The organism is Parabacteroides sp. AF48-14 (assembly GCF_003477465.1).
GTDB classification, from domain to species: Bacteria; Bacteroidota; Bacteroidia; order Bacteroidales; family Tannerellaceae; genus Parabacteroides; species Parabacteroides acidifaciens.
Genome location: NZ_QUDI01000001.1, coordinates 1 through 57671, shown reverse-complemented (window position 1 = coordinate 57671; position 57671 = coordinate 1). Strand labels below are relative to the sequence as shown.

General features: G+C 46.9%; 37 protein-coding genes, 1 tRNA gene, 1 rRNA gene, 4 pseudogenes and 1 riboswitch (1 of these 44 running past the window's edge). Of the genes and pseudogenes, 16 read left to right on the top strand and 27 right to left on the bottom strand.

Annotated elements, in window-relative coordinates:
* The 3 genes from DW083_RS00220 to DW083_RS00210 form a co-directional block, all read left to right on the top strand.
* Positions 1-815 carry the 3' portion of a C1 family peptidase gene (locus tag DW083_RS00220; protein WP_122331038.1) on the top strand. 580 nt of this gene lie to the left of the window's left edge, so 815 of the gene's 1395 nt are visible here — the last part of the coding sequence; its start codon lies beyond the left edge, outside the window; its stop codon occupies positions 813-815.
* A gap of 73 nt (positions 816-888) precedes the next feature.
* A complete protein-coding gene (locus DW083_RS00215) occupies positions 889-2250 on the top strand; it encodes a hypothetical protein (RefSeq protein ID WP_147382073.1) in 1362 nt (453 codons plus the stop codon).
* Positions 2251-2262: 12 nt separating this feature from the next.
* Positions 2263-2805, top strand: a complete 543-nt coding sequence (locus tag DW083_RS00210; protein WP_122331036.1) for a hypothetical protein — start codon at positions 2263-2265, stop codon at positions 2803-2805.
* Positions 2806-3089: 284 nt separating this feature from the next.
* Here the strand turns inward: DW083_RS00210 and DW083_RS00205 are convergent, their stop codons facing one another.
* The 4 genes and pseudogenes from DW083_RS00205 to gltX form a co-directional block, all read right to left on the bottom strand.
* Positions 3090-3407 carry a nucleotidyltransferase domain-containing protein gene (locus DW083_RS00205; protein ID WP_122331035.1) on the bottom strand — a complete coding sequence of 106 codons (318 nt, stop codon included), beginning with the start codon at positions 3405-3407 and terminating at the stop codon, positions 3090-3092.
* Positions 3404-5761, bottom strand: a complete 2358-nt coding sequence (locus DW083_RS00200; RefSeq protein WP_122331034.1) for a GH92 family glycosyl hydrolase — start codon at positions 5759-5761, stop codon at positions 3404-3406. Before DW083_RS00200 ends, DW083_RS00205 begins: the two co-directional genes overlap by 4 nt.
* A gap of 81 nt (positions 5762-5842) precedes the next feature.
* Positions 5843-7080: pseudogene (locus tag DW083_RS00195) on the bottom strand (3-deoxy-D-manno-octulosonic acid transferase).
* A gap of 3 nt (positions 7081-7083) precedes the next feature.
* On the bottom strand, positions 7084-8601 hold the full coding sequence (gltX, locus tag DW083_RS00190; RefSeq protein WP_122331033.1) for a glutamate--tRNA ligase: 1518 nt from the start codon (positions 8599-8601) through the stop codon (positions 7084-7086).
* 238 nt (positions 8602-8839) lie between these two features.
* On the opposite strand from gltX, the gene DW083_RS00185 reads away from it, so the two are divergent.
* The gene (locus DW083_RS00185) at positions 8840-10870 is read left to right on the top strand and encodes an HD family phosphohydrolase (RefSeq protein ID WP_122331032.1); all 2031 of its coding nucleotides are present in this window, start codon (positions 8840-8842) and stop codon (positions 10868-10870) included.
* On the opposite strand, the gene DW083_RS00180 is transcribed toward DW083_RS00185, so the two are convergent.
* From DW083_RS00180 to DW083_RS00145, 8 genes and pseudogenes are all read right to left on the bottom strand, one after another.
* Positions 10859-11341 carry a low molecular weight protein-tyrosine-phosphatase gene (locus DW083_RS00180; RefSeq protein ID WP_115497830.1) on the bottom strand — a complete coding sequence of 161 codons (483 nt, stop codon included), beginning with the start codon at positions 11339-11341 and terminating at the stop codon, positions 10859-10861. The two genes, DW083_RS00185 and DW083_RS00180, sit on opposite strands and share 12 nt — an antisense overlap.
* Before the next feature lie 41 nt (positions 11342-11382).
* Entirely contained in the window at positions 11383-13860 is a 2478-nt protein-coding gene (priA, locus tag DW083_RS00175; RefSeq protein ID WP_122331149.1) for a primosomal protein N', read from the bottom strand.
* Positions 13857-14443 (bottom strand): annotated as a pseudogene (locus DW083_RS00170) (porin family protein). Before DW083_RS00170 ends, priA begins: the two are co-directional and overlap by 4 nt.
* 89 nt (positions 14444-14532) lie before the next feature.
* Positions 14533-16092 carry an ATP-binding protein gene (locus tag DW083_RS00165; protein ID WP_122331031.1) on the bottom strand — a complete coding sequence of 520 codons (1560 nt, stop codon included), beginning with the start codon at positions 16090-16092 and terminating at the stop codon, positions 14533-14535.
* A 260-nt stretch (positions 16093-16352) separates the two neighbouring features.
* Positions 16353-16550, bottom strand: a riboswitch (cobalamin riboswitch).
* Positions 16551-16683: 133 nt separating this feature from the next.
* Positions 16684-18123: a SusF/SusE family outer membrane protein gene (locus DW083_RS00160; RefSeq protein ID WP_122331030.1), complete on the bottom strand. Its 1440-nt coding sequence runs from the start codon at positions 18121-18123 to the stop codon at positions 16684-16686.
* Positions 18124-18162: 39 nt separating this feature from the next.
* Positions 18163-19779: a RagB/SusD family nutrient uptake outer membrane protein gene (locus DW083_RS00155; protein WP_122331029.1), complete on the bottom strand. Its 1617-nt coding sequence runs from the start codon at positions 19777-19779 to the stop codon at positions 18163-18165.
* A 13-nt stretch (positions 19780-19792) separates the two neighbouring features.
* Entirely contained in the window at positions 19793-22774 is a 2982-nt protein-coding gene (locus DW083_RS00150; RefSeq protein WP_122331028.1) for a TonB-dependent receptor, read from the bottom strand.
* Positions 22775-22872: 98 nt separating this feature from the next.
* The gene (locus DW083_RS00145; RefSeq protein WP_122331148.1) at positions 22873-25089 is read right to left on the bottom strand and encodes a glycoside hydrolase family 97 protein; all 2217 of its coding nucleotides are present in this window, start codon (positions 25087-25089) and stop codon (positions 22873-22875) included.
* Between the two features lie 322 nt (positions 25090-25411).
* Between DW083_RS00145 and DW083_RS00140 the strand changes: the two genes are divergently transcribed.
* The gene (locus DW083_RS00140; protein WP_122331147.1) at positions 25412-27007 is read left to right on the top strand and encodes a DUF6377 domain-containing protein; all 1596 of its coding nucleotides are present in this window, start codon (positions 25412-25414) and stop codon (positions 27005-27007) included.
* Between the two features lie 605 nt (positions 27008-27612).
* Here DW083_RS00140 and DW083_RS00130 read toward each other — a convergent pair.
* From DW083_RS00130 to DW083_RS00105, 6 genes are all read right to left on the bottom strand, one after another.
* Positions 27613-28761, bottom strand: coding sequence for an alkaline phosphatase family protein (locus DW083_RS00130; RefSeq protein ID WP_233551676.1), 1149 nt, complete (start codon positions 28759-28761; stop codon positions 27613-27615).
* A gap of 160 nt (positions 28762-28921) precedes the next feature.
* The gene (gene murQ / locus DW083_RS00125) at positions 28922-29746 is read right to left on the bottom strand and encodes an N-acetylmuramic acid 6-phosphate etherase (protein WP_122331025.1); all 825 of its coding nucleotides are present in this window, start codon (positions 29744-29746) and stop codon (positions 28922-28924) included.
* 3 nt (positions 29747-29749) lie between these two features.
* Positions 29750-30823 carry a lactonase family protein gene (locus DW083_RS00120; RefSeq protein WP_233551675.1) on the bottom strand — a complete coding sequence of 358 codons (1074 nt, stop codon included), beginning with the start codon at positions 30821-30823 and terminating at the stop codon, positions 29750-29752.
* A 51-nt stretch (positions 30824-30874) separates the two neighbouring features.
* Positions 30875-31708: an ATPase gene (locus DW083_RS00115; protein ID WP_122331023.1), complete on the bottom strand. Its 834-nt coding sequence runs from the start codon at positions 31706-31708 to the stop codon at positions 30875-30877.
* A gap of 11 nt (positions 31709-31719) precedes the next feature.
* Positions 31720-33021 carry an MFS transporter gene (locus DW083_RS00110; protein ID WP_122331022.1) on the bottom strand — a complete coding sequence of 434 codons (1302 nt, stop codon included), beginning with the start codon at positions 33019-33021 and terminating at the stop codon, positions 31720-31722.
* Positions 33018-33953, bottom strand: coding sequence for a DUF4922 domain-containing protein (locus tag DW083_RS00105; RefSeq protein ID WP_122331021.1), 936 nt, complete (start codon positions 33951-33953; stop codon positions 33018-33020). Before DW083_RS00105 ends, DW083_RS00110 begins: the two co-directional genes overlap by 4 nt.
* 369 nt (positions 33954-34322) lie before the next feature.
* Here DW083_RS00105 and DW083_RS00100 point away from each other — a divergent pair, with 369 nt between their 5' ends.
* Positions 34323-35357 carry a hypothetical protein gene (locus tag DW083_RS00100; RefSeq protein ID WP_233551674.1) on the top strand — a complete coding sequence of 345 codons (1035 nt, stop codon included), beginning with the start codon at positions 34323-34325 and terminating at the stop codon, positions 35355-35357.
* 61 nt (positions 35358-35418) lie between these two features.
* On the opposite strand, the gene DW083_RS00095 is transcribed toward DW083_RS00100, so the two are convergent.
* Positions 35419-36879, bottom strand: coding sequence for a glycosyltransferase family A protein (locus DW083_RS00095; RefSeq protein WP_122331146.1), 1461 nt, complete (start codon positions 36877-36879; stop codon positions 35419-35421).
* 105 nt (positions 36880-36984) lie between these two features.
* Between DW083_RS00095 and DW083_RS00090 the strand changes: the two genes are divergently transcribed.
* On the top strand, positions 36985-38103 hold the full coding sequence (locus DW083_RS00090) for a Card1-like endonuclease domain-containing protein (RefSeq protein ID WP_122331145.1): 1119 nt from the start codon (positions 36985-36987) through the stop codon (positions 38101-38103).
* Positions 38104-38116: 13 nt separating this feature from the next.
* Here the strand turns inward: DW083_RS00090 and DW083_RS00085 are convergent, their stop codons facing one another.
* The 3 genes and pseudogenes from DW083_RS00085 to mutA all read right to left on the bottom strand — a co-directional run bounded on the left by DW083_RS00085 (position 38117) and on the right by mutA (position 43640).
* A complete protein-coding gene (locus DW083_RS00085) occupies positions 38117-39526 on the bottom strand; it encodes a S41 family peptidase (RefSeq protein ID WP_122331020.1) in 1410 nt (469 codons plus the stop codon).
* An 86-nt stretch (positions 39527-39612) separates the two neighbouring features.
* A pseudogene (scpA, locus tag DW083_RS00080) lies at positions 39613-41759 on the bottom strand (methylmalonyl-CoA mutase).
* A gap of 21 nt (positions 41760-41780) precedes the next feature.
* On the bottom strand, positions 41781-43640 hold the full coding sequence (gene mutA, locus DW083_RS00075) for a methylmalonyl-CoA mutase small subunit (protein ID WP_115500599.1): 1860 nt from the start codon (positions 43638-43640) through the stop codon (positions 41781-41783).
* 260 nt (positions 43641-43900) lie between these two features.
* Between mutA and DW083_RS00070 the strand changes: the two genes are divergently transcribed.
* Positions 43901-43973 (top strand) — tRNA-Glu (locus DW083_RS00070).
* Between the two features lie 537 nt (positions 43974-44510).
* Entirely contained in the window at positions 44511-44726 is a 216-nt protein-coding gene (locus DW083_RS00065) for a winged helix-turn-helix domain-containing protein (protein ID WP_122331144.1), read from the top strand.
* Between the two features lie 76 nt (positions 44727-44802).
* Here the strand turns inward: DW083_RS00065 and DW083_RS00060 are convergent, their stop codons facing one another.
* The 3 genes from DW083_RS00060 to DW083_RS00050 form a co-directional block, all read right to left on the bottom strand.
* Complete coding sequence (locus DW083_RS00060) at positions 44803-46014, bottom strand: ectonucleotide pyrophosphatase/phosphodiesterase (protein ID WP_115500598.1); 1212 nt, start codon at positions 46012-46014, stop codon at positions 44803-44805.
* A 6-nt stretch (positions 46015-46020) separates the two neighbouring features.
* Positions 46021-49203, bottom strand: coding sequence for a TonB-dependent receptor (locus tag DW083_RS00055; RefSeq protein WP_122331019.1), 3183 nt, complete (start codon positions 49201-49203; stop codon positions 46021-46023).
* 113 nt (positions 49204-49316) lie between these two features.
* The gene (locus DW083_RS00050) at positions 49317-51320 is read right to left on the bottom strand and encodes a tetratricopeptide repeat protein (RefSeq protein WP_122331018.1); all 2004 of its coding nucleotides are present in this window, start codon (positions 51318-51320) and stop codon (positions 49317-49319) included.
* Positions 51321-51584: 264 nt separating this feature from the next.
* On the opposite strand from DW083_RS00050, the gene DW083_RS00045 reads away from it, so the two are divergent.
* Positions 51585-51791 carry an Arc family DNA-binding protein gene (locus tag DW083_RS00045; protein WP_122331017.1) on the top strand — a complete coding sequence of 69 codons (207 nt, stop codon included), beginning with the start codon at positions 51585-51587 and terminating at the stop codon, positions 51789-51791.
* Positions 51792-51904: 113 nt separating this feature from the next.
* On the opposite strand, the gene DW083_RS00040 is transcribed toward DW083_RS00045, so the two are convergent.
* A complete protein-coding gene (locus tag DW083_RS00040; RefSeq protein ID WP_122331016.1) occupies positions 51905-52900 on the bottom strand; it encodes an SPOR domain-containing protein in 996 nt (331 codons plus the stop codon).
* A 121-nt stretch (positions 52901-53021) separates the two neighbouring features.
* Here DW083_RS00040 and cbiB point away from each other — a divergent pair, with 121 nt between their 5' ends.
* From cbiB to cobC, 6 genes and pseudogenes are all read left to right on the top strand, one after another.
* Positions 53022-53975: an adenosylcobinamide-phosphate synthase CbiB gene (gene cbiB, locus DW083_RS00035; RefSeq protein ID WP_122331015.1), complete on the top strand. Its 954-nt coding sequence runs from the start codon at positions 53022-53024 to the stop codon at positions 53973-53975.
* Positions 53976-53991: 16 nt separating this feature from the next.
* Entirely contained in the window at positions 53992-54591 is a 600-nt protein-coding gene (locus DW083_RS00030; protein ID WP_122331014.1) for a S4 domain-containing protein, read from the top strand.
* Between the two features lie 6 nt (positions 54592-54597).
* Positions 54598-55113 (top strand): bifunctional adenosylcobinamide kinase/adenosylcobinamide-phosphate guanylyltransferase, encoded by a 516-nt coding sequence (locus DW083_RS00025; protein ID WP_122331013.1) that lies wholly within the window; start codon positions 54598-54600, stop codon positions 55111-55113.
* Between the two features lie 15 nt (positions 55114-55128).
* Positions 55129-56166 carry a nicotinate-nucleotide--dimethylbenzimidazole phosphoribosyltransferase gene (gene cobT / locus DW083_RS00020; protein ID WP_122331012.1) on the top strand — a complete coding sequence of 346 codons (1038 nt, stop codon included), beginning with the start codon at positions 55129-55131 and terminating at the stop codon, positions 56164-56166.
* A 43-nt stretch (positions 56167-56209) separates the two neighbouring features.
* Positions 56210-56961: pseudogene (locus DW083_RS00015) on the top strand (adenosylcobinamide-GDP ribazoletransferase).
* Positions 56962-56972: 11 nt separating this feature from the next.
* Positions 56973-57506, top strand: coding sequence for an alpha-ribazole phosphatase (cobC, locus tag DW083_RS00010; RefSeq protein ID WP_122331011.1), 534 nt, complete (start codon positions 56973-56975; stop codon positions 57504-57506).
* A 58-nt stretch (positions 57507-57564) separates the two neighbouring features.
* Here the strand turns inward: cobC and rrf are convergent.
* Positions 57565-57671: ribosomal RNA gene (gene rrf, locus DW083_RS00005) — 5S ribosomal RNA — on the bottom strand; the annotation flags it as partial.

The window sequence follows — 57671 nt, the reverse complement described above, 5'->3', positions numbered from 1 at the left end:
GTATGGCAAACCTGCTCGGACTGAAGCTGAAAGAATACGGATTGGCTTTGCGCGACGCCAAAAGCTCAAAGCCGGAAGCGTTGGCAAAACGTAAGACCGAGATGTTAGGGGAAATCTACCGTATGCTGGTCCTCAACCTGGGCGAACCACCTACGAAATTCACCTGGACCCGCAAGGACGCAAACGGCAAACCGGTGGAGACAAAGGAATATACGCCGCAATCATTCTATCAGGAATTTGTCGGCGAAGACCTGAAAAACAATTATGTCATGCTGATGAACGATCCGAGCCGCGACTACTATAAATTATACGAAATCGATTATGACCGCCATGCTTACGATGGCAAGAACTGGACGTATGTCAACCTCCCGATAGAAGATATCAAAGAGATGGCAATCGCTTCCATCAAGGACAGCACGATGATGTATTTCTCTTGCGATGTGGGTAAGTTCTTCGACCGCGAACGGGGTGCACTCGATGTAAACTATTATGACTACGGTTCATTGATGGGCACTACCTTCGGAATGGACAAGAAACAGCGCATCCAGACTTTCGCCAGCGGCTCCTCCCATGCCATGACTCTGATGGCTGTCGACCTGGACGCAAACGGCAAGCCTAAAAAATGGATGGTGGAAAACAGCTGGGGACCGGGTGCAAACAGCGGCCACCTGATCATGACGGACGAATGGTTCAACGAATATATGTTCCGCCTGGTCGTAAACAAAAAGTTTATCACCAACAAAGTAAAAGAGGTATTGAAACAGACTCCGACACGGTTACCGGCTTGGGACCCGATGTTTGCGGAAGAGGATTAAAGACCTATTACTTACAGCATTACAAGCAAAAATAAACGTTTCTATCAAATCAGTTTCTTAAATCAAATTATTAATGAAAAATAAATGTATATCTTTCCTATTAGTGCTGCTATGCGGATGTTTGCCTGTAAAGGAAGACTTTACATCCAGAGAAAAGGATACAGATTCATTCTTCCCAATTCTCACACGGTCGAATGCTACATTATTCGATATTGTCGAAGTAGTAAAAGAGTATAATGCTGCTTGCCCTTTTGTAGATGATTTTACTCAATTCTACGGATATCCCATTTGGGAGGAAGTGCTAAACATTCATATTGATGCTTGTGAAGTTTATGTCGTCCCAATTAAACATCCACAAAAAGAAGAAATAGAATCTATTTGGTTCTTATCTAAACAACCAGACGGTATCCATTTTTTTGTATTTGCACGGGTAGAAAGACCAGAAGATTTAAAAGATCAAGATTGGATGTTTGACTATTTTACCCAAAATGTGCTGAAAATATCTCCTAAAAGTGGATTATTTTTTCTTCCAAAGCAACAAGTCACAAAAGGATTAATTGACGTTGAATATTGCAATGACATATATAGTTCAGCCGGCGGTCAAACATATTATCAAGGTCGACATTGTTGGCATGAATTTATATATATAGCATCTCGTTTTGAAGAAGGTAGCACGGGAAGTGGTGGAGGTGGAAGCGGTGGAGGAAGCCTTAGTGGCTATATTCCTCAAAATCGAGGAGAAGTCGCTTCTGCAAAAGTAGTTACCCTGGAGAATAAGTTGGTAAATTACACTAAAAACCTCACCGATAAACAAGTCTTAAAATTAGAGGATGCTCTCGCTAAAATGTTAAATATATGTGGACTTAATACATTGAATCAATACCTTGTAGAAAGAGGTAGAAAACTGAGTAGCATCGTTTTTATCAAACCACAGGATTGGGTAGAAGGGCAAGAAGCTGAATTTAACGCAAAGTATAGCGGTTTAAACTTTTACGAAGAAAATAATATAACAATGGGGACTCTTGCCCATGAATATATTCATTTTTTTCAAGCCTCTTTGAATAATTGGAATTTATCTAATGAGCAGAGAGGCAAATTGGAAGTCGAACGACACATCCTTTTAGACATAATTTATGAAGTTGATATGAAAAAAAGAGACTCGGATCTATTTGCAAACAGGGGACAAACAAGATTATTTAACGGAATAAGGACCAATAACTTAGAAAATGAATACAATAAATGGTTATCTGAAATCACCGATAAATTTTCAAAAATTCCTCAAAGCATAGATATAAATAAAGTTGCATATTGGGCTGTCGAATATGGGAAATACACAATCAATCCTGAATATGGGAAATATGATTATACCGTAAATTACGATTTTGTAATTAATTCAATGTTAGAAATTGTCAGTAATAGTAATTGTTATAAATAAAGGAGGCACATTATGGTACGTTTTATATTTTTTGTTTGTATGGTTATGTTTTGTACAATTGACGGATATTCCCAACTTCCCGAATTTCAAGAACATGAATTAGGAATAGCCCAAGGGGAAAAAAATCGTTACAGTATCAAAGCAGATTATTATTCACTCTATATAAGAAACCTAAATAACACAATCGAAGGAGATATCGATTGTCTTGATTATAAGGGAGGATATTGTGGTTATGTGCTGGAATGGCCGGATAGGAGAAACGACATTCAACAGATCGTCAACACGATTCTTCAACCCTACAAGGATATGATTAACAATTCCCGATATAAAGGAATCATCATCACATTCTATCTACCTATTACGGGAGGGAAAATAAAGGATATCTCCTTTGTTTACAACAAGGAGCTCGTTATCCCAATCACTTTCATCGAAAAGTTAGAGAAAGAACTGAAAGAAAAAATAACCTTCCATATCGAGTTTGACGCGACATCCAAAACGAAGCCATTAAGAGATTATACGAATATTGCCATTGAAGCATCTTATTCTGTAGAATAACGGAAAAAGCAGCGGCAAGAATCTATATGAGAAGTTTATCACAAACAAAGTAAAAGAAGTACTGAAACAGACTCCGACACGGTTGCCGGCTTGGGATCAGATGTTTGCGGAAGAGGATTAAAAAATAAAGCCCCCGACTTCGCCTGAAATCGGGGGCTTTATTTTTTAATTCGGTTAACACCAAAGGATACTATTTCAACGAAATTAAATCCTCCATCCGATTCAGGAAAGTTTTTGTTTTATCAAAAAAAGGAAAGACTTCCTCCTCTGTCCAATCAAATAAATCATATTACAACACCCTCCTCTTCCACATTTTTATGAAATATCGTAAAACTCCGTTTGCTCCACTCGCTGAAAGTATAAAGTACTGGATTTATCATTTCGCCCAATGTCCATCCTAACTCTACCAAAGGATAAGCGATCGTATCAAAATCCTCATTACAGATTTTATCTTTATCAACCAAAATCAGAATATCCCAATCAGAATCTGCACGAGCTTCATTCCTGGCTCTTGAGCCAAAAAGTATAGCCTTTGCATTTGGAGCTACCGTCTGCAAGGTTTTTTTAATTTCATTCAAAATGAATTCCCGTGTTTGCTTCATATCACAAAGATATGATAATAATATTCAATCTCGACCCCAATCCGAGGTTTTGCTCCCATTTGCAAAATAAGAGTTCCGCCAGCCATCAGATCGGCATGTGTCAGATAGCATTTATTATATGCTTTCCCGTTGAGTGTTGCATGCTGGATATAGATATTTTCGGGGCTGTTATCACGCGTCTCGACGACAAAGGTCTTCCCGGTTGCATATTTCGGATCCAGGCGGAACTCTACACGATCGAACACCGGACTTGTAATCTCGTAGCGCAAGTCACCCGGACAAACGGGATAAATACCGGCAGCAGCCAAGACATACCAGGCCGACATCTGTCCGACATCTTCATTTCCGACCAATCCAGTGACGGCATTGCGGTAAGCATTGCGGCAAATATCACGTGTCCATTTCTGGGTAAGCGCTGGTTCGTTCAGACGGTTAAAGAGGAAAGGAACATGATGGACAGGCTCGTTGGCATGGTTGTAGTAAGCATTCCACAGATAATCATGCGGAGTCTTTTCAAACATATCCGTCAGGTCGGCCAACACCTTTTCACGACCGCCCATGAGTTTGACCATACCGTCTATATCATGAGGAACAAACCAGCCTTGCTGGTAAGCATTGCATTCCATACATCCGTACCATTCTTCCAACCGTCCCTTTTCCGGCAACGGGATGAAAGCCCCTTTCCCGTCACGCGGCCGGAACCATCCGTAGACCGGATCAAAAAGCGAAGCGTAGGTCTGCGCCTGCCGGTCAAAGCGCTCCCGGTCGGCATCCTTCCCCAACCATCCGGCAAGCCGGGCCATACACCAATCGGTATAGGCATATTCCAGGGTGTGTGATATTCCGGTATTTCCCGGAGTATATCCGTCCGGCCCGTTTCCGAACAGGCGCGAGGTATTAACAGCGTATTCGTATGCTTTCTCCACATCATAGTCCCGGATTCCTTTTGAATAGGCATCGCATAAGACAGAGATCGCCGGATTACCCAGCATACAGCCGGAGAAAGCATTCAGCAGTTCCCAGCGCTCCAGATACTCATTGCCGCTTTGTGCGGCTATTTCGACCAGTGAGTTAATCAGGTCGTTCACCAATGTCGGATTGATAATTGTCTGAAGCGGCATCTGGCTGCGGAACACATCCCAGCCGCTGAATATGGTCCGTTTATTGAAACGCTCCGTCTGATGTACCTTTTTATCCGCTCCGGTATATTCACCGTTCACATCGCTACAGATACGCGGGTCGATCATTGTATGGTACAAAGCCGTATAAAAGGTTGTCTTATCGTCATCCGAGCCACCGTCTATTTTCACTTTCGCCAGTTCGTTATCCCAAAGCCGGCTGCAAGCTGCATACGTTTTATCGAAGTCCCAGTCTTTCATTTCAGCAGACAGGTTCTCTTCCGCATTCTTCAGGCTGGTAAAGGAGATACCGCTTTTAAGCAGGATTTCCTCGCCGGGTTTTGTTTCGAAATTGGCATAGAAGCCCAGGTGTTTGCCTTCAAACAAAGAAACGGCCGGATGGATAGCAGCCTGGCGGATCACTTCATGGTAACGCTCGCTTTCTATATCTTCCCGTTTACGGCTCCAACCATCGGGAATATCGGCCGACCAAACGCCATGTTCCCCGAAAGGCCGTGAAAATTGGGCATAGAAATAAACGGTATAATCGGCCTTGCCATCTCCGTTTCCCCAACCTCCGCCATCGGGTGTGCACTGCATCCAGCCTCTGATGGTATGGTCGTCGACGACCTCTACCGACTGCCGGACGGAAGTTCCTCCCACACGGCGTGCCAGATCGATTTGTATGCGTGCTTCCTTACTTTCCGGGAAAGTGAAACGCAACATCCCGCTATGGGGCAAAGCGGTTGCCTCCGCCTGAATCTGATAGTCGGTCAACCGGACGGAATAATATCCGGCCACCGCTTTTTCCGATTGTTTATCATAACGCGAACGATAACCTCCATCCGGATTATCCGCCGTTCCTGCAAAAGTATGAAGAGGACCGATTGTCGGCATCACCAGGAAATTCCCTAAATCACCGTACCAACCGATACCGGACATCTGCGTAAAGGCAAAGCCTTCTATTGAAGTATGTTCATAGCTGTAACCGGAACCATTATCTCCACCGGTTATAGTATTGGGGCTGACCTGCACCATTCCGAAAGGGGCGGTCGCTCCGGGAAAAGTCTTCCCAAGGCCGTGATAACTCCCGGCTGCTTCGGTATTTGTAGTCGCACCGATAAAAGGATTTACATAAGATGATAACGGGCGGTCGCCGGCTTCCTGTTTTGGAGTATTACAGGAAAAGACTGAAACAGTCAATAATAATCCGAATGAGAATTGTCTAATAGTCATAGTTTACCAGATTTAAGAACATTATTAAAAACACAAATTACAGCAAGGGAGCGCTTTCCGGCACTCCCTTGAAAGACCAGCCTATAAAGACAGCTCTTTTAATATCTTGTCAGTGACCCCGGCATTGCCGCTCACAAATTGCCCGGCACTGTTACCGACAGCATCCAAAACGTCATGATAGGCCAACAGTTCATTCATCTTGCCATCGAACTCGTCTTTTGAAGAAACCGAGAAACCGCCTCCGACCTGGATCAGGTCGCGGGCTTCCTTGAACTTCTGGTATCGCGGACCGAACAAAACGGGAATGCCATACACAGCAGCTTCCAACGTATTATGGATACCGGCACCAAAACCGCCTCCGATATAAGCAATCGTCCCATACCGGTAGATGGAGGACAACAACCCGAAACTGTCTATTATCAGACAGTCCTTTCCTTCCATCAGGCTCTTATCCTGCATCGCGTCGGACAGGCGGACGGAGGGACGCTTCAACAGCGATTCGATATACATCAGATGTTCCCGGTGTATCTCATGCGGAGCGATGATCAGTTTGATCTCCGTATGTTCATTGAAATACGGAATCAGAATATCCTCATCATGCGGCCATGAACTTCCGGCGATCAGCGTAGGTTGCTTCTCTCCGCCTCCATTGGTCACGAACCGTTCCACATTCGGCAATTCACGCGCCTGGTTACGGACATCCAACACCCGGTCGAAACGCGTATCGCCACAAACAGTCACATTCTTGATTCCATACCTTTCAAGCAATTCCTTGGAACGCTCATCCTGCACGAACAGATGATTGAAACAATACAGCATCTTCCGGTAAGGCGCTCCGAACCATTGGAAAAACAATTGGTCCGGACGGAAAATAGCCGAAATGATGTAAACCGGTATTCCCCGTTTCTTCAACTCATGCAGATAATTTCCCCAGAACTCATACTTGATGAAAACGGCAATCGCCGGATTTGCTAAATTCAGGAACTTCTTTACCCGGTAAGGTGTATCGAAAGGCAGGTAACAGATCACATCCGCCCCGTTATAATTCTTCCGCACCTCATAACCCGAAGGGGAAAAGAAAGTCAGCAGTATCTTATATTCCGGATGCTGCGACTGATTTTCTCAATCAGCGGGCGCCCCTGCTCGAACTCTCCCAACGAAGAAGCATGAAACCAAATATACTTCGCCTTCCTGTCTATCTTCTCACGAAGGATACTATTGGTTTTCCACTGTCCGAGACGCATCATGCGCGCCTTCTTATGGAAAGGGGAAATCAATGCGACAATAAAGGCATAGAAATGTATGAGTATGCTATACATGAATTATTTAAGTATTTCGATAGCCCGCTGGATACGGCGGATAGACTCTTCTTTACCCAAGGCTTCCGTGATATCGAAGATATGCGGGCCTTTACCTTCGCCGACAAGGGCCAGGCGGGTTGCATTCATGATGTTCCCTAAATGATAGCCTTTGCTTTCGATCCAGGCTTTTACCTCTTCTTCCGTACCTTCGATATCGAACGGTTCACGGGTACGAAGCACTTCTATCAGTTCCGCCAACTGGACGGCGCTATCTTCTTTCCAACGTTTCTTACGTGTCTTTTCATCGTATTCGGTCGGAGCGATAAAGAAGAAAGAGCAAAGCTCCCACAAGTCCTTGATAAAAGTAGCGCGGTCTTTCATCATCGCAACCACCTTTTCCACATAAGCCGGTTCAGCTTTCACACCGTGGCTTTCGAGGATCGGCATAAAGAGTGTGGCTGCTTCCTTATTATCCATCATCTGGATATAATGGTGATTGAACCATTTTCCTTTTTCGTAATCAAACTTGGCGCCACTCTTGCTGCAACGGCCCAGATCGAAATATTTGATCAGCTCGTCCATGCTCATCACTTCCTGGTCGTTACCCGGGTTCCAACCCAGCAGGGCAAGGAAATTCACGACTGCTTCCGGCAGGTAACCGCTTTCACGATAGCCGGAAGAGACTTCGTCGCTCTTCGGATCATGCCATTCCAACGGGAATACGGGGAATCCCAGACGGTCACCGTCGCGTTTGCTCAGTTTGCCGTTTCCTTCCGGTTTCAGCAACAAAGCCAAATGCGCAAACTGCGGCATCGTATCTGCCCAACCGAAATAACGGTACAGCAGCACATGAAGCGGAGCGCTCGGCAACCACTCCTCACCACGAATCACGTGAGTGACTTCCATCAAATGGTCGTCCACGATATTCGCCAAGTGATAAGTAGGCAGCTGGTCGGCTGATTTGTATAATACTTTATCGTCAAGGATAGAAGAGTTGATAACCACTTCGCCACGAATCAGGTCGTTCACATGGATATCTTCGTCCGGCTCAATCTTTACACGGACTACATATTGTTTACCGGCGTCTATCAGCGCTTTCACCTCTTCTTCCGAAAGAGTCAGCGAGTTACGCATCTGCATACGGGTGGATGCATCATACTGGAAATTGGGGATTTCCTTCCGCTTGGCTTCCAACTCTTCAGGCGTGTCGAAAGCGATATAAGCACAGCCATTGTTCAACAGCTGGTCGACATACTTCTTGTAAATATCCCGACGCTCACTCTGACGGTAAGGGCCGTAATTGCCTCCGAAGCCCACACCTTCGTCGAACTTGATTCCTAACCAGGTAAGAGCCTCGATAATATAGGCTTCCGCTCCGGGGACGAAACGTTGTGAATCGGTATCTTCTATACGGAGAATCAAGTCTCCACCATTCTGTTTGGCAAACAAATAATTGTATAAAGCTGTACGAACACCTCCGATATGCAGCGCTCCCGTAGGACTCGGTGCAAACCGGACTCTAACTTTCCTTTGAGTCATAATTCTTTCATTCTATAATAATGCGGCAAAAGTAGCCCTTTTTTTTCTCTTAGTAAACTTTTTTATGTACATTTCGCCTTTCAATGGATTTTACCGGACGCAGACGGGCACAGACTACGCAGAAGAACGCAGATTTATTTTCTTTTAAAACAAATTAATGATCTGCGTTCTTCAGCGTCATCTGCGATATCTGCGTCCGGTAATACAAACATAGTAGTCAATTACAAAAACAAGTTTTATGAAAGTAAAGAACTATAGCATACATCCCAGCGTCTATTTTATTGTGGCGGCATTGTTGATCGCTTACTTCTTTCCCCGGGAAGGAAAGTTCCGTTACCAATTCTACGAAGGGAAACCCTGGCGATACGGATTGCTCACAGCTCCAAGCGATTTTCCCATTTATAAAACAGATGCCGAAATACAATCCGAACGCGACAGTGCGCTGAAGAAATTCGAACCCTATTACCGTGTGGATGCCACCATCGAATCCACCGAAATAGACAAGCTGCGTACGGACTACCATAACACGCTCAAAAACCGGGCGACTCCGACTTATATGCAGTACATCGAAAACAGCCTGCAAAAACTATACCGGGACGGCATCGTTTCCGCCCAGGACATGGAAGAACTCAAAAAAGAGGGATATCCCCGTATCAATCTGCTCGATAACAACGTGGCCCATCCCCGCCATAGCAGCGAGTTATTCACAGTCAAAACGGCCTACGAGTTCATCATCAACAACTGTCCCTCTTATCTGGAAAAGTCGGTATTGCAATCCTGCGATATCAATAATTACCTGACCGAGAATATCACGTATGACAAAACAACATCGGACAAGGTTAGAGAAGACATACTAAACAGTGTCCCGTTGGCAAACGGGATGGTGCAAGCCGGCGAGCGCATCGTCGACCGGGGCGAGATCATCGACAACCATACATATAACGTATTACGTTCTCTCAAGATCGTACACGAAAGCAAATCCGGAGGGACCCAGCGGCAAAGTATAATCCTCGGAGGCCAGTTCGTATTGGTATTCGGGATTCTCTTCTGTTTCTGGCTTTACCTGTGGTCTTTTCGGGTGAAGATACTACACAACAGGAGGAATGCACTGTTCCTCATCTTATGTGTATTTGTCAGTTGTATCATGACGGAACTCTGCGTGACCTACGGACTGTTTAATGTCTACATTCTTCCGTTTGCCATTGTGCCCATTGTGGTGCGTACTTTTTTCGATTCGCGCACAGCCTTGTTCACGCATCTGATCATTGTGCTGATCTGTTCACTGATGGTTCCTTTCCCTCACGAGTTCCTGTTGTTGCAGGTCATTGCGGGCATGGTGGTCACGTTCAGCCTGAGGGATTTGTATGAGCGCTCGCAGCTGATCCGTTGTGCTTTCTTCATCTTTATGTCGTATGCGCTCTGCTATATCAGCCTGTCTATTTACCAGGAAGCGGATTTCAAGAAAATCAACTGGATGATGATGCTCTATTTCGGTATCAACTTCATCTTGTTGATGTTTACCTATATATTAGTGTATATGTTGGAAAAAACGTTTGGCTATGTGTCGAGTATCACACTGGTCGAACTGTCCAATATCAACACGCCGATCCTGAAAAAGCTGTCGGAGACATCACCCGGGACTTTCCAGCATTCCCTGCAAGTCTCCATCCTTGCATCGGAGGCTGCGGCTGCCATCGGAGCCAACGCACAGCTTGTCCGTACGGGAGCGATGTATCATGACATCGGGAAAATGGCAAACCCGGCCTTTTTCACCGAAAACCAGAGCAGTGTCAATCCGCACAGCCAGCTCAGTTTCGACCAAAGCGCCAAAATCATCATCAACCATGTGAATGACGGCGTGAAATTTGCCGAAAAGGCTATGCTGCCGAAAGCAATCACCGACTTCATCCGTACCCATCACGGACGCGGAAAAGCCAAATACTTCTATAACTCCTTCAAGAACCAGTATCCCGACCGCGAGATCGACGAAGAAACCTTCACCTATCCCGGCCCGAACCCGTTCTCGAAAGAAACAGCCGTTCTTATGATGGCCGACTCCGTCGAAGCAGCCTCCCGCAGCCTGAAAGAACACACCGAAGAAAACATCCGGGGGTTGGTCGACAAAATCATCGACGGTCAGATAGCCGACGGCTTGATGAAAAACGCCCCGCTGACTTTCAAAGATGTGGAAACCGTCAAGAACGTATTCGTAGAGAAACTAAAGATCATGTACCATACGCGGATCAGCTATCCGGACCTAAAGAAGTGAGATTTCCTCGAGCAGCCCTCCACAGGCATCCTCCAGCAAATCGAGGACCAGCTCGAAACCTTCCGCGCCGCTGTAGTAAGGATCGGGGACATAGTCATACAGCTTATTACGGGAGTATTCCGTCATTTGATGTATCTTGGCAACCGATTCCAGATCCGGAGCTTTCCGTTTCAGGTCGTCTATGTTCCGATTGTCCATGCCGATGATCAGGTCGAAATCGAAAAAGTCTTCCGTACGCACCGGGCGGGAAATGGAATCCAGCTTATATCCCCGGCGGGCAGCATGCGCACGCATACGCGGGTCTGCCTGTTCTCCTTCATGATACCCGATTATCCCGGCCGAGTCCACCTTGATCCGGTCACTCAATCCAGCATCCTGCACCAGCTTTTTCATCACTGCCTCCGCTGACGGAGAACGACAAATATTGCCTAAACAGACAAACAAAATCTTATATTCTTTTTTCTTTTCCATAATTCATCATCTATTAAGCAGAGACGCACAACCGTGCGTCTCTACGCCGGATCCACGTCGTAATGCACAATCAATTGCTTGAATGGCAGGTAACGTTGCATCTCCGCATGCACGGCTTCCAGAATCTCGCGGACCGGAGCGATCGCGGCGGCTATTTCTATTTTCAAAACGATCTTTCGGATATGAAGCGTCTGCACTCGTGTAATGGGCGGGGTAACCGGCCCCAAGACGCGTTCACCCAAACGGCGGCGCAGGTTGTCGGCATATAAAACAGACAATTCCTGCAAGATCGAGTCATTGCGGCTACGCAACACAATCACGATCAGCCGGTAATAAGGCGGATAGCGAAACATACTGCGCTCACCCAATTGCAGGCGAGCCATCTCCTTATAAGCAAAACGCTCCACCATCCGGATCAACGGATGATCCGGCCCGGACGTTTGCAAGATTACTGTTCCGCGTTTATCCCGCCGGCCGGCACGTCCGCTGACCTGCACCATCAACTGGAAAGCCCGTTCATGGGCACGGAAATCCGGGAAGTTCATCAGGCTGTCGGCATTCAGGATACCGACCACGCTTACATTTCCGAAATCCAGTCCTTTCGACAACATCTGGGTTCCAATCAGTATCTGCGTCTTTCCCTTCTCGAAATCGGCGATTATCCGTTCATAAGCCGTACGGGTACGCGCCGTGTCGAAGTCCAGGCGTTCCACTTTGGCTGCGGGGAAAAGCGTGGCTATCTCCTCTTCCACCATTTCCGTTCCGAAACCCATCGTCCGCAATTCCGGAATTTCGCACATTGGACACTGGTGGGGCAACTGGATCTTATACCCGCAATAATGGCAAACCAGTTCGTTACGGAACTTATGGTACGTCAGGCTGACATCGCAGTTTACGCAATGGGGCACCCAACCACAACTCTTACACTCGATCACCGGAGCAAAACCACGCCGGTTCTGGAACAAAATCGCCTGTTCTCCCCGTTCCAACGCCGTATTGATCTTTTCGACCAATATCGGAGAGAAAAGCGTATCTTTCATAATCTTCTTACGCCGCAGTTCCTTAATATCGACCGGCAGTATCTCCGGCATCAGGCAATCGCCATAGCGGGTGGTAAGCTCGACCAAGCCATATTTGCCGGTAGTCGCATTAAAATAGGAATCGATAGACGGAGTGGCAGAACCCAAAAGAGTCTTCGCCCCATGCATGCCGGCCAATACGATCGCAGCATTGCGGGCATGATAGCGCGGAGCCGGATCTTGCTGCTTATAGGTATTCTCGTGTTCCTCATCCACAACAATCAGTCCCAAATCCTTAAACGGCAGAAATAGCGAAGAACGGACACCTAAGACCAGCATCGGCCCATCCGTATGCAGCAGGCGGTTCCAGACTTCCACCCGCTCGTTATCGGAAAACTTGGAATGATAGACCAGCAACTTATCGCCAAACAACTTGGCTAACCGTTCGGTAATCTGCGTAGTAATGGCAATTTCGGGAAGCAGATATAAGACCTGGCGGCCCATCTTCAGCACCTCGTCTATCAGGCGGATATAAATCTCCGTCTTTCCGCTGGATGTCACGCCATGCAGCAGGCAAACATCTTTCGTGCCGAACACATCGTGTATCTCCCCGTAAGCCTTTTCTTGTGCCGGACTGAGCGGACTGGGTGTCCGCAAACGGCAGACCGGCACCTGAAGGCGGCCTACCTCCTTCTCGTAGCTTTCCAAAACGCCCCGCTTCAACAAACCGTCCAACGTAGCCGGTGAGCAATGGCTGTTTTCGAGCAACTCTTTTTTCGATAGTTCCCGCGTCAGAGCCGGATTAAGCGCATGGCTTAAATCCAGAAAACAAACCAACAGTAGCTCCTGTTTCTTCGCCCGCTTAAGCTCATCAAACACAGATTGTAGAGACGCACGGCCATGCGTCTCTACCTCCTTATAGGCTTCGGAAAGACGGATGAAAGTCTGCATCTTCGGCGCAAAACCACGTTTCAGTTCCTCACTGACTTCGACTGCACCTTTCGCCATCAGGGAGGCGACAACAGGCACAACATTACGGAGCCCGGTTTTCTTTTCCAGTTCGGACACCGTCAGTTTCAGGACTCCCGCAAAGGCATCCAGCACCACCTGTTCGTTCGGGCGCAACGGCCCATCCGCTTCAAAGGCTTCATTATAAGTGACAGCCGTCTCGCTTTCCAGTTTCAACCCGGAAGGTAAGGCGGCCTTATAAACATCTCCTAACTTACAAAGATAATAAGACGCAATCCATTTCCAGAAACGAAGTTGCGGCCGGCGAAGCACGGGAGTGGCATCTAAAAGCGCATAAATCTCCTTTGTCTCGTATTGGCTGTCCGGCTTACGCTCATGCACATCCATCACGATAGCCGTATAGTAGCGCTTCTTTCCGAAATGGACAATCACCCGGCAACCCGGTATGACCGCCTGTTCCAGATCGGCCGGAATACTATAGGTATAGCTATTCTCTAACGGAAGGGGTAATATGACATCTGCGTATTTCAAAACAAGATCGCCGCCGTAATCGACCATCCGCGGTTCTTACCGTTCAAATCAAGTTTGGATGCGCTATAATCTTCCGTCAATCCCAAGGCATAATTGAAACCGACCTGCAAATGCTTGATCAGCTCCACTCCGCCACCCAGATTCAAACCGGCATTAAAGTTCTTCGCCTTTAACTGGTTACCAACCGAACCGGGGATATCCCAAAACTTATCACCACCCACACGGAAACCCACATACGGTCCGGCAGCCAGATATCCTTTTATAATCGGGAGACCAAACTTCCATTTCAAGTTGACTGGTACATCTATATAATCGTTTTTAAGGTCTTTTTCTCCCTTCGCCCCGATTCCCTTCTGCGAATAAAGGATAGCCACATCAAAACCGACACCCATCACCGGAGCCATCACTTCCATCATCGGACCGATATAAAGCCTGTCACATTGTCTTTCCCGACTATTTTCTCATTGAAATGCACGGACGAGATATTCAAACCTCCCTTTATACCGAACTTAATCTGGGATTTCGCAGGCACAGCAACCAATGTCATCACGGCCAGCAACATAAACCCTACAATCTTTTTCATACTCTTTCTTTATTTAATTAATACCGATTACAAATAAACGCACTTTTCCAGTAATAAACAAATCTCGCTTGCAAACAGTTTATTCAGTATTATTCAACCAACCACTTTTCGATATTGCGTGTCTGCGCGCTGAAATTGATGCCGATACGGAACAATTTGCGCGGGTCGGAAGCAAACGGAAGAGCGTAACCTTTGTCATCGATTTGTTGCAATGCTTCTTCGGCCGTACCGTTGAGTTTGAACTCCATGACGTAGATGAAACGCTCGGTTTGCAGGATCAGGTCTATACGGCCTTCCGACGTATGGTATTCTGCCTTCACATAGAAGCCCAGCAGCTTAAAGACAATAAAGAGTACATTCTGATAATGCAGTTCCAGGTTGCGAACCAACTCGTAAGGGGTGTCGGCAAAGAAACTTTGCAGGCGGCGTAAAAAGGCTTCGTAATTGCCGTCGTAGACTTCCCGAGCAAACTTTTTGATCTCGAAAGTTGTGTCGACCGGACTTACCGGGGTGTAATAAGGCAGGAGATATTTAATAAATCCTTCTTCCACCTCCTTATTTGGGAAACCTAAACGGTAGAGACCGAATGTCTTGTCGTATCCTTTGATCGTCAGGTAACCGCTTTGATAGATAACCGGTATGGGGTTCTTCGAGATAGCATCGATACTGTTCAAGACATCGGCATCCGTCTCGGTATGCGCCATCCGGTAGAGGTCGTAGTTCGTGTTTTGCAATAACTTCACCAGATAGGTGGGCGTGCCGGTTTCAAACCAGTAATTATCAAATTTCCGGTATTTGAATGTATTAAGCAGGCTGAACGGATTGTAGATACCAGGAGAGTTCTCGACGAAGTGATAACCGTCAAAACTGGTTTTCAACTCCGTGCAAGTCTCTTCGTATGCCATATCAAGCGCAGAAGCCAATACATGAACGTCACCGTCAAAATCACGATGCAATTCATCTTCACTAATACCGCAAATGGAAACATAAGGTCTTCTCATCGAAAGATCATCCAGATTGTTCAGATCACTGAACACGCTCACTTTGCCGAACTTGGTCACACCGGTGAGGAAAGCAAACTGGATATACCGGTCCATGCTCTTCATCACCCCGTAGAACGCTTTCAGGGTATTGCGGTATTCGTTTTGCAACTCGTCATTATCGATGGCCTGTAGCATCGGTTTGTCGTATTCGTCTATCAGGATGACCACCCGCATACCGGTCTTCTCCGAAGCACGCTCGATCACGTACGAGAAGCGCTCTTCCGGGCTACGGTCCTTTTTCTCGTCGCCATACAACAACTCCCACCTTTCTAAATGCTGATTGAGTATGGCGGTCAAATCCTCGGGAGAAACATATTTCTTGGCGTTCAAATCCAGATGTAACACCGGATAGGTCAGCCAGTCTTTTTCAAGTTTTTCGATAGCCAGCCCTTCAAATAGTTCTTTCTTTCCCTTGAAGTAGGCTTCGAACGTGGAAATAAGCAGGCTTTTGCCGAAACGACGCGGACGGCTCAGAAAGTAGTAGCTACCTGTCTTCACCAATTGATACACCAAGTCGGTTTTATCAACATACAGGTAGCCTTCTTTTCTGATCTTCTCAAAATTCTGTATCCCGATGGGGTACTTCCTGATAAATGTCGTTTCCATATATCCTCTGTTTTAAAAGTATGAATACAAATCTACGGAAAAACCTTCGATTTTCATGCAAGTCAAATCAAAATCATTTAAATGGCGATAAAAGGAAAGCATGAACCAATAGCGGAGCTCATCCCGCATATTGATCCATGCTTCTTTTCCTAATTATTATGGCAAAATAATTAAAAACAATACAATGGAGGCTACGGGAACGGGTAAAGAATATGCAAGCAGAAATGCTCTGATGTTCTCTTCCGGCCTTTCCTCGAAGCCGTCGAAAAAAAATGCGTTGCAGGTCTTCTGACTTGCTTCCGGTATGAGCGCCTTCCCAACTTTCGTCAGTGGCAAAAAGAATTGCCCAATCCGTTTATGAAGCTTACAGCAGCGGGACTGTTCGGGATTTACACCCGATTCCCTTTTAATCCTTTTCCGCAGAGTGCGAAGCAGGAACAATGCATGCGACAAATATAGGGATATTTTCCATAAATATCTCATCTTCGCCTAAAAAAAGCTGAACGCGTCTTTTTCTAACGAAAAAAGAGTCTGACATACGGTTGTTGGCCGCACATCAGACTCTCTTTAACAATCAGGGGTGAAAACCTTTTACTGGATCACGCCTGTTCCATCGGTGAAGTCGAGTACCGCTTTCTGTCCGGCTTTGACAGGCACAGCAGGCTGGTCGCCTCCATTGCCGCGATATTCGATCTTTCCTTCGTAAATATTAAATTCGGCACGCCACCAATCAGACAAACCCGGATGTTTGATACACATGCGCAGGTTGCCATCAGCCGCAAATGCAGGAGATGTGATCTTCTTGGCGGCATTATCAACCGTAAACTTGCTTGCCTCATCGTAATCCCACGTACCGCCGTTGACATCGCCGAACAGATAAATATTCACGTCTGTCACAGAAACGGTATTGTCTTCCAGGTTGACATAGATCAGATAATAGCCCGGAGTCGTCACGTTGATGTTGTTTCCGCCTTTGGTATATTCTCCTATAGCATCGGCGTTCTCTTCGGCAATACCGAAGTCACCGCCCCAACCTAACTTAACCGTAAACTTGAAGCCGCCGGGATTTAGATAGGCGATCTTCCAGAATGAACTTGGCGTTCCGTTGACCGGAATGCATTCTTCCGCATCTGTTTCGGGCGTCCATCCCTGGAAAGCATCCCCGACAATAAACAGATTTTCGGGATAAGCCGGCGGAACGATCGGCTCACCGGTCAGGACATAACGGGCGCTGAACTGCCCGGCACGGATATCATATTTCATATACACGCTGAATTGTCCTCCGATATTCGTAACCAGGTTGGCACCTCCCGTTTCCATGCTACTGAAACCTTCGGTCAGGACATTATCCGTTCCTTCCTTCGTTCCTGTGACATCGGTGAATATCTTCACTTTGCTGGCCGCATCGTATGGGATTTCATACCCCCAGTTACCGCTATAACGGAATTTAAACTCACCGGCGTTCAGCGTCGTCGACATCTCCCACTCTACCGTCGTGCTGGTCGCATCGAACTTCGGAGCGTTGAAAGGAGTCTCCTTATCCCATGCGCCTTCTGTGGCGGCACCGATAATACCCCAGCTCACCGGCAGGATCGACACCTGGTTCAGACTGGTATTAACGATTATATTATACAACCCGTCGGATGCGACTGTAAAAGCCGGACCTCCGGCAGACAGGTTACAGATGGAGATTACATCGGGAACTTCCTCGACGACTTCCCCTTTACCATAATGCACCGGCTCTTCTCCGACCGCTTTACATACGGAGATATTAAACTCACCACCGGCTTTCAACCAGGTATAAATACCGATTATCTCCGGCTTCGTTTCAGACAGACCGTCACCAAGATCCAGCTTGACAGGCTTCAAGGCTGACGTAGAAGCTTCACCGCTGAATATGGTGGCACTACCGACCACATACGTACCGGGTTGCGCCTCTTCGATAATGGTCCAGTTATCGTTATCCTTACAACTTGTCACCGCCAGCAACAGGAGGATAAACATGGATATATAGTTGCATATCTTTTTCATATCATTGTCCTTTTATATGAATCTGTTTATAGTTGTTTATCAATATCCTTTATTCTGTGAAAGGTTTTTATTCAGCAAGACTACATCATGCGGAATAGGGAATACGGTACAATAGGGTTGTGTCGCCGGACGGCCGTCCACCGCATCGCAGAACTTGCCGAACCTGACAAGATCCTGGCGGCGTACACCTTCCCAGGAAAGCTCGCGGGCACGTTCGTCCAACAGGTCGTTGAGAGTCGCTTTGGAGAGTGCATCGGCACCTACACGTCCGCGCACTTCATTGATTTCATTGTCACCGCTTTCCCCTTTACGCATTTTAGCCTCAGCCTTCATCAACAGGACATCGGCATACCGGTATAATACGAAATCGACACTTTGCAATTTGCCTGCCGACTGGGAGGCGGGATCGATCTCATACTTTTTCCAGCGTGCACCGGCCGTTTTTTCATCGGCTATACCCGAAACATCGACGGCTACGGCGTCCGGCTTATATTCCAGTTCGTTATCACCATCCATGACCGGAGCTCCGTCCGGTCCGGTTACTTTACCTGTATAGAAACACAATTCCAGGCGGGGATCATTCTTGCTTTTTCTGAAAGAAGCTAATAATTCCTTAGAAGCAGAAGCTCCGTTCCAACCGTCGATCGAATAAGCTTTACCGTGTGCATAATGGACAGTACGGATGATATAATAGAATTGGGCACTATACTTAGCCGGATCCATCGGGATTGTGAAAATATTTTCTACAGACTTCTCGTTCCCCACACTGAAGTTGGATGAGTAAGTGGAAGAAAGCTGATATCCCAAATTGGAAATAGAATCACAATAAGCGATTGCAGCATCCCAGCAAAGAACCTTCTGGCCGTTCATTTCAAAATCCGTACTTCCGTTAGGAGCACCGCCGTTGTCCGTCCAGTCATCATCCGAATAGACCTGCGCATTCAAGGCTAACTTAGCCAATAGGAAGAAAGCCACCGGACGTGTCATACGACCATAATACTCACCTTCTTTCGTACTGTTTGCCGTATTCAGATAAGGCAAAGCCTCCTGTAATTCCTTCCGGACAAAATTGTACACTTCGCTTCTTTCGGATTGTTTGACATCCGAAATCTGTACATCCGACTTTTCGACCAGAGGTACACGGCCGAAGCAATCCAGCAATTGGTAGTAGTATAATGCACGGATCGCCTGTACTTCCGCTTTGTAAACGGGAAGATAGATATTCTCGGGATCCGCTTCCATCAGGCTGTTCAATTTGTCGATAGACTGGTTGCTCAGACCGATCACTTTATAAAGATAATCCCAGACGCTTTTGAAAGGAGCTTCAGACTTATCCCAAGTATGCAGATACAACCGTTGCCATAATTTCCCGTCTTCCCAGTCACCACCACGAGTCGGAAGCAAGGCTTCGTCGTTCGTAAATGTCTGGATGTCGTACAAACCACGGTCTGTCCCGGCCAGTCCTTCCCCACCGCCGGTCGCACCGATCTGGGTATAAAGATTGGCAACTGTATTGAGGTAAATCAATTCCGGGCTTTTGTAAGCCTCTTCTTCCGGCATCTGGTCTTTCGGGTTTTCTTCCAAGAAAGAGCTACAGGAAGGAAGAGCGAATGTGGCGGCTGCAAGCAGGCAGCTATATATTATATTCTTTTTCATGTTTTTATGCTAATTAGAAGGTTATATTTAATCCGAGAGAATAGGTCCGCGTCAACGGATAGAAGCGTTTGTCATCGACACCCATATCACTACCAACAACGGTATTGTTGATCATCGGCGATAAACCTGAATAGTTCGTGAATGTATGCACGTTATTGACAGAGGCCGTCAACCGTATGTTCTTAATGACTTTGTCGATTTTCTTTACATTGAAGTTATAGCCCAATGTGATGTAATCGATATTCACATAATCACCTTTTTCCAGCCAATAGTCAGTGACCGTGTTGTCCTTGATGTTCATGGAAGGAGCATCCGGCAAAACGTTGTATGTCGGGAAGGTATTCATGTTCATATAAGTCAGAGAGGTTCCGTTATAGATCTTATGTCCGAACGCTCCGCTCATCTGTACCTGCAAGTCAAAGCGTTTATAACGCATGCTGATATTGGCACCCATGAACACTTTAGGAGTTGCCTGTCCTGCCACGTAGCGGTCGTTACCGTCATTGATATCGACAGTACCGTTCTTGTCGAGGTCTTCAACCTGGTACGTGTAGCTACCTAAACCGTCATTCACCAGACCTCTTGAATGAGGCAGATAGAATACACCTACAGGCTGTCCTACCATCTGGTAGATAACTCCCGTATTACCACCGATAAAACCGGCGCCATTGATACTACCCAGACGCATATATTCGGAAGTAGACAATTCCTGGCCCATATAAGTTCCGCTCAATGATTTCAGTTCATTCTTCTGATAAGAGACGTTGGCACTGATCTTCAGGTCGAAATCTTTGGTCTGTACCGGTGTGCCGCTTAAAGCTATTTCCACACCGTTGTTCTGCATTTCCCCTAAGTTTGCCAAGAGCTTGTTGTAGAGGAACGGAGGGACCGGAACGGCATATTCGTACAGAAGATCTGTCGTTCTGGAATTGTAATAATCGACAGAACCGGAGATCCGGCTTTCCAACAGGCTGAAGTCAACACCTACGTCGAACATCTTCTTGGTTTCCCATTTCAGGTCCGGGTTTGCGTTACGGGCATACCCGTAAGTAACGGTCTGCTGACCGTTGACAGTCGTGATACCCGTAGGTTGCATCAGGGACAATGAGTTGTAAGGAGATATGGCATCCTGGTTACCGGTCAGACCGTAGCCGGCTCTGATTTTGATGTTCGTAATCTGTTCGATATCCTTCAGGAATGCTTCGTTGCTGATTACCCATGCCGCAGAAGCGGAAGGGAAGAAGCCCCACTTGTTGTTTTCTCCCAATTTGGAAGAACCGTCGGTACGCAGGTTGACCGTTGCGATATAACGGTCGTCAAACATATAGTTAAGACGGGCCATGAAAGAAGAAATATTGTAGGAGTTGGCATAAGAAGTAACATCGCCATACTTCACATTTGCTCCTGCTTTCAGGTTGTCATATCCGAAATAGTTCGTACCGAAGCCGCGTGCGTCAGCACCGAAACCGTTGAACTTATAGCTCTGCCCTTCCATCAACCCTAAAACATCAACATGATTCTTTCCGAAGTCTTTCTTATAGGACAACGTGATATTTCCCATCAGTACATCGCTGTTCTTCTGCGTCTTGCTGGCCTTACCGCTACCTTCACGGATACCGGCTTTGATATTATTCGGAATGTAGGTCGAGTTGATCTTCTCATTATAGGTATAAGAGCCGAATACGCTCAACATCAGATCAGGGGTAAAGTTGAACGAGAGCTTACCGTGTGCATTCAGGTAGGCATTGTCTTCCTTATCCTGTATGGTCAGACGTCCTAACGGGTTGTCTATCTCGTTTGCGTTCGGATCTTCCGGCCACGTACCGTCTGCATTTTGGGCAGCAGGGAGAGTCGGGTTGAAAGAAGCGGCGGAATAGAATGTTTTCTGGTGATCGTTCACATAGTTATTCACCTTCTTGGAACCGAACATGCCGAATTCTATTTTCAGACGATCGTCGAACATCCGCTGGTTCGCATCCAACTTAGCGGTATAATTGCGCATATCGCTACCGTCAATAATACCGTCCTGTGCAATCACGCCGATCGAAGCACGGTAATTGGATTGCTCGTTTCCGGCACCGAAAGAGACGCGATGGTTCTGCGTGAAGCCGGTACGTTGCATCTCCTTCATGAAGTTCGTGCTCGCACCGCCGTCGAGGGCATTGACATACCCACCGGCCTCTACGGCCGACCGGTATTGTGCGGCATTCAGCATATCGATGTTCTTATAGACACTTTCCACGCCGAATGTCCCGTCATAGTTCAGGCTGACGGCTCCCGCCTTCCCTTTCGTCGTGGTAACGACAATTACACCGCTGGCGCCACGTGAACCATACTGAGCGGTTTCGGAAGCATCCTTCAAAATCGTAAAGGTCTCGATGTCGGAAGGAGAAAGCGCATTCAGCAAGCCTAAGTCACCGAAAACACCGTCTATCACAACCAACGGATCGTTACCGCCGGATAATGAAGTCGTACCACGCACACGGATAGAAGGAGTGGAAGCCGGGTCGCCTCCCTGTTTGTTGATGACCACACCGGCCACTTTTCCCTTTATCGACTCGAGCGGGTTCGTTACGACTCCGACATTCATGTCTTCTTTCTTAATCTTTTCAACGGCACCGGATATTGTCCGCTTACTTCCCGTAGCGTAACCGACAACAACCACTTCGTCCAACGCTTCCACATCTTCTTTCAGGATAATATTAAAAGAAGTCTGTCCATTAACGGCTAAAGTCTGAGGGACATAGCCGATATACGAAATATTGATCGAGGAGTTTCCGGGTACGGTTAAAGAGAAATTACCGTCTACATCGGTAATGATCCCGTTTGTCGTACCAACCTGAAGAACACTGGCTCCGATAATCGGCTCGCCGGTCACATCTTTTACATTACCTCTGACTGTAATGTCTTGCGCAAAAATGCTAAAGTTACACAGTAAGCCTATTAATATTAATAGGCTTACTCTTGCACTGCAAGAGTAAATTTTTTGTTTCATGCATTAGAGAATTTAAGATTGTTATTACTTATGTTTATTTTGTTGCAAATTAGAGAAATACCTATTAAAACCTATTTGTCTTCAACCTATTGAAGCTATTATAACCTTTTCAATCCTTTTGCCTCTGATTTATCTTTTACTTCTTTGATACTGATGGCGTAACCCCCTCCGCTTGCTGCCCGCAAAGTCAGTTTGCTTTTATTGGTCAGTACGCCTTTGCTTATCGTATAGGCCTGCGGATTATTCTTCCAGTCGGCATCTTTGGCATCGGCATACACCGTTGCTACATATTGTTTTCCCGGTTGCAGGAAATCAAATGTCAATTTGGAAGTATGTCCGTTTTCATCAGCCGTACAACCGATAAACCAGTCATTCGAACCTTTGGCCCGACGGGCAATCGTGATGTAGTCTCCCGGTTCAGCTTCCAGATACAGGCTTTCGTCCCAATCGATGGCGACATCCTTAATAAACTGGAAGGCATCCATAAAACGTTCATAATTTTCAGGAATATCGGCAGCCATCTGCAGAGGGCTGTACATCGTGACATACAATGCCAACTGGCGCACCAGAGTGGAACGGACCTGGGAATTATTATTCGGATTCATCTTATTGCAATGCGTTTCAAAGATGCCCGGCGTATAATCCATCGGTCCACCGACCAGACGGGTAAAAGGCAGGATAGTCGTATGGTCCACATTGTTGCCGCCAAACGATTCATACTCTGTTCCGCGGGCAGATTCATTGCCGATCAGGTTCGGATAGGTACGGCAAAGCCCGGTAGGACGAACTGCTTCGTGTGCATTTACCATAATCTTATAACCGGCCGCTTTCTTGACGGCAAATAAATAATGGTTATTCATCCACTGCCCGTAATGGTATTCCCCGCGCGGGATAATATCGCCGACATAACCGCTCTTAACCGAGTTATATCCATTGTCGACCATGAACTGATAAGCTTTATCCATATGACGTTCATAATTACGGACGGAAGCGGATGTTTCATGGTGCATCATCAGTCTCACTCCTTTACCGGCAGCATAGCTCTGAAGTTCTTTCACGTTGAAATCGGGATAAGGAGTCACAAAGTCAAAAACATAATCCTTGCTTTTCCCGAACCAGTCTTCCCAGCCTTCATTCCATCCTTCAACCAGAACCTGGTCGAAACCATTCTGAGCGGCAAAATCGATATAACGTTTTACATTTGCCGTATTAGCGGAATGCCTGCCATTCGGCTTTGTCTTGGAATAGTCCGTCACTCCTAACTTCACACTTGAAAGTTCGTCCGTATAAGCCCAAGTACCTTTATTGGTAATCATATCCCACCATACACCGATGTATTTAACCGGTTTGATCCAGGAAACATCCTCTAATTTACAAGGTTCATTCAGGTTAAGCGTAATGCGGGATGCCAAAATATCACGGGCATCGTCACTCACAATAACCGTACGCCAGGGTGAGTTGCAAGGAGTTTGCAGATAGCCTTTATCGCCTCTTGCATCAGGGGTGAGCCAGGATTCGAACACCATGTTCTTGTCATCCAGGTTCAGATGCATACACGCATAATCGACCAGAGCGGCTTCATGCAAATTGATATACAGGCCATCGTCGGTCTTCATCATCAAAGCGGTCTGCACGCCCGTCGGTGAAAACGGTGTCTGCGAAGAATTAGGAGTGATAGCCTTCTTCATCAACCCTCTGATTTCAGACAAACGGGAAGTCGTGTAATCGTATTCTTGCGTATCATAATCCCCGGGAATCCAAAATGCCGTATGGTCACCTGCCATACCGAATTGCGAATGTTCTTCTTTGATGACGAAATAGTTCAACTCCTTCTGTTGCGGAAACTCATAGCGGAAGCCCAATCCGTCATTGAAAAGACGGAACCGGATCACAATATGTCTGTCGTTTGCGGGCTGATTCAGCGTCACCGCCAATTCATTATAATGATCCCGGATTTCTTTTTCCTCTCCCCAAACCGGCTTCCAGGTTTCATCGAAGCTGGAGGTGCTGACCTCTCCGATTTCGAAGCCATTATAAAGATTTGTCTTTTTGTCTAATGTCGTAACGTCTTTACGCTGCTTGAACTCGAAGTCAACAGCTGCATCCGCATCCTCTTTTTTCAGTTCCAGTCCCAACGTACTGGGTTTGATGACCTCTTTCTGTTTATAAGTTAATTCATAAACAGGAGCGCCTTCCTGATTCAAACGAAATGTCATTTCCAGATTACCATCCGGCGAGGTAAGTTTTTGCTGCGCATTTCCGATAAATGAAATGCAGAGTAAAAAGACGAGTGAAAGATTCTTTTTTCTTTTCATATTATAAAATGGTATTAAATTATATGCCAACGATATGGTCCGAGAGTTTTTTTCATTTCGGATATGGCAAATGTAACGGTATTGAAACCCGCTAAATGAGACAAGAACAAAAATATAAATGATTTTCAGTCTATATTTAAACTAACACACTATTCTACAAACAATTACTATTAAACATCTTTTTTAAAAATATAAGTCTTTGTGAACTGCCAGAATCATATCCACACCTTTTCTACAGCCTTTAATAAATATTTCTTACCGTTTTCTGCACCTCGGATACTTAATATTTATATATTTGTGAAAAACAAAGTCAATGATGATAATGAAAAATATTACCTGTTACCTTATATTATTACTATTCGCCTGTCCGCTTTGCCTGTTCGCCGAAAAGACAACAAACGAGATTGTCCTGGAAGAGTTGGACGGAATAATAGCCAGAAAACAAACCTTCCATATTAAAAAAGAAAAAGAAATCAACGACCTGAAACAACAGTTATACCAATCAAAAGACGATGAAGAGAAATATAACCTGTACGGTTTGCTATACCACCTCTACCTGCATTATCAGGCCGATTCTTCCTTATATTATATAAACAGCAAGATCAATTTACTCCCTTCGCTGAATCATCCCGAATTAAAAAATGAACTCATTATCAACCAGGCGGAAGTCATGGGAGTCATGGGAATGTATAACGAAGCGCTCGAAAAGTTAGAGCAGATCAACCCTAAGGAGCTGGATCAAAAGACCTTGAATTATTATTACGGTACGTTCCGGGCCTATTATGGCTGGTTGACCGATTATACGACACATGATGACGAAAGGCAGAAATACCTGCAAAAAACCAATGCCTACCGTGATTCCATCCTGGCAACACCTGTACCGGGAATAAACCAGGACATTGTCCGGGCTGAAAAATGGATAGTCGACGGTAAGCCAGACAGTTCATTGGTGATTCTATACGGCCTTTTAGAACAAGAACCGGATATACGCCAGAAAACGTTTATCTACTATACACTGTCCGAAGTGTACGACGCAATGCACGATACAGATAAGCAGATCTATTACCTGGCACAAACAGCCATATTGGATTTGCAATCGGCAACAAAAGAATATGCCTCCTTGCAAAAGTTGGCACAACTCATCTACCGACAGGGCGAGATAGACCGCGCCTACAAATATCTGAATTGCTCCATGGAGGATGCCGTTTCATGTAATGCTCGTTTACGATTTATCGAGGTCACACAGTTCTTCCCGATTATCGACAAAGCCTACAAATTAAAGGAGAAAAGAGAACGCCAGATATCGCGCACACTGCTAATAAGTATCAGCCTTCTGTCTCTTTTCCTGATTGCAACGATCTTCTATCTGTACCGGTGGATGAAAAAGTTATCGGCTATGCGCCGGGATCTGAGCCAGACCAACAAGCAATTGCAAGCCGTAAATAAGGAGCTGGAACAGACCGGTAAAATCAAGGAAGTATATATCGCCCGTTATCTGGACCGCTGCGTCGCTTACCTGGACCAATTGGACGCTTACCGTCATTCGTTAGCTAAACTGGCAATGGCCTCACGCATAGACGACCTGTTCAAAGCCATCAAATCCGAACAGTTTATCCGTGACGAACGGAAAGCGTTCTACAATGAGTTTGACAAGTCTTTCCTGGAACTGTTCCCTCATTTTATTTCTTCGTTCAACAGCCTGTTGATAGAAGAGGGACGGATTTATCCTAAATCAGGGGAATTGCTGACAACGGAACTGCGCATATTCGCACTGATCCGCTTAGGAGTAACGGACAGCAACCGGATCGCCCATTTCTTAGGATACTCTTTAGCTACCATTTACAACTACCGGAGTAAGATACGGAATAAAGCAATCGGCAACAAAGAGCAGTTCGAGCAGAACGTGATCAATCTATAAAACTCGGGACCTGTGGCAGGCATCCACGGCATCTTTAGCAGAGCAATGCACGACCTGTTTTCACCAATTGCTACTTCAGGGCTTATTGTATAAAACGCATTTTTTAAGCCCAAAAGAAGCCCGAAACAGAATAAATGTTAATCCGCTTTTCGGACGTCAAAAAGGGACTCTTTCCCCTTTTTCGGGAGTTCTCTGCCGTGAAGTCAACCTTTATTTCATTTTCCCGGCACTTTATCGCCCTGAAGACGGTCGTCATACCCTATGAAGACGGTCGCCATTCCAATGAAGACGGTCACAAAGGCGATGAAGACGGTCGTCATGGTGACAAGGCCCCCAATATTTCCTTGGGATATTTGGACGCAGTCCGTCTCCGTTCGCAAATATTCGATTCTCCGGGAGTTAAGCTTTATCACTTTGCCGGCGTTTCCGTTTTTCGGCAATCAAAAAGAAAGCCTTTCGGAACGGGCTGCGCACCTCATCTCATCTTTTGTCAGACAAGAAAGGATAACCAATGAAAAAAGTCAAACCAAAATCGATCAAAATTTCAGACGAAATAGAAAAACGACCGGAGAAGGGGGTTATTGTCATTTTAACATATTTGAAATCTACTTAAACAACCAACGATTCAAATGATTCCCGGGAGCTTGTACAACAAACTTATAGAACTTGGAAGCCGGCAGGGTTTGCAAATCGACCGTATATTTATTCACTCCCTCCGGAAGGTCTGCAAGCTTAATCCATTCGTCCTTTCCACCTTCCTTGAATTTATTGTCGGTGGCAGCATAGACTGTGACCGGAACATTTTCTGTATAAGATTTCCAGGACAGCTCCACCGTATTGTCATAAGGCACGGTTTGCAAATCATAAATATCGGTTTTGCCGATAAACGGAATGCCGTCCTGCTCCCAAAGAACAGCCTGCGGGATTTCAAACCCTATATAACGGCAAATAGAAGGAGCAATATCCGTAATAGCTAACGCCCCTGTGGAGAAATGGCTGTTTACTGGAACATTGGTCGATATCCAGGTCGTACGTTCCCGCCAGAACTGGCCTCCATGTCCATGCCCATTCTCACCACGCCCGTGATCGGTCGTAACTACGATCATCCATTCTTCATCGAAATTGGCCTCCCTATACTTGACAGCTTCCCAAACACGGGCAACTTGGTTGTCAGCCTTCCGGACATACTCATCGAAAAAAGCGCCGTTGCCGGCAATATGTCCCGCATCATCGGTGTACCACAAATAAACCCAACTCAAATCGGGGGCATCCTTGCGGATACCGGCCGCTGCGTCTTTCGAGATTTGCTCGTCGATATCGAAGATATGCAAATCCTTTTCTTTTTTCGGAAAACGAACCGTATCCAGGTCGTAACCGTCTTTCACATAATCTATTTTAAGATTGTTTGTTTCCTTCTTGCCTTCCCCGATCAATACGGTACGGTTGTCCGTCCAACTGGAATAAATAGCCGTTTTATAGTCTTCCGGTTGTTCTTTTGCGATCCTGAAGATAGTCCAATAGTTATAATTGGGTTTCAGATTGGAATTGCCACCCACATTATGTTTGTTAAACCAAGTCGATGTCAACAAATTGGTATATCCGATTGCCGAAATCGTAGCGGTTTGGGAATATCCGCCTATCTCGCCTCCGGTATAAGCCCGGCCATAGGCGCCCCTCGAAGCGATATCGAAAATAGCCGAAGGATGCAGCCTCTCGATTTGGTCGGCCGGAACCCCGTCAATGATTATATACACAGCTTTCTTTGTCTTTGCCGACAAACCTGCACAACATAGCAGCGTCAGTAACAAATAATAAAAACATCTCATGCAATCTCTCCTTCTCATAATATCAATTCAATTATTTACAACATTATTCTATCAAGTAAGTCAATTACTGTCCGATCCAATAGCGTTTTTACTTTAAGCGTTTATGACGATAAGCTTCCACGGCATCCTTAACCGAACCATACATAAGGAGCAGATGCTGGGATTGGCTGTAGGGAAGCCCCAACTCTTCGGCCACCATACGGGTTCCCCGGTCGATGAGCTTTTGATTGGTAAGCTGCATATTGACCATCCGGTTTCCTTTTATCCTGCCTAACTGGATCATGACGGAGGTGGAGATCATATTCAGGATCATCTTCTGTCCCGTTCCGGATTTCATGCGGGAACTGCCGGTGACAAACTCCGGGCCGACAATCATTTCAATCGCCACGTCGGCTTGTGCAGCCATCGGCGAATCGGGATTGCTGGAGATCGAAGCTGTCAGTATGCCATGTTCGCGTGCCCGGCGAAGGGCGCCGATGACATAAGGCGTCGTGCCGGAAGCGGCAATGCCGATCACGGTATCCAGAGCGTTAATCTGATGTTCCTGCAATTCCTGCCAACCGCGTTCCTCATCGTCTTCGGCATTCTCCACCGGATTACGGAGAGCAGTGTCACCACCGGCGATCAGTCCGATAATCACCGAAGGAGGCATTCCGAACGTCGGCGGTATCTCGGATGCATCCAAAACTCCTAACCGGCCGCTCGTCCCCGCTCCCAAATAGAAGATACGTCCCCCTTGCTTCATGCGGGGGACGATCTGCAAGACCAACTCTTCTATTTTAGGGATTGTTTCCCGGACAGCCAAAGCGACCTTCCGGTCTTCGGCGTTTATATCTTCGAGCAACTCCCGGACAGACTTCTGTTCCAGGTCGTTGTAGAGGGAATCCTGTTCTGTTATCTTGATGAATGACATATCTTATTTAAACTTCAGACAAACGGGTTTATCCACCTTTATATCTTTCCCTGTATCTTTCAACAGCCCGGTCTGCGGGTCTATTTCAAAGACCTGGACTACATTGCTGTCACGGCAGGCACACAACAGGTATTTGCCATTCGGCGTAATGATGAAGTTACGCGGATGGATGCCCGTCAGTTGATAACCGGTTTTCGTCAGTTTCCCATCCGCCGGATCGATGGAGAAGATGGCAATGCCGTCCCCCTTTAAACGGTTGGAGGCATAGAGGAAACGTCCGTCCGGAGTGATGTGTATATCTGCACTGCCTGAAACGTGCAACGTATCCGCTTCTATAAACTGAACAGGTGTAAAATTGCCGTTATCATAATCGAGAACCGTTACACGCCCGGAAAGTTCGCTGATCAGATACGCCCGCTTTCCGTTCGGATGGAAAACCGTGTGACGGGGACCTTCTCCGGCCGGCAAACTAAAGGATGCCGGTTCCCCTTCCTTCAGGTTCAATCCGCTGCCGGAAGCAATAAGCTCGTACTTATAAATCCGGTCCGTTCCCAAATCGTTTGCATACAGGTATTTCTCATCCGGGGAAGCATAGACGCAATGCAGGTGCGGAACCGCCTGCCGCTCGGAACCCGGCGTTCCTCCTTCATACGCATAGACTTTGGCCGGCTGCAACGTGCCATCGGCCGAGATCGGGAATACGCTGATACTTCCTCCGTTATAATTAGCCGTAACTGCCATGCGGCGCTGGCTGTCCACCCAGATATAACAGGGAGCGCTTCCCTCGGTCTTTTGCTCGTTCAACAGCGTAAGCGTCCCCGCGTCCTTGTCAAAAGAATAGGCACAGACTTTGGCATCGCTCTCTCCCGTCTCGCTCACCGAATAAACAAACTTCCCGTCCCGACTTATCGCCTGGTAAGAAGGGTCCTGAATACCGGAAACTTCTTTCACCAACGTAGCCGCTCCCGTATCCGTATTAAAACGATACAAGCTGATACCCGTATCCGCCGCATCGGCATACGAGCCGACAAACAAATACAATTCACTCTCCTTTTGCGCACATGCTGTAAATGCCATACTTAATAATCCAATTAAAAAATACTTGAACTTCGACATATCTATTATTTATTAAACTCGATGATAAGCTACCAGCCCGGCAAGCGGACTCTGCACAATTGCCCCCAAACGAATACCCAACTCTCCGGCAACCGCCTCCAACTGCTCCCGGTAATACCAGGCGACGGAGCCAAGCAGATGAACCGGGTAAGACCGATAGTCATACTGCATCACGTTACGGATAAAGAATTTCCGGAAACTGTCATTCACCAGACCGCTGATCGCCGGTTCTTCTATATGCCGGATCAGGAAAGGAGACAGACTTGCCAGAAAACGGTTAGGGAAAGGCTGCTTATAGACCTTTTCCATAATAACGGCAGGCGTCAGACCGAACTCCGCGAAGAACGCATCCTTCAACGCTTCCGGCAGTTGGTTCTTCAGGACATCGCCGACAAGCAGTTTCCCGAGAACAGCCCCGCTCCCTTCATCCCCGAGGATAAAACCTAACGGAGAGATGTTCCGGACAATCTCTTTCCCGTCGTACAGGCAAGAGTTGGAACCGGTTCCCAAGATGCAGGCAATCCCCGCCTCATCGCCACATAAGGCACGGGCGGCAGCTAACAGATCGCTCCCGACTTCCACCGGAACAGGCAGATAACGGTTGATCGCCCGACGGACCACCTCGTTCTTTTCCGGAAAAGCACAGCCTGCGCCATAGAAGGAGACAGAAGTGACCGCTAATCCATCCAAAGCCGGAAGCAAGTTCTTCTCCACTTCGCCGGCAATCTCTTCTTCCGACTGGAAAAAGGGGTTAATGCCCGCTGTCGCGATACGGCGGACGATCTCGCCCTTATCCACCACACACCAATCCGTTTTGGTGGAGCCGCTGTCAGATATCAGTATCATATTTCTTTCACTTATTCTTTTTTCTTTTTCCCAAACTCCGGATCAATCTTCAAACAAGCCGTGACAAGCAATGTCACCAAGCAACAGCCCATCACCCACCAGAAGAAGTTCTCATATCCCATCTGCTCTTGCAACCAGCCTGCCGCCATTCCGGGAAGCATCAGGCCCAATGCCATAAAGGCGGTACAGATCGCATAATGCGCCGTCTTATGCTCGCCGTCGGAATAATAAATCAGGTACAACATATAAGCCGTGAACCCGAAACCGTAGCCGAACTGTTCGATAAAGACACAGATATTGACGATCCACAGATTGTCCGGCAAAGCCGTACTGAGATAGATAAAGACGGCATCGGGCAACGATATAGCCAATGCCATCGGCCATATCCATTTCTTCAATCCGCCGGCAGAAGCGGCAATGCCGCCTAATATGCCGCCCAAGGTCAATCCGATTGTCCCGATTGTCCCATAGACCAATCCGATCTCGGCAGTCGAAAGCCCCAATCCTCCCACTTCGCGGGGATCGACCAGGAAAGGCGTGACTAACTTCGACAACTGTGCCTCCGGAAAACGGTATAACAGCATAAACAGGATTGCAACCAACGTCTGTTTCTTCTTGAAGAATGAGGCGAAAGTCGCGAAAAACTCTTTCAAGATCGTGCCCGGCGTAACCGTGGCGGAAGGTTTGTCCCCTTTCGGAGCAGGCAATATATAGCGGTGATAGAGGAACAAAGCCAAGAACAGTCCTGCCAGGATAAAGAAGGTGACAGACCAGGCAAGCGGAATCTTCCCCGTCCGGTTCTCCAAGAACCCGGCAAACATCACCAGCACTCCCTGCCCGGCAATAATCGCAATCCGGTAGAACGTGCTGCGGATGCCGACAAAGAACGCCTGCTCATGCGAATCGAGCGCCAGCATATAGAAACCGTCCGCCGCAATATCGTGTGTCGCCGAACTGAAAGCTAACAACCAGAACACTGCCAACGAAGCCTGGAAGAAGAAAGCGGTCGGAATCGTAAAGGCAACGCCGGCAAGTCCGGCACCGATCAGCAACTGCATCGTCACCACCCACCAACGCTTCGTCTTCAACAGATCGACGAAAGGGCTCCAGAACGGTTTGATCACCCAGGGAAGGTTCAGCCAACTCGTATAAAGGGCGATATCCGTATTGGATATTCCCAGGCGTTTATACATCAGGACCGAAACAATCATCACCGCCACGTAAGGGATTCCCTGCGCAAAATAGAGGGAAGGAACCCAGAACCAAGGTGACCTTGCGGACGTTTTATCAGACAAAGGCTTATGTGGTATCATACTTTTTCTCTTATCTTTCGGATTATCTCATTCTTTTCTGCTTCTGTAATGCTGACCTCCCGCCAGACTTTCTCCAGGTCAGCATACGTCACTTTCCGGAAGTCTTTCTCTAACGGGACGACAAACAAACCGGACATCTCGACGGTAGCCGGACTGATCAATATATTGTCGTCTCCCTCCGCATAATAGCAGGAAGGACGCAATTCGCGCCGGGGAAAGACACACGTGATCCGGGAATCGCCCTCCGTCCAGACCAGGACGTTCATCATCGGTTCATAGTCGCCCGGCTTCACATCCATCTCATTATATAATAATGTAAAGGCTTCCACGGCTTCCGCCTTGTCGTCCGACACCAGGATAAAGGCTGTCGGCAGATGATCGGACAACGCATAGAGACGCGTCCGATCGCCTTCCCGGACAATCGCCTTCGAAGCCTCGGCCCAACTTTCCACAATCGGGAAGCCGCCTCGCCTTCCTGCCTGGAAATGCATATGGTCGGGAGCGGAAGCCCCGCACTTGGGTCCGTTATAAAACAAAGCGTAGCCGGGCAGAGCGGACGCCAAGTCCAGCATATCGCCGTAATAAGGCGCAATCTGCTGTTTCTCATGCCGCCGCAGCGGAACTGTCAGGTGGTCGTTGAAGATCGGATAAGGGTTGACCAGAATCTCGAAGAGGTCATTAAACACCACGCTCTTCTGTTCCTCCGGCCGGTGGCAGAAGAAACAGGGCCGCGCCGCCAAGGAAGCCTTGTCTATCTTAGCGGCGGACGAGCGAATCCGCTCGGGGTTAAACTGAAGAATCGTAAGCCTGCTATCTCCCTCAAAGCAACGGGTCTGCACATGCGTTAGCGAAGCATAATTGTCACACGCCAACTTCCAGTCCTTCTTCTGAGAGAGAAGGAGCGATTCTATTTGTTGTTCCAGATCATTCATATATTTCGTGTTTTCACGGTTGTCAGCACCTTTACCCGCATCACAAAAGTAATGAAAAAAAACAGGTCACATACTTTTATCCGGCTAATAAGGATGAATTAGCGAACCGTTCGGTATAAATTAGCCCGGAAAAGCCTGCCCATTAGTTGTCCGCCGGGCGCCGAACGATCGTTCGCTTGCCGGCGGACGATCGTTCACTGGGCGGCGGACGATCGTTCACCGCCAAGCGAACGATTTATCTATAGGTATCCTTCCACTAATTCATACCGAACAAACGGCTAAGCGATAGAGGAGAAAGAAATAAGAGATAAAGAGGTTATCGTTCATCGAAAAATACATACCTTTAGCCAAACTATAATTCTAATTACCATGAAACACCTGTTTTTCTGCTCTTCCCTGATTATCCTGAGCCTGTCGGCTTGCAGCGGAAAGCAAAACACAACTGCCGGAACTGAAATCGAGACGCCACCGGCAGACACCGTCGCCATCGAAATAATCCCGGAACTTCCGCCTTTGGAGGCCGGGGAAGTGTTCCTCAAAGGAAAGGAGGTATTCTCCGAAGAGACGGAACTCACGGGGACACACATCGAGGAACCGGATACGTTCATCTTCAAACCGATCGAACCGACTATGGTGATCCGGGACAGCCTCTTGATTATGGGTTGCAGGGACGCGCCGTTTTATGTCTTCCGTTATCCTTCGTTCACTCACGTGAAAACAATCGGTGACCGGGGAAACGGGCCGGATGAGTTTATGCTGCCGGTCGCCATAGAATCCTCTGACCCGGACTATCTTTGCTATATGCTGGACGGATACAACGGCAACCTTTACGGTCTCGACTCGCATCTGGAAGCGCATTTTATAAAGAAAGCATTCGACCGGCATTCGATCTGGGATTATGTCGAACATGCTTATCCGGCGGGAGAGAAAGCGATTCTTTACCAAATGGGCAGCACCATCTACCGCGTCCCTCTGGAGAATGATTCGATCCAACGGGAAAAGCTGTATAATCTTCGCCTGCAACATTCCAAAGGCATACCGGCGACAGGCGCGCTTTGCACCAATCCCGGACGCGACCGGATGGTCTTCGCCTATAAATACACCAAGATCATCAAGTTCATGGATATGGAGGCAAAGACTGTCCGGACGCTCAACTTCGAGCAATCCGAGTTCGACGAAAAGACGCTGACCGTCATAAACGGACTGGATGCGAACGTCACCCATTACATGCAAGTGTTGCCGACCCGCGATTACGTCTACATCACCCACTCGGGACGAACGCCTTATGTCGTGGCGGCGGAAGCCAGAAAGGCAACAACTATATGTATCTGGAGAAATACGACTGGAACGGCAATCCTGTCAAACGATACAAGCTACATGACTTTTGCGTCTACAATGTCATAGATCCTAAAACCGGCACGCTGGTCATGACAACTTATTACCACGACGACCCGTTCGTGGTCTATCACCTGGACGAATGAGCGTTCAGCGCGATCCGGGCCTGTAGTTCCCAGGTCCGGATGCGGTCCTTGTAAGTGTTATGTCCGTTCATCTTCACGATATCGAGGGCGGCATCGGAGTTGTCTTCCCAACGGCGGCAGAGATAGAGGACGTCGTAGATGCGCCCGATCTGCCAGGTGCGGGAGATGCGCAGTCCTAAGGCGTAATCTTCTCCGTAGCTCGTATTGGGCAGATTGATTGTCCGGAGAACCGGCGTGTAGAAAGCACGGGGAGCGCCCAGGCCGTTGATGCGCAGGGCGTTGTTGCGTCCGTTCTCAGGCGTCCACTCTTTATGGTCGATCACGCCGGGCGGGATTTCGTTCATCGCGAAGTCCGTCATCCGGTATGTGCCGACAACCATTGCGCAGTTCTGTTCGTAGAAGGCATTCACGATCTTCTGCAACGTGTCGGGACCGCTATACACATCGTCGCTATCGAGCTGGACGGCAAACTTTCCGCAGGTCGGATGATGGACGCCTAAGTTCCAGCAGCCGCCGATACCGAGGTCGGAACGCGCGGGGATCAGATGGATCACACGTTCATCCGAGGTGTATTTCCCGATGACTTCGGACGTGCCGTCCGTCGAATGGTTGTCTATAATAATCAGGTTGAAACGGAAAGTTGTCTGCTGTGCCAGCACGGAACGGATGGCGTCTTCGATGGTACGGATGCGGTTGCGGACGGGAATAATGACAGAAGCTTCCTGCTCGAAAGTCCCGGCATCGAAAGCGATCGGTTCGAAACGGGGAGCGAGATAGCCGCCGCACCGTTTCAGGTAGGCCGTGCAGGCCGCTTCCATCTCGATTTGCACCGCCCGGTTCTTCGGGTCGACATAATCGAACAACTTCTCCCCGCTCTTGCGCTTGTCCTGTTCCACTTCCGAATACAAATATTCATTGATGTGGACCAGTCCGGCCAATTCAGAGACACGAAGGCGCAGGTCGTAAAGTCCGGCAAAGCGATAATCATGGTCCATCGCCGCCACCGCCTGCTTCAATACGGCGGAGTCGAACAGCAGGACAGAACCGAAGTCGAAGTCATCGCGCAGGCTGCCTTGCTGGTAATCGATCACCGGAGCGGGTTTATAGACGCCGGCTTCCACCTGGTAATGGTCTGCATAAAGCATTCCGGCATGTGTATCGCCGGCTATTGCCAACATACGTTCCAGGGCGAATTGTCCGGGTTCGAGCGTCGTATATTTCGTATATAATAATGTATAGGCTGTATCGGCGTGTGAGGCGATAATCCGGCAAGCGGCAGTGCTGCTGAGCGAACCGACAGATAAAACTTCACATCCCATGACCGTGCCGGAAGCGGGCTCGGCCGACAACAAATATATCTTTTTTATCCGGTCGCAAAGCCTCAACCCTTTGATGGTTTGTTCGGCCTGGGAAAGAGAAAGGAACGGAATAAAACAATTTATCATTTCCATCGTGTTATTAGTTTATACCGGAAGCAAAAATAAGGATAAAATATGAGCTTTTACCGGAAGATAAAAGTATCTTTGTATGCGACACCCAAAATAGAACAAATGAAACACCAGATAATCCTGCTTGGGAAAGACATCACCTCTGTCTACCACGGCATCAAAGAATTCGGGCCGGACCACATTCACCTGCTCTATACAGATGCAACGGATCATATAGAAACGCCTATGTATCCATTGTTGCCATCCTCCATCCGATGCAACCGCTATAAGGCGGAACCTTACAACGGGAATAACGTAATCGACGTATGCCGCCGGATTCACCGGGAACATCAGGGTGAGTTTACATACAACCTGTCCGAAGGGACAAAGGTCATGGCGTTTGCGGCTTTCGTTGTCGCCAAAGAGTCGGGCGCCGATGCTTTCTACCTGACGCAACACGGAGAAGTTGTCCATCTGAGCAAATTCGAGAACTATCCGCTGCAAAGCTCGCTCAACAACGACGAAATACTAAGTCTGAGCGGCAACACCCTTTCGGACTACCACGATGCCAAAGAGTTAAGCGATGAAGATGTGAAGGCCTCGAAGCGCATCAAGCAGTTCATCGAACAGTATCCGCAGGAACATGCCCGCATTCAGAAGTTCTTCAGCATTTTTTGCAAGCGGCAGCTGAACCGCCTGCCGTCCTCTAAAATCTTCGCTAACAACCTGAGGTTTAAGCATAGGAACGGCTCTATTCTGGTTACGCTGAGGGAATATGTCTTATTACGTCTGCCCCAAAGTAATGCGACTCATCTTTATTTCGAGGGCCGTTGGTGGGAAACGCTTGTGGCAAACCAGGTCCGCAACTGGAGCTTGCAACGGGAAAACTCGCCGGAGGTCTGGCAAAGCGTCATCTTCCAGACAAACGGACAGGATGCACACCCAAAGAACGAGATCGACGTGCTGCTGAACAACCAGCAGAAACTGATCTTTATCGAATGCAAGTCGGGCAACGTCACACAGAACGATATTTACAAGATAGACGCCGTCCGGGAAACCTACGGAGGCGACATCTCGCAAGCCGTACTTGCCAGCTACTATCCGATAGAAGAAAGTTTACAGGAAAAATGCAAAGACCTCCAGATATATCTCTTTGCTCCGACGTTCCTGACCGAACGAAACACCTATTTAAACAAAATGCCAGCCTGGTTGGACAAGCTGGCAGATGAACTTCAATTATAAGAGAGCGAAGGTCTTACTTTGCAGGATCGTAGAGAAGGCCTTCCTTTTTCTTTCTTTCGAAAGACAGAGGCAACTTGATACGCTCGCCGCCTTCCGTGCGGACAGACTGGCTCTTCAATCCGGTGATACGCGAGATCGCTTCGCTCAACAGCAGCTCGTTCGTATCGCCAAAAGGCAACAACTGATTACCGACAACCAACTCCTCGACCGGTACATCCGGGGCAAAACCGTTTGCATAGTCGGCATTGTGCTCCGCATTATAGATGCGCAAAGTGATCGGGGACACCAGCCATTCATAATCTTCTTTTGTTCCGAAGGTATTCGCTCCCACACGTTTGCCAATCGTTTTCTCACCGATAAGCGTGATATTGCTACGGCCCATATAAGGAATCAGGCAATTGATCACGGCTTCCGAAGCAGAGGCCGTTGTTTCTCCGGTCAAGACGTAAAGGCGTTTCAAGTCCAGATTCGCATTCCCTAATTCGGAGTTCTTCTTCATCAATAAGGTTTCATTCTTCGAGGTTTGTTTATCGTTATGCTCCATGATGCAGAATGTCTTTCCCAAAGCATTGGCCGGAGCCAAGAGAGACGTCATCAGCTGGGCACAGGAAACCAAGCCGCCCTGGTTGTAACGCAAATCCAGCACAAATTCGTTTACATTCTTAGCCTTAAAGCGGGAGAAGATCTGTTTCATCTGATCGTTATACACTTCATTCTCATCATCCGGTCCGGAAGTAAAACTCTTATATGCCAGGTAACCGACAGTCTTTCCATTAATCGTATAGACGGAATCCTTCAGGAAAGGCGTATCTTCTACGGCACGGGAAGCTGAAATCGAGATTGTTTCCCTCTTATGAAGAATTACGCTATTATTTACCCGTTCCATATCCGCCAATAGGAAAGTCGTCTCTCCACCACTAAAAAAGGCAGACGTGTTTGTCACATTCGGATTCTCACTGCCGACAGCAACAATCCAGTCACCGCGCTTCAAACCGGCTTCGGCTGCCGGAGAGTCGGGCAGCACATACAAAACCCAGGCATAATAATGATCACCACTTTTATAAGATGCGAACTCGAAACCATAGGAATCGGATTCCGTGATGGACTTCGTTTCTTCCTTCTTTTTCTCTATCCGGGAAAAAGTCAGCCAACTATCTCCATATTTCACGCCATCCTGATCAGATAACAATGATGCGAAGAACTTATCGGGAGACTGGGAGAAGTTCAGGCTTCCTTTGTCCGGCACATCCTCATACCACAAATAGTAATCCGTCATAATCTTATAAATCCAGTCATTCGTTCCTTCCTCGGAGAGATCGGGAACTTTATCATCTGTCTTGCAAGACGGGACCAGTAAAAGGAATGCTAACAATCCCATAAGGACGGCAAACGTCTTTTTCTCTAAAGCAAACTTCTGTTTCATTGTCTTATCTGTCTTAATTGAAAAAAATAACCGCGCAACTTCCCAATGGAAACTGCGCGGTTTTATTCGGAAAAACTTACGTTTCTTTATTCGCCTAACAGTATATCCAGGATCTGGACAGCAGCTTTCGCTACTGAAGTACCCGGGCCGAAGATAGCAGCGACACCTGCTTTGTACAGGAAGTCATAATCCTGTGCAGGAATAACACCACCGGCAATCACGATAATATCGGGACGGCCTAACTTCTTCAGTTCTTCGATAACCTGCGGAACCAAAGTCTTGTGTCCGGCAGCCAAAGAAGAAACACCCATTACGTGAACGTCGTTCTCTACAGCCTGACGGGCAGCTTCGGCCGGAGTCTGGAACAACGGTCCCATGTCTACGTCGAAACCACAGTCTGCATAACCTGTAGCGACAACCTTAGCACCGCGGTCGTGTCCGTCCTGACCCATCTTAGCGATCATGATACGCGGCTGGCGACCTTCTTTCTTAGCAAACTCGGCAGTCAGCTCACATGCTTTCTGGAAGTCTGCATCTTTCTTTGTTTCTGATGAATACACGCCTGATATAGTTCTGATAATTGCTTTATAACGACCTACAACCACTTCGCAGGCATCGGAGATTTCTCCCAATGATGCACGCAGACCAGCTGCCTTAACAGCCAATTCCAGCAGGTTGCCTTTCTTAGTCTTCACACATTCCGTGATATCGGCCAGCGCTTTCTGAACGGCAGCTTCGTCGCGGTTAGCACGCAACTCTTTCAGAGCAGCCACCTGTTCTTTACGTACAGCTGTATTATCGATTTCAAGGATATCGATCGGATCTTCTTTCGGCAGACGGTATTTGTTGACACCTACGATTGTCTGAACGCCTGAGTCGATACGAGCCTGCGTACGGGCAGCAGCTTCTTCGATACGCATCTTCGGCAGACCGGTTTCGATAGCTTTCGCCATACCGCCCATGCTTTCGATTTCCTGGATCAAAGCCCAACCTTTGTGTACCAGTTCGTTTGTCAGAGATTCGATGTAGTAAGAACCGCCCCACGGGTCGATTTGCTTACAAACTTTTGTTTCTTCCTGGATATAAATCTGTGTATTACGAGCGATACGGGCAGAGAAGTCTGTCGGCAATGCGATAGCTTCGTCCAATGCGTTCGTATGCAAAGACTGCGTATGTCCCAATGCGGCAGCCATAGCTTCGATACAAGTACGGCCTACGTTGTTGAACGGATCCTGTTCGGTCAATGACCAACCGGAAGTCTGACAGTGAGTACGCAATGCCAGAGATTTCGGGTTCTTTCCGCCGAAGCTCTTCACGATCTTTGCCCACAACATACGGGCGGCACGCATCTTGGCGATTTCCATGAAGTGGTTCACACCGATAGCCAGAAGAAAGACAGACGCGGAGCAAATGCATCCACATCGATACCTGCGTTTATACCGGCACGAAGATATTCCATACCGTCGCACAACGTATAAGCCATCTCGATGTCAGCTGTTGCACCTGCTTCCTGCATGTGGTAACCGGAGATAGAGATAGAGTTGAACTTCGGCATCTTCTGTGATGTATATTCGAAGATATCAGCGATAATCTTCATAGAAAATTCGGGCGGATAGATATAGGTGTTACGCACCATGAACTCTTTCAGGATATCGTTCTGGATCGTACCGGCCATTTCTTCCAACTTAGCGCCTTGTTCCAGACCTGCGTTGATGTAGAACGCCAATACCGGAAGAACGGCACCGTTCATTGTCATGGAAACAGACATCTTGTTCAAAGGAATACCATCGAACAATACTTTCATGTTTTCCAGCGAACAGATAGATACACCGGCTTTACCCACATCACCTACAACACGTTCGTTGTCGGCATCGTAGCCACGGTGTGTCGGAAGGTCGAATGCAACTGACAAACCTTTCTGGCCGGAAGCTAAGTTACGACGATAGAATGCATTGGATTCTTCAGCAGTGGAGAAACCTGCATACTGGCGGATTGTCCAGGGACGCAACGGATACATGGCACTATACGGACCACGCAGATAAGGAGGCAGACCGGAAACAAAGTCCAGATGTTCCATGCCTTCCAGGTCTTCTTTCGTATATACCGGCTTCACATCGATGTGTTCCGGTGTTTTCCAATTGGCTTCGATGCCATTGGCTTTTGCCCATTCAGCAGTATTTGTTGCTGCAAAACCGGCATTTTTGATATCTATATCTTTAAAATTTGGTCTCATGTTGTTCTCGATAATTCATAATCAGTTAATACCTAATTTTGCATTGAAAGCCTGCAATGTTTCAAGCACGTTGCTCTTTACATTTACAAACTGATCGATGCCTAATGCTTTCAGGTCTTCCATACAAGCCGGAGCACCAGCCACAACAAACTCTGCACGACCGTCCAACGCCTTGAAGGCAGCCGGAGCAAGTTCTGCATATTCATCGTCGCTCGAACACAAGACAACAATCTCGGCACCGGCAGCAAGAGCTGCTTCAATACCTTCCTCAACTGTGTCAAAACCTAAATTATCGATTGTTTTATAACCGGCACAAGCAAAGAAGTTGCAAGAGAACTGCGAACGGGCCAGACGCATAGCCAGATTTCCGATTGTCAGCATGAATGCTTTCGGAGTCTTACCGCTCTTCTCTGTTGCCAAACGCAAAGATTCAAATTCAGAAGCACCACGGTCAAAGCCCAATGTTGCAATCTCAGCTTCGCTACAAGCATGTCCACAGCTGCAAGAAGCGCCATCACGCTTGATCTTTTCAGCAGCAACTTCCGTGAAGTTCGGGAACTGGTTCGTACCCAGCAATACCTCACGACGGGTAGCAATCGCTTTATGGCGAGCAGCATTAGAAGCATTTACGGCAGCCTGGATTTCTCCGGCATTTGCCAACGCTCCGAAACCGCCTTTTTCTTCTGTTTCGAGGAAGAGCTTCCAAGCAACATCAGCAATCGAGTTTGTGAAAACTTCCACACTGTAGGAACCGGCAGCCGGATCGACTACTTTATCCAGGTGGCATTCTTCTTTCAGCAGCAACTGTTGGTTACGTGCAATACGTTCGGAGAAATCATCCGGTGTTTCGAATATTTCATCGAACGGACGAACCGTGATGGAATCGACTCCGGCAATAGCAGCAGACATTGCTTCCGTCTGTGAACGCAACAAGTTTACGTGAGCATCATAAACCGTCATGTTCCACTGGGAAGTCTGTGCATGTACATTCATTTTGCAAGCACAATTGCAAGACGGCTTGTAAGCCGCTACAATCTCAGCCCACAACCAACGGGCAGCACGGAACTTTGCAATTTCCATGAAATAATTGGAGCTGATACCAAAGTTGAACTTAATCTTCTTGGCAACTTCTGTAACATCAAAGCCTGCATCTGTTAACTTTGCCAGCAATTCGTTACCCCAAGCCAGGGCATAACCCAATTCCTGAGAGATATAAGCACCGGCATTGTTCAATTCAAATGCATTCACCGCCAAAACTTTGTATTTAGGCAACGCTTCGCCTGCTTTGAGCACAGCAGATGCAGCTTCTACCCAATTTTCGTTTTTGTGTCCCTTGATTAACGGTTTCTTAAACGGATCATAGTTAACCGAACCGGCACATTTTGTAAGATCAACGCCTTTTGAAGTAAAGTATTCAGCCAGAATACCAATCAGTTTTTCTGCTTTGCAAAGGCATGTATTGAAGTTCAGTTCAACACATTCCGGACAAATGCCGTTCAGCAAAGTAGCAATGTTTTCGGCACTCACTTCATCACCCTTGATGATAAAACCGAGAGAAGTTACACCTTTATTCAAGATGTCAAGCGCTTTCTCGTTTGCAGCTTTAAAGCAAGTCACCTCAATGTTCTGGCGTACATACCAGTCATTATCCTTCTTTGTGCCACGCACATAAGGAAATTCACCAGGAAGAGAGGTCGTTGTCTTTAAACCTTCCAAATCTTCCAAACGATAAAAAGGATTCGCATTAAATCCTTCTCCTGTTTTCCATACAAGCTTCTTCTCAAACGGAGCCCCTTTCAGGTCGGCCGTAATCTTCGCAACCCAGTCTTCTGTTGACACCGGGGCGAATTCTGAGAATAGTTTTTCTTTTAGTTCTGCCATAATATTAGTTATTTTATTACTGAGATTAGTAATGTTCAATAGTATATTGTTCAATAACAGATGGCAAAGGTAGAATAAATAAACTTGAACACAAATGAAATACAAGCGAATTTGCAGCCTCTTTTAACGCCTTTTAGTGGAGAAAGGCCTAAATCTGTACCAGAATGACAAAAAGCAAATATTTTCTTCGAAAAAAATCCCTCTAACGATACACCGGAATAAAATATTTACTAATTTCGCAGCGTCTAACAAGACAAACTGGTGCATTCGTCTAGTGGTCCAGGACGCCGCCCTCTCACGGCGGAAACTCGGGTTCGACCCCCGGACGCACTACTAAAAGCCTGTGGTAGAAACCGCAGGCTTTTATTTTCCTCATCATCTACATAAAACGGCTCACCCGATATTTCTTGGGGGGAAATAATGAATCAATAACGGATAAACCTTGGTCCTCTATTGCATGTTACGACTGTATTCCTTTTATGTCACAACTGTCTTCCTTCTATGTTACGGTTGGATTTCTTTTGTTTCACGGCTGTGACATAAATAGCGGGTAGGTACGGAGGAGGCACACATTCCGCATCATTCATTCTATCTGCCGGGTTATTCATTCCTTTACGGCACTATAAACCCATGAAGCACTGCAATACCATTTCGCAGGCGATCTTGACGAGTCAGGACCTTCACGCTTGTTTACAGTTGTAAGTAGTTTTGAACCATAAATGATGTATTTTCCCCAATGATTATCGGGTGAGCCCATAAAACATATTATCAGTTTTTAAAACTCTATAAAAACACAGGGAGGCATTAATCTTTTCCACCTTCTGCTTTGTTTATAGTTTACATAACAGATAACATAAAATGGAGTTTATCATGAATAAAGGGACTATAGGATTAAATGCCGGTGCCATCTGCAATTTATTGCTGGATGGCGGATATTGGAGTTTTGAGGAGTTGAAAAGGGCTACAGCTTTAACGGAAGCTGATCTGTGGTCCGCTATCGGATGGCTGGCAAGAGAAAACAAAATCGAAATCAAGAGTGCCAGCAGCCAATTGGCTTTTTCTCCGGGAGCGAATTGCTATTATTAAATGATTTATGATGTTTGCAGCATCTGCCAACTGTTTCCTACAGACGACAGATGCTACAACATCAGGACAAGATTCTTTATTTTTCCTTTCTGAATAAGGTTGAAACCACCGCACTATCTCCATCATTCGGAGCCGGCTGCAAGTTTAGTAAGCGGGCTATCATCAGATACAAATTCACATTTGCCATAACCGGAAGTTCTACATTTTGTTTGAACGACGGTCCTGCCGCATAAAAGATTGCCTCCATCTCGGGAGCATAATTGTCATATCCGTGTGTAGCGGCTAAGGTAGACCGCGCTCCGGGACGGAAAAGCACATACGTTCCGACATCCGGTTGTACAAACAAATCTCCGACACGCGGATTTTTACCATACACATACTTCTCCGGAATCTCATTCTTTTTCCATACTGTAATATGAGGCACACGTTTCAGGATTGCATAAGCGCTATCCGTATAAGTCGGCTTCGGATAAAGCAAAGTCGGTACGCCGTCGAACACATACTCAAAGCTGTCACGCGGAAGGTAATCACTCAGGTTCACAAAATTCTCCGGATGAATCGTTGCCATACCGTGATCGGAAAGAACTATGAAATCAATCTTATTAAATATCTTCAACTTGCGCGCTTTGGCAAAGAAATCTCCTAATATCCGGTCCAACTCTTCTACCGTCGAAAGTGTCTCGGCTGCATCGGGACCAACCTTATGGCCGATGGCATCCGGTTCTTCCATATACCACATAATCAGATGAGGACGGACTTTTTCAGGCAATTGCAACCAGGCAATCACTGAATCTGCACGATCTGAAAAAGGAACATTCTTATCAAATGGCTTCCAGACAGAAGGCTGGCGGCCTTGTATCGGATATTCACTTCCGACCCAATAAAACGAGGCAGTCCGCACACCTTGCTTTTCAGCAGTATTCCAGATCGGTTCTCCTCCGAAAAAGTCAGGATTGGGCTTGCCAAGCAGATAAATACTATCCAGATCGGGGGCATAAAAGAAATTACTCACCAATCCGTGATGGTCGGGATGCAAACCTGTTGCCATACTGTAATGATTCGGAAAAGTCACGCTCGGAAAACTGGGGCGAAAGGCAGCTTTCACCCCGACCCGTGCCAAAGAATCCAATGTCGGCGTATGAGCATGCAAAGGATAATCGGAACGAAAACCATCCATCGAAAGGACTACGACATAATGCTCTTTCTTAGAATGGGCAGTACATCCGGCTATCGATAAATAAATTATCGAGAAAAGGCCAATCAATATTACAGTAAGAAATCTATACATTTACAATTAGAATATATATTTAACTCCGATTTGGGCATGCCAGCGAGACAAAAGATCGTTCTTTGTAATCGTATTCTTCGAATTATAAGCATACGTGTTCGTATAGTTGCCATCATCACCTTTCTTATTTCCGATCACCTGCAATGGCATTACGTTATAAGCCGCAGCATAAGAAGATCCCCACTTTTTATTCAGCATATTGGCAAAGTTGGTCACGTCGAATGTCACCTGGAACTTGCTGCCCCGTGCTTTCAACACAAAGATATCCTGTGCCACATGCAGATCAATCCGGTTTTCCCACGGAGCAGAATTTGAATTTCTGTCGGCATATTGTCCACGGTGCTTCTTTGCATAGCTGTCGCCTTCAATCCAGTTATTAAAGTTCTGACGATCTTCTTCTGTCTTGAAGTCCATCTTTTTCAACTCGTCTTCAGTCGGGATATACAACAGTGAGTTACCTCCCCAGCCATCACCATTATAATCGATATAGACCGTTTTCTTTGTATCAGCATTATAATAGGACTCATTCATCGTCAGGCTATAACGCTGTCCCACGTATCCATTATAAATAAGGGAAACGGTTGTAGCCAGGAATCCGTTAGCATAACGGGGTGTCGTATAAGAAACAGAAGCCATTACACGGTGAGGTATATCAAACATGGAATAAGCCAGACCCGGGTTATTGGTATCTACTGCATAATTATATTTCCAGTTAGAATAGGCAACGGAAGATGTTCCGTCATAAACAGATTTGGAATGTCCGAATGTATAAGATGCAGCCAAGCCCAAACCGAAGTCGAAACTCTTTTCAAACAGAGCTGACAATGAATAAGTATAGCCATCATTTGTATTCTTCAAATTGGTAATACTGAAATATTTCTTATCAACCGAATAAAAAGGAGTAGCCGAAGCCTCTACACCCGGAACAGCATAGACTTTTGCATTGCTCGACAATGCCAGGTTTTCAAAATATACATTATTAAATGTCTTGGAATAAAGACCCTCTACCGTCATCCTTATATCTCCCGGCAACATCTGTTCCAATGCCAGATTCGCACGGAATACCTGCGGATATTTGAAACTCTTGGATACTGTTACGATATCGGGCGTAGCAGGGCTTCCCGATTGCGAATTCATAGCACCGATAGGATCTTTCGCATACTGTCCTAAAGAAGGAGCGGGTGAAGATCCGGAAGCAAAGATTGTCGTACCTTTCTGCTCGATACCTGTATTGTTGTAAGCATTGGAAAGCCATACGAAAGGAACACGGCCAGTGAACAAACCTACTCCACCACGAATCAGCGTATTCCGGCTGTCATCCGTGTACCAGCGGAATCCCAAACGGGGTGAAACCATCACTTTTGCACCGGGCATTTCCCCTACTCTTTCCTTAATGTTCTTACTGGCGGCATACTCATTAAACTCATTGTTGACAGTCGGATCGTTAAACAGCAACGGGATATCGAAACGCAGACCGTAAGTCAAAGAGAAACGATTGGTAACCATCCAATTGTCCTGAGCATAGAAACCGAATTGACCGGCTTTTATAATAGGTGTATATTGGTAGTCACCGCCCGTAACATCCGGGTCTGTATATTTAAATACATACTTGGACGGGCTGTCGTTCAGGAATGCATCCATCGAACCGAACTCCCAGGAACCGGTAACCGCCTGGATAAACAGGTTCTTCATCCGGAATATCTCGTTATGTGTACCAAAAGTAAAAGTATGATTGCCCTTATACCAGGAGAGGTTATCTTCAAATGTATAAATATCCTGATCCAGCGCATTGGCTCCGGAAGAATATTCCGTACCGATATTGACAGTCGTGTTATTCGTCCCGCTGTTATCGCTACCGTTAATCTTTACATTCGGCCCTTGATAGGCAACTTCGCGTTGGTCGCGCACTGTCGTAAGACTTGCACGGAATTCATTATATAAAGCATTATTCAAGTGAGAGTTCCATTCTGCCACGAATGAATTCGTTTTATTCTTCATCCGGTAACCACTGTTATTAAAGAAATAGGTCATGTTGGCCGGGCTGTAGATATCGTCGTATGAATTATTCAGCTGATAGCGGAAAGCTAACTTGTTGTGTTGGTCGATATTCCAGTCGATACGCCCCAGGAAACTGAATGCTTTCTGATCTACATCACGCGGGCCGTAGCCTTCACGAATACCTGTATATTGTTCATACTTATCAGCAATAGTCTTTGCCATATCTACTGTAAAGCCCTTCGCATCATAGCCGGCATAAAACCGTGAAGGATAGGACTCCTTACGGTTCTCGACATTGGCGAAGAAGAACAGTTTGTCTTTAATGATCGGACCGCTCAACGTACCGCCAAATGTCTTGGTCGACTGTTCAGAAAGTTTGTCCTTTACATTATCTTTAAAGGCATTGTATTTTCCATAAAGGCTCTCATTCGTAAAATAAGAATAAGCTGACGCATGGAAAGTGTTATTTCCTTGTTTGGTAATCGCGTTGATACCGCCTCCGGTAAAACCGCTCTGGCGAACATCAAAAGGAGCGACTACAACCTGGATTTCCTGAATAGCATCCATTGAAATGGGGTTGGCATTGGTTTGACCACCATTTGTTCCTGACGGAGCTAATCCAAATACATCATTACTGACTGTTCCGTCAATCTGAAAACTGTTATACCGATTATTGGAACCGGCGAAAGAAATACCCCCATTCTTGGAAGTCATTGCCATCGGCATATTCTTCACCACATCATAAATGTTACGGTCGACAGTCGGAGTTGACTGGATCCTGTTAGCAGAAAAGTTTTCCGATGCCCCGATTTTCTTCTTAGCATCTGCCGTTACAACGACTTCCCCTAATTGTTGCGAACTGGGTTGCATAGTTGCATCCAATACAAACGTATTACCCAATTCCAACCTGATATCTGTAAAAACATCTTTTTGATAACCTACATAAGAGATCTCCACTTTATATGGACCACCGGTACGCATACCTTGTATTGTATAACGGCCGTCCACATTTGTAACTGCACCGTACATAGTTCCGGACGGTTCGTGCACCGCCACCACAGTCGCTCCAATAATACTCTCATTCTGATCATCGATAACCTTTCCACTCAAAGCGGAAGTTGTCACCTGAGCCTGTACGGAAACACTCATACAGATCAATAAAAACAAAGACAGCAGATAACTTTTTTTCATACAGAAATTCTCTTTTTAATTTAACCCCCTATATATTTTAACATTACGCCACAAATATACAATCTTATTATCACCTTTTTATTACATTTCTGTATAAATTTAGAGACAAAACATTAACTGTCTTCACCATCACGAAGGCTATCGGCTATGTCCTGATGCTGCCGTGCCAGCTCTTTCTCCCCTATATGCAAGAAAGATTCCGCAAGATATTCATGGGCTGAAGCATGTTTAGGCTTAAGATCGACTGCTTTCATAAAATCGGAAACAGCCTCGTCATAATATTTCAACTGGAGATAAGATTTTCCTCGATTATAACGCGCTTTGAATGACTGCGGGTTCAAACGCACAGCTTCATTCAGGCAGGTGACCGCCTGAAAACCGTCACCCAAATCGAGCAACGTCACTCCTTTGCGTACCCAGGCATCCACATATTCGGGGTAAAGTTTGAGCGCTTTATCAAAAGAACGGATAGCAGCGTTCGGATCGTGGGCTTTCGTTATACATTCATTCCCCATCAGGTAATATTCGTGGGCATATTCTTTCTGCACTTCACGCTGGGCGTATAGCTCCTCCCGGAGTTTCTTGATCTGTGCCTGTTGCGTATTCATCGTTTGCAGCTTCAAACGAAGCAGGCGTTGCACTTCCGGCTTGCCTAATTCGTTCCGCTTGCCGACAGCGGCGGCAAATGCTTCGACAGCCTCTTTTATATTCCCGGACTTGAAGCTGTGGACGGCACGGGCATACAATAATTCAGCTTCACTTTCCTGCAGGCTTTTCTCGATCAGTTGGCGGTCATTAAACTGCTGGCTGAATTGCACGATTTCTTTCCGCACAAATATATCATGAGGCGAAATCCGGCTTTTCAGCACCAGGCCGTCCAAAGACGTACAACGGCTTAAAGCCACATAGGTCTGCCCGCCGGCAAAAACGCCACCGGTCAAGTCCACCACAACCCGGCTGAAAGTAAGTCCCTGGCTCTTATGCACAGTTATCGCCCATGCCAGGCGAATCGGAAGTTGTTCGAAAGTGCCGACAATCTCCTCTTCCACCTTCTTCTCCTTTTCGTTATACTTATATTTATAGTTACGCCAGGAAGTCGGTTCCACCAGATATTCCCTTCCGTCTTCAAGCAAGACAAAGACATTTCCGTTCTCGTCGATTCCGGACACCATGCCGATCGTCCCGTTCACCCAGCGCCGCTCATAATCGTTATCGATAAAAATAACCTGCGCCTGTTCCTTGATGGACAGATTCAACTGCGTCGGCAACGACGATTCCGGAAAATCGCCTTCAATCTTCCCCTTGGAGATAAACTCTTCACCCGGAAGTTCCGCCAGCTTCCGCTCATTGATGAAATCCACCTGGTCACGGCGGGTTGCAAGCGTAATATACATATCTTCGTTACGGGGAGTAAAATCAGGAAAATAACGGGCATTCAAAATATCCAGTTCCTGTTTTCGGGCTGCATTATTACGGATACGGTCCAGAATATTGATAAAGACCGGATCTGTCTGCCGGTAAACCTTCTGCAATTCGATAGGAACCAGATTAATATCCTTAAATACACGGGCCGAGAAAAAGAACGGACTGGCATAGAAAAGACTTAATATCTCTTTCTGGTCGGAAGGAACGACCGGTTCCAACTGAAAAACATCTCCGACAAACAACAGCTGCTTTCCACCGAACGGCAAGCGCATATTACCGGAAAATACCCGCAGGACGCGGTCTACACAATCGATAATATCGGCCCTGACCATCGAAATCTCGTCGATGATGATCAGTTCGACTTCCTCAATAAGCTTACGGTGTTTCTTCGTATATTTGAAAAACTCGAATATGCGTCCATTCTTCAAGCTCAAATCCGGATCGTCGGGGAGCATCGGACGGAACGGCAACTTGAAAAAAGAGTGGAGCGTCACTCCCTCCGCATTAATTGCAGCAATCCCCGTCGGCGCCAATACGACATATTTCTTTTTCGTATGTCCGCAAATATATTTCAGAAACGTAGACTTACCCGTCCCAGCCTTTCCGGTCAGAAAGACGGACTGTCGCGTATGAGTGATCAGTTGCAAGGCATCCTGAAACTCCTTATTATCTGTATCGAGCTGAAATTCCAATCGTGTATTTTTTGAGTAGACAAAGCTATAGAATATTTTATATATCTGCTTATAAAAAGTTCATAATTTATTTGCAAACATCCGAAACATTGCTTTACTTTGTGATATCAAAATAATATCAAACACTAATCATTATGAATGCACTTACAAAGAGTTCAAACGACACTAAGCTGCCAGGATTGATGGTTATTCAACCGAGCATTTCCCACGTACCGGCATTTTTCGGAAGGCACGCAGGAATATTTATGACATTGTAATACGAATATGGCCAAAAAGGAAAATGGGAATACGGTCAAAAGCTTCATCCTGCGTGTAGACGCGGAGATGATGGAAGCGATCGAAGCCTGGGCTGCGGACGAGTTTCGTAGCACCAATGGCCAGATACAGTACATCTTGGACCAGGCTTTACGAAAAGCAGGCCGGCTCAAGAAGAAACGGAAACAAAAAACTGAAGAAGAAGAAAAAGAGTAGAAAACAATAATAACGAAAACCTGTCCGGACGTTTTTTAATTTCCTTCGGTAGAAAATAACTTTTCATCCGAAGGAAATTTTATTTTCTACCGGATGAAACAAACCGGCGCTTATCAACGGCTGATAAACAGCCAGGCATCCTTATACTTCGGATTACTGCGGAGAGTCGCCATATAAGTTTCCGCATCTGCCCGGTTATCAAACTTATCGGCATAGATACGGTATTTCCCGTCGCGAACCACCTTACTGACATGCTTACATTCCGCCCGGTCTACGCCGACAATAAACTCATCAGCCTGTGCTTCAGAAGGGAAACTGGCAATTACGATATGATACATTTTAGGATTAGCTTTTACCTCTTTCTTTGCAACAGCAGGTTGCACCACAACAGGTTTAGCCGCAACTGTTTCGCGCTTGGGAGCAGGTGCGACAGTCTTGACTTCTACTTCCGGCACAACATTTTCCGGCACACTTTCAGCTATAGCCTTTTCAACAAGAACCGGCTTTTGCGAAACCATTTCCGTCGGAACAAAGCTTGCCGTATAAGCATCCTGGTTGACATCTTTCACCGGTGTGGAAACAAGCAGAAACAAAGCCACTGCGGCAACAGATGCGACCGCGGTACGGATCAGCCTGCGATTGACCGGGATTGTAAGAAGCGCAACCTCTTCCCGCTTCGCCTGCAACGGGGGCAAAGCCGGAAAATGGAAAACAGGCAAGCCATACGAACCGACACTAAACAGTTCGGTTTCGCCCGGATGGAAAATCATCTGCCCTTCCTCACCTATACTGAACGAACCTAACACACCCATCGACAGTTTCTTGTATTGCTGCAAAGTCTTTTTCATATCCTCCACATCCTCTTCCAACATCAACTGTGCCTGGCGATAATTCACCCCGTGCATCTGCATATACGACTCCGGCAGAAGCCCATCGTTATGCTGCAGCGTCATATTGAAACCGATCTCTTTCCGCAACGGGCGGAACGTATGTTCTTCCACTTTCTGCATGGCCGGAACGGTCTGCAGGACAAAACCTCCGAACTTCGGCACAATCACACAGTCATGCGCCAAAAGCAAACGTTCAATATGTGTTACAATTCTAAGCATACAACAAAGGTAGGAATTTGCACGAATCCGCAAAAGAAATCAGGATACATTTTCTAAACCTGCTATGCTAATTGCAAAATGACACAATAGTAAAATTATATTTTTTACCTTTGTAGCTATTATGTATTACTGGATTCATCAATCATTCTATATGGCCAAAGTCGTCCCTTTTATAGGCGGCTGGCTGGCTGACCGCTTACTTGGCGACCCGGAAGGATGGCCACATCCGGTTGTCGGTTTCGGAAAAGTGATTTCCCTGGGCGAAAAGACAATGAATAAGGGAGATAACCGGGCTTTGAAAGGGGGAATCATGGCGCTTGTGCTGGTCATCGGCACCTATCTGATCTGCGAACGCATCCTGTATCTGGCCGGATATTTTTATCCGCCACTATCCTCCCTCTTGGTCGGAATCGGTGTGTTCTATTGTTTAGCGGGGAAAACACTGATCAAAGAGGTTAAAGCTGTTTTTGAAGCCGTAGACCGCAGTACGGAAGAAGGGCGCAAGCAGGTCGGCAGGATTGTCGGCCGTGATACATCCGGACTTTCTCCGCAAGAAATACGGGCGGCAGCACTGGAAACGCTTGCCGAGAACCTGAGCGACGGCGTGATAGCCCCGATGTTCTGGTTTGCCCTGCTCGGACTTCCCGGCATGATGGCCTATAAGATGGTGAATACGCTCGACTCGATGATCGGTTATAAAAATGACCGTTATTTCGAATTCGGGCAGATAGCCGCAAGGCTCGACGATCTGGCCAACTACATTCCCGCCCGGTTGACTGCCTGGCTGATGTTAGCTGTCTCCGGCAATCTGAATAAACAGGGGTTCGTCAAACGCTTCGGTCCTGCACATGCAAGTCCAAACTCAGGCTATCCGGAATCGGCTCTTGCAGCCATTTTGAATTGCCGCTTCGGGGGAACGCACGACTATTTCGGGAAACCGGTCGAAAAACCTTATATCGGGACGAACGAACGGTCTTTTACAACCGAAGACATGTTAATTGCTATCAATATAAACAGCAATACAGAACTTGCAATGGGACTGATTGTTTGTTTAGTATCAACGATTATACACTAAATAATACGCACATATAATGGAAGTAAGATTAAATAAACTCATCAGCGACTCCGGTCTTTGTTCCCGCAGGGAAGCAGACAAATTTATCGAAGAAGGACGCGTGACCGTAAACGGCAGTTTGCCTCACGTCGGACAGAAAGTAACCGAGGGCGACATCATCATGCTGGACGACCTCCGGGTACAAATCGGCAAACACGCCTCCGACCACGCCCGTGTGGCACGCGGCAAAGCCCAGGAACTGGTATTCGGTAGCCAAGAGAAAAAAGAGAAGAAAGAACAACCTCAGGCGGCTGCAACGGAAAAGAAAAGCACATCGAAACCGGGCGGTTCGAAAGGACCTCGTCCGGGGAAATATGTAAAATATAACAAATATGCTGCGGCACGCCATGCGGCACGTGACGGAGAAAAGCCGAAGAAAGAGACGAAGGCTGCCGGTCTGGATAAAGACCTGAAAGAAGCCTTGCAGCCTAAATTCGGGAAGTCATTAGGCCGCTCGGCTGTTGCACAACGGCTGGCAGCGTCTCCTAAATCGGCCGCTTTGCGCAAGACGAGTAAAAACAATCCGGCAAATAAAGCCAAACGAACAGCATCACGCAATAAACCGAAAGGAGAATAAAAAAGAATGGCAGACAAACATATCGTTTTGGTGACAGGCGGACAGCGTTCCGGGAAAAGCAAATATGCCGAACGGCTCGCATTGTCGTTAGCGGCCAACCCGGTCTATCTGGCAACGGCGCGCATCTGGGATGATGAATTTCGCCAGCGTGTGCTCCGCCATCAGGCTGACCGTGGACCAGAGTGGACAAACATCGAAGAAGAAAAATACCTGAGCCGACACGACTTGAGCGGACGTGTTGTCGTGATTGATTGCGTCACGCTTTGGGGTACGAACTTTTTCTTCGACAGTGACGGCGACACCAAGCGTTCGCTGGACGAACTGAAAGATGAATTTAACAAGTTCACAGACCAGGATGCTTACCTGATATTCGTTACGAATGAAATCGGATTGGGAGGCGTATCCCCGGATCCCGTACAGCGGAAGTTCACAGACCTGCAAGGCTGGCTGAACCAATACATCGCATCCCGCGCCGATGAAGTCATCCTGATGGTCAGTGGTATTCCCATGAAAGTAAAATAATAAAAACACTATACAATGATCTCTTTCAACATTCAAAAGCCTGACACCGCTCTCACCACAGCTCTGCAGGATAAAATCGATAATCTGACGAAACCCAAAGGTTCACTGGGTACACTCGAGGATATTGCACTGCAAATCGGCCTGATCCAACAAACACTGTCTCCCACGCTGCATCATCCGGTCAACGTAATCTATGCCTCGGATCACGGCATTGCCGATGAGGGAGTCAGCAAATCCCCTAAAGAAGTCACCCGGCAGGTGATCCACAACTTCCTGAACGGGGGCGCAGGCGTTTGCTTCCTTTCCCGCCAACATGGTTTTGAAATCAAGATCATAGACGGAGGCGTGGATTTCGATTTTCCACCTATCCCGCAACTGATCGACCGCAAAATCAGGAAAGGGACCCGCAATTTTCTCCACGAAGCGGCCATGACACAGGAAGAAATGGAATTAGCTCTCCAATATGGTGCCGACATCGTGACGGATTGCCATAACGAAGGATGTAATGTGATCAGTTTCGGGGAAATGGGAATCGGGAATACGGCTGCATCCAGTATGTGGATGACCTGCCTCACTGGGATTCCTCTCATTGACTGCGTAGGAGCCGGCAGTGGCCTGGATAACGAAGGAGTCAGACATAAATATAATGTATTAAAAAGCGCACTCGACAACTATCAGGGTACCAATAGCCCGTTGGATGTAATCCGTTATTTCGGGGGATACGAGATGGTCATGGCTGTTGGCGGTATGCTACGTGCGGCCGAACTGAAAATGATTATCCTGGTGGATGGCTTTATCATGACGAATTGCGTGCTGGCAGCCTCCCGTCTGTATCCTGAAATGCTGCCCTATTGCATATTCGGACATTGCGGTGACGAAGCCGGGCATAAACGCGTATTGGACGTCCTGCAGGCAAAGCCGCTTTTGAACCTCGGCCTGCGCTTAGGCGAAGGTTCCGGTTCCGTATGCGCCTATCCGATCGTCGAGTCGGCAGTCCGCATGATCAACGAAATGCACAGCTTCAAACAAGCTGCAATCACCAAGTATTTCTAAAGTAATAAATTTCAACTTTCAACTTTTAATTTTCAACTAAACCATGCTCCGTATCCTCGCCGCCTTCATCTTCTTCACCCGGTTGCCCTTCTGGAGACTGGCAGAAGTGCCTCGGAATATTTCAAAAATGTTGTCAGCCGTTGGGCTTTGGTCGGCTGGTTGACTGCAGGGCTTTCCGTGATCGTGCTCTATACCGCTTCGCTGATACTTCCGGCAAGTGTTGCCCTACTTTTGGCTATCATCACCCGCCTGTTAATAACCGGCTGCCTGCATGAAGACGGACTTGCCGACTTTTTCGATGGCTTTGGGGGAGGGACCTCCCGCGAACGCGTTCTTTCGATTATGAAAGACTCGCATATCGGCAGCTACGGAGTGATCGGGCTAATCCTCTATTTCGGACTTTTATACACCCTGCTAAGCAGTTTGCCGTTGGCGATTTCCGGAAGCGCAATACTGGCCGGGGACCCGTTTTCTAAAGGTGTGGCAGGAATGATTATCAACCGACTACCCTATGCGCGTAAAGAAGAGGAAGCTAAAAACAAAACGGTCTATAGCCGGATGTCGACAGGCGAATACACGTTTTGCCTGTTCACCGCCCTGATTCCCATATTCTGGCTTCCCGAACCGGTCTATTTTCTGGCCGGTCTGTTACCCGTCCTCACCTTTTACCTGCTCACCTCTCTGATGAAAAAGAAAATACAAGGCTATACGGGTGATTGCTGCGGAGCCACATTCCTGCTCTGCGAATTGAGTTTCTATTTAGGAATCGCTATCATTTATACAACAACGATATAAAACGATGTAACATGGAAATCTACCTGGTCAGACACACATCCGTCGATGTTCCCGCAGGCTATGCTTACGGACAAACAGACGTTCCACTCCGTCCCTCTTTTGAAGAAGAGGCACAAGTCGTAAAAGAGACACTATCCGGACATACATTCGACAAAGTATGGTGCAGCCCGCTTACACGCTGCGTCCGCCTGGCAACCTATTGCGGTTATCCGGATGCAGAAAGAGAAAACCGTATCAAGGAGATCAACTTCGGAGAATGGGAAATGAAATCCTGGGAAGAGTTATCATCCGATCCCCGGTCTAAAGATTGGTTTGACGACTGGATCAACATTCCGGCTCCATCCGGCGAATCCTTGCAGGATCAATACAATCGGGTCAGTTCCTTCCTGGACGAATTAAGAAAAAGCGGATTGCAGAAAGTATGTCTCTTTGCACACGGCGGCGTCTTGACTTGTGCCCGTGTTTATAACGGAGAATACGCACTGAAAGACGCCTTCAAAAACGTTCCTTCCTACGGTGCAGTAATCAAATTAGAACTTTCCTAAACAGAAAAAGGAGTCAGTTCAAATGAACTGACTCCTCTTCACTTCGCTTTCGCTTTTAAAACGGCGGCTATCTACTCTCCCACTTTTACGCAGTACCATCGACGTGGTTGGGCTTAACTTCTCTGTTCGGAATGGGAAGAGGTGGATCCCCAACGCTATAACCAC

Coding starts and splice junctions, on each gene's coding strand:
- murQ (WP_122331025.1), bottom strand. CDS start 29,746: ATGTCATTCATCAAGATAACAGAACAGGATTCCCTCTACAACGACCTG.
- DW083_RS00145 (WP_122331148.1), bottom strand. CDS start 25,089: ATGAAAAGAAAAAAGAATCTTTCACTCGTCTTTTTACTCTGCATTTCA.
- gltX (WP_122331033.1), bottom strand. CDS start 8,601: ATGACTCAAAGGAAAGTTAGAGTCCGGTTTGCACCGAGTCCTACGGGA.
- DW083_RS00025 (WP_122331013.1), top strand. CDS start 54,598: ATGGCAGACAAACATATCGTTTTGGTGACAGGCGGACAGCGTTCCGGG.
- DW083_RS00185 (WP_122331032.1), top strand. CDS start 8,840: ATGAAAGTAAAGAACTATAGCATACATCCCAGCGTCTATTTTATTGTG.
- DW083_RS00030 (WP_122331014.1), top strand. CDS start 53,992: ATGGAAGTAAGATTAAATAAACTCATCAGCGACTCCGGTCTTTGTTCC.
- DW083_RS00155 (WP_122331029.1), bottom strand. CDS start 19,779: ATGAAAAAGAATATAATATATAGCTGCCTGCTTGCAGCCGCCACATTC.
- DW083_RS00165 (WP_122331031.1), bottom strand. CDS start 16,092: ATGGAAACGACATTTATCAGGAAGTACCCCATCGGGATACAGAATTTT.
- DW083_RS00140 (WP_122331147.1), top strand. CDS start 25,412: ATGAAAAATATTACCTGTTACCTTATATTATTACTATTCGCCTGTCCG.
- cobC (WP_122331011.1), top strand. CDS start 56,973: ATGGAAATCTACCTGGTCAGACACACATCCGTCGATGTTCCCGCAGGC.
- DW083_RS00200 (WP_122331034.1), bottom strand. CDS start 5,761: ATGACTATTAGACAATTCTCATTCGGATTATTATTGACTGTTTCAGTC.
- DW083_RS00150 (WP_122331028.1), bottom strand. CDS start 22,774: ATGAAACAAAAAATTTACTCTTGCAGTGCAAGAGTAAGCCTATTAATA.
- DW083_RS00045 (WP_122331017.1), top strand. CDS start 51,585: ATGGCCAAAAAGGAAAATGGGAATACGGTCAAAAGCTTCATCCTGCGT.
- DW083_RS00055 (WP_122331019.1), bottom strand. CDS start 49,203: ATGAAAAAAAGTTATCTGCTGTCTTTGTTTTTATTGATCTGTATGAGT.
- DW083_RS00090 (WP_122331145.1), top strand. CDS start 36,985: ATGAAACACCAGATAATCCTGCTTGGGAAAGACATCACCTCTGTCTAC.
- DW083_RS00065 (WP_122331144.1), top strand. CDS start 44,511: ATGAATAAAGGGACTATAGGATTAAATGCCGGTGCCATCTGCAATTTA.
- DW083_RS00205 (WP_122331035.1), bottom strand. CDS start 3,407: ATGAAGCAAACACGGGAATTCATTTTGAATGAAATTAAAAAAACCTTG.
- DW083_RS00100 (WP_233551674.1), top strand. CDS start 34,323: ATGAAACACCTGTTTTTCTGCTCTTCCCTGATTATCCTGAGCCTGTCG.
- DW083_RS00180 (WP_115497830.1), bottom strand. CDS start 11,341: ATGGAAAAGAAAAAAGAATATAAGATTTTGTTTGTCTGTTTAGGCAAT.
- cbiB (WP_122331015.1), top strand. CDS start 53,022: ATGTATTACTGGATTCATCAATCATTCTATATGGCCAAAGTCGTCCCT.
- DW083_RS00110 (WP_122331022.1), bottom strand. CDS start 33,021: ATGATACCACATAAGCCTTTGTCTGATAAAACGTCCGCAAGGTCACCT.
- DW083_RS00210 (WP_122331036.1), top strand. CDS start 2,263: ATGGTACGTTTTATATTTTTTGTTTGTATGGTTATGTTTTGTACAATT.
- DW083_RS00105 (WP_122331021.1), bottom strand. CDS start 33,953: ATGAATGATCTGGAACAACAAATAGAATCGCTCCTTCTCTCTCAGAAG.
- DW083_RS00120 (WP_233551675.1), bottom strand. CDS start 30,823: ATGGCATTTACAGCATGTGCGCAAAAGGAGAGTGAATTGTATTTGTTT.
- DW083_RS00060 (WP_115500598.1), bottom strand. CDS start 46,014: ATGTATAGATTTCTTACTGTAATATTGATTGGCCTTTTCTCGATAATT.
- DW083_RS00040 (WP_122331016.1), bottom strand. CDS start 52,900: ATGCTTAGAATTGTAACACATATTGAACGTTTGCTTTTGGCGCATGAC.
- DW083_RS00160 (WP_122331030.1), bottom strand. CDS start 18,123: ATGAAAAAGATATGCAACTATATATCCATGTTTATCCTCCTGTTGCTG.
- DW083_RS00095 (WP_122331146.1), bottom strand. CDS start 36,879: ATGATAAATTGTTTTATTCCGTTCCTTTCTCTTTCCCAGGCCGAACAA.
- cobT (WP_122331012.1), top strand. CDS start 55,129: ATGATCTCTTTCAACATTCAAAAGCCTGACACCGCTCTCACCACAGCT.
- DW083_RS00085 (WP_122331020.1), bottom strand. CDS start 39,526: ATGAAACAGAAGTTTGCTTTAGAGAAAAAGACGTTTGCCGTCCTTATG.
- mutA (WP_115500599.1), bottom strand. CDS start 43,640: ATGGCAGAACTAAAAGAAAAACTATTCTCAGAATTCGCCCCGGTGTCA.
- DW083_RS00115 (WP_122331023.1), bottom strand. CDS start 31,708: ATGATACTGATATCTGACAGCGGCTCCACCAAAACGGATTGGTGTGTG.
- DW083_RS00215 (WP_147382073.1), top strand. CDS start 889: ATGAAAAATAAATGTATATCTTTCCTATTAGTGCTGCTATGCGGATGT.